The 57,671-nt window shown below is 40.6% G+C and carries 48 protein-coding genes and 1 other RNA gene (2 of these 49 cut by a window edge); 3 read left to right on the top strand and 46 right to left on the bottom strand.

What is annotated here, in order from left to right; all coding sequences use genetic code 11:
* From G593_RS0103225 to G593_RS0103395, 34 genes are all read right to left on the bottom strand, one after another.
* Positions 1-1,003, bottom strand: the 5' portion of a protein-coding gene (locus tag G593_RS0103225) for a PucR family transcriptional regulator (RefSeq protein ID WP_005337030.1). Its footprint begins 86 nt before the window's first position; 1,003 of the gene's 1,089 nt are visible here — the first part of the coding sequence; the start codon lies at positions 1,001-1,003; its stop codon lies off the left edge, out of view.
* A gap of 134 nt (positions 1,004-1,137) precedes the next feature.
* Positions 1,138-1,815, bottom strand: a complete 678-nt coding sequence (locus G593_RS0103230) for a WecB/TagA/CpsF family glycosyltransferase (RefSeq protein ID WP_005337028.1) — start codon at positions 1,813-1,815, stop codon at positions 1,138-1,140.
* A gap of 126 nt (positions 1,816-1,941) precedes the next feature.
* Positions 1,942-2,136, bottom strand: coding sequence for a small, acid-soluble spore protein, alpha/beta type (locus G593_RS0103235; RefSeq protein ID WP_005337026.1), 195 nt, complete (start codon positions 2,134-2,136; stop codon positions 1,942-1,944).
* Positions 2,137-2,251: 115 nt separating this feature from the next.
* On the bottom strand, positions 2,252-3,061 hold the full coding sequence (locus tag G593_RS0103240) for a DUF4097 family beta strand repeat-containing protein (RefSeq protein ID WP_005337024.1): 810 nt from the start codon (positions 3,059-3,061) through the stop codon (positions 2,252-2,254).
* 2 nt (positions 3,062-3,063) lie between these two features.
* Positions 3,064-3,765 carry a DUF1700 domain-containing protein gene (locus G593_RS0103245; protein WP_029730732.1) on the bottom strand — a complete coding sequence of 234 codons (702 nt, stop codon included), beginning with the start codon at positions 3,763-3,765 and terminating at the stop codon, positions 3,064-3,066.
* Positions 3,765-4,085: a PadR family transcriptional regulator gene (locus G593_RS0103250; RefSeq protein WP_029730733.1), complete on the bottom strand. Its 321-nt coding sequence runs from the start codon at positions 4,083-4,085 to the stop codon at positions 3,765-3,767. The genes G593_RS0103245 and G593_RS0103250 overlap by 1 nt, the downstream gene beginning before the upstream one ends.
* 377 nt (positions 4,086-4,462) lie before the next feature.
* Positions 4,463-8,044 (bottom strand): helicase-exonuclease AddAB subunit AddA, encoded by a 3,582-nt coding sequence (addA, locus tag G593_RS0103255; protein WP_029730734.1) that lies wholly within the window; start codon positions 8,042-8,044, stop codon positions 4,463-4,465.
* Positions 8,035-11,439 (bottom strand): helicase-exonuclease AddAB subunit AddB, encoded by a 3,405-nt coding sequence (addB, locus tag G593_RS0103260; protein ID WP_029730735.1) that lies wholly within the window; start codon positions 11,437-11,439, stop codon positions 8,035-8,037. The genes addA and addB overlap by 10 nt, the downstream gene beginning before the upstream one ends.
* Positions 11,440-11,450: 11 nt before the next feature.
* On the bottom strand, positions 11,451-12,308 hold the full coding sequence (gene dapF / locus G593_RS0103265) for a diaminopimelate epimerase (RefSeq protein WP_005334513.1): 858 nt from the start codon (positions 12,306-12,308) through the stop codon (positions 11,451-11,453).
* 140 nt (positions 12,309-12,448) lie between these two features.
* A complete protein-coding gene (gene hflX, locus G593_RS0103270; RefSeq protein WP_029730736.1) occupies positions 12,449-13,696 on the bottom strand; it encodes a GTPase HflX in 1,248 nt (415 codons plus the stop codon).
* An 11-nt stretch (positions 13,697-13,707) separates the two neighbouring features.
* Entirely contained in the window at positions 13,708-14,232 is a 525-nt protein-coding gene (locus G593_RS0103275) for a tetratricopeptide repeat protein (protein WP_029730737.1), read from the bottom strand.
* A gap of 24 nt (positions 14,233-14,256) precedes the next feature.
* Positions 14,257-16,119, bottom strand: coding sequence for a heavy metal translocating P-type ATPase (locus G593_RS0103280; RefSeq protein WP_029730738.1), 1,863 nt, complete (start codon positions 16,117-16,119; stop codon positions 14,257-14,259).
* Positions 16,120-16,562: 443 nt separating this feature from the next.
* Positions 16,563-16,922, bottom strand: coding sequence for an ArsR/SmtB family transcription factor (locus G593_RS0103285; protein ID WP_029730739.1), 360 nt, complete (start codon positions 16,920-16,922; stop codon positions 16,563-16,565).
* 195 nt (positions 16,923-17,117) lie between these two features.
* Positions 17,118-19,622: a heavy metal translocating P-type ATPase gene (locus tag G593_RS0103290; RefSeq protein ID WP_029730740.1), complete on the bottom strand. Its 2,505-nt coding sequence runs from the start codon at positions 19,620-19,622 to the stop codon at positions 17,118-17,120.
* A 119-nt stretch (positions 19,623-19,741) separates the two neighbouring features.
* The gene (locus G593_RS0103295; protein ID WP_029730741.1) at positions 19,742-20,410 is read right to left on the bottom strand and encodes a uracil-DNA glycosylase; all 669 of its coding nucleotides are present in this window, start codon (positions 20,408-20,410) and stop codon (positions 19,742-19,744) included.
* A gap of 81 nt (positions 20,411-20,491) precedes the next feature.
* A complete protein-coding gene (gene hisF, locus G593_RS0103300; protein WP_005337012.1) occupies positions 20,492-21,253 on the bottom strand; it encodes an imidazole glycerol phosphate synthase subunit HisF in 762 nt (253 codons plus the stop codon).
* A 16-nt stretch (positions 21,254-21,269) separates the two neighbouring features.
* Positions 21,270-21,875, bottom strand: coding sequence for an imidazole glycerol phosphate synthase subunit HisH (gene hisH, locus G593_RS0103305; protein ID WP_005337009.1), 606 nt, complete (start codon positions 21,873-21,875; stop codon positions 21,270-21,272).
* Positions 21,876-21,947: 72 nt separating this feature from the next.
* Positions 21,948-23,441, bottom strand: coding sequence for a sensor histidine kinase (locus G593_RS0103310; protein ID WP_022279122.1), 1,494 nt, complete (start codon positions 23,439-23,441; stop codon positions 21,948-21,950).
* A gap of 1 nt (position 23,442) precedes the next feature.
* Positions 23,443-24,120 carry a response regulator transcription factor gene (locus G593_RS0103315; protein WP_005337005.1) on the bottom strand — a complete coding sequence of 226 codons (678 nt, stop codon included), beginning with the start codon at positions 24,118-24,120 and terminating at the stop codon, positions 23,443-23,445.
* 132 nt (positions 24,121-24,252) lie between these two features.
* Positions 24,253-25,140, bottom strand: coding sequence for a radical SAM protein (locus G593_RS0103320; protein WP_029730742.1), 888 nt, complete (start codon positions 25,138-25,140; stop codon positions 24,253-24,255).
* Positions 25,141-25,316: 176 nt separating this feature from the next.
* Positions 25,317-25,666, bottom strand: a transfer-messenger RNA (tmRNA) gene (ssrA, locus tag G593_RS19240).
* Between the two features lie 220 nt (positions 25,667-25,886).
* Positions 25,887-26,135, bottom strand: coding sequence for a hypothetical protein (locus G593_RS0103335; RefSeq protein ID WP_005334533.1), 249 nt, complete (start codon positions 26,133-26,135; stop codon positions 25,887-25,889).
* Positions 26,136-26,201: 66 nt separating this feature from the next.
* Complete coding sequence (smpB, locus tag G593_RS0103340; protein ID WP_005336994.1) at positions 26,202-26,669, bottom strand: SsrA-binding protein SmpB; 468 nt, start codon at positions 26,667-26,669, stop codon at positions 26,202-26,204.
* A complete protein-coding gene (rnr, locus tag G593_RS0103345) occupies positions 26,650-28,818 on the bottom strand; it encodes a ribonuclease R (protein WP_029730744.1) in 2,169 nt (722 codons plus the stop codon). Before rnr ends, smpB begins: the two co-directional genes overlap by 20 nt.
* 55 nt (positions 28,819-28,873) lie before the next feature.
* A complete protein-coding gene (gene secG / locus G593_RS0103350; RefSeq protein WP_005336987.1) occupies positions 28,874-29,116 on the bottom strand; it encodes a preprotein translocase subunit SecG in 243 nt (80 codons plus the stop codon).
* Between the two features lie 159 nt (positions 29,117-29,275).
* On the bottom strand, positions 29,276-30,574 hold the full coding sequence (eno, locus tag G593_RS0103355; RefSeq protein ID WP_022279365.1) for a phosphopyruvate hydratase: 1,299 nt from the start codon (positions 30,572-30,574) through the stop codon (positions 29,276-29,278).
* Positions 30,575-30,634: 60 nt separating this feature from the next.
* Entirely contained in the window at positions 30,635-31,831 is a 1,197-nt protein-coding gene (locus G593_RS0103360; protein ID WP_049946448.1) for a hypothetical protein, read from the bottom strand.
* Between the two features lie 63 nt (positions 31,832-31,894).
* A complete protein-coding gene (locus tag G593_RS0103365) occupies positions 31,895-32,848 on the bottom strand; it encodes a nucleoside hydrolase (protein WP_029730746.1) in 954 nt (317 codons plus the stop codon).
* A gap of 45 nt (positions 32,849-32,893) precedes the next feature.
* Positions 32,894-33,655, bottom strand: a complete 762-nt coding sequence (locus G593_RS0103370) for a nucleoside phosphorylase (protein ID WP_029730748.1) — start codon at positions 33,653-33,655, stop codon at positions 32,894-32,896.
* The gene (locus G593_RS0103375; protein ID WP_029730749.1) at positions 33,655-34,845 is read right to left on the bottom strand and encodes an MFS transporter; all 1,191 of its coding nucleotides are present in this window, start codon (positions 34,843-34,845) and stop codon (positions 33,655-33,657) included. Before G593_RS0103375 ends, G593_RS0103370 begins: the two co-directional genes overlap by 1 nt.
* A complete protein-coding gene (locus tag G593_RS0103380) occupies positions 34,839-35,645 on the bottom strand; it encodes an energy-coupling factor ABC transporter ATP-binding protein (protein ID WP_029730750.1) in 807 nt (268 codons plus the stop codon). The genes G593_RS0103375 and G593_RS0103380 overlap by 7 nt, the downstream gene beginning before the upstream one ends.
* Before the next feature lie 2 nt (positions 35,646-35,647).
* Entirely contained in the window at positions 35,648-36,505 is an 858-nt protein-coding gene (locus G593_RS0103385) for an energy-coupling factor ABC transporter ATP-binding protein (RefSeq protein WP_029730751.1), read from the bottom strand.
* Positions 36,493-37,299, bottom strand: a complete 807-nt coding sequence (locus tag G593_RS0103390; protein WP_049946449.1) for an energy-coupling factor transporter transmembrane component T — start codon at positions 37,297-37,299, stop codon at positions 36,493-36,495. Before G593_RS0103390 ends, G593_RS0103385 begins: the two co-directional genes overlap by 13 nt.
* Before the next feature lie 60 nt (positions 37,300-37,359).
* Positions 37,360-37,965 (bottom strand): ECF transporter S component, encoded by a 606-nt coding sequence (locus tag G593_RS0103395; protein WP_022279373.1) that lies wholly within the window; start codon positions 37,963-37,965, stop codon positions 37,360-37,362.
* Positions 37,966-38,201: 236 nt separating this feature from the next.
* Between G593_RS0103395 and G593_RS0103405 the strand changes: the two genes are divergently transcribed.
* Both G593_RS0103405 and G593_RS0103410 read left to right on the top strand, forming a co-directional pair.
* The gene (locus G593_RS0103405; protein WP_049946450.1) at positions 38,202-38,897 is read left to right on the top strand and encodes a Crp/Fnr family transcriptional regulator; all 696 of its coding nucleotides are present in this window, start codon (positions 38,202-38,204) and stop codon (positions 38,895-38,897) included.
* Between the two features lie 15 nt (positions 38,898-38,912).
* Positions 38,913-39,473: a CD3072 family TudS-related putative desulfidase gene (locus G593_RS0103410; protein WP_029730754.1), complete on the top strand. Its 561-nt coding sequence runs from the start codon at positions 38,913-38,915 to the stop codon at positions 39,471-39,473.
* 47 nt (positions 39,474-39,520) lie between these two features.
* Here the strand turns inward: G593_RS0103410 and G593_RS0103415 are convergent, their stop codons facing one another.
* The 8 genes from G593_RS0103415 to G593_RS0103455 all read right to left on the bottom strand — a co-directional run bounded on the left by G593_RS0103415 (position 39,521) and on the right by G593_RS0103455 (position 49,542).
* The gene (locus G593_RS0103415) at positions 39,521-41,194 is read right to left on the bottom strand and encodes an AAA family ATPase (RefSeq protein WP_029730755.1); all 1,674 of its coding nucleotides are present in this window, start codon (positions 41,192-41,194) and stop codon (positions 39,521-39,523) included.
* Between the two features lie 144 nt (positions 41,195-41,338).
* Entirely contained in the window at positions 41,339-42,685 is a 1,347-nt protein-coding gene (gene glmM, locus G593_RS0103420) for a phosphoglucosamine mutase (protein ID WP_029730756.1), read from the bottom strand.
* A gap of 186 nt (positions 42,686-42,871) precedes the next feature.
* The gene (locus G593_RS0103425) at positions 42,872-44,311 is read right to left on the bottom strand and encodes an NAD(P)/FAD-dependent oxidoreductase (RefSeq protein ID WP_442852368.1); all 1,440 of its coding nucleotides are present in this window, start codon (positions 44,309-44,311) and stop codon (positions 42,872-42,874) included.
* 64 nt (positions 44,312-44,375) lie between these two features.
* Positions 44,376-44,960, bottom strand: a complete 585-nt coding sequence (locus G593_RS0103435) for a TetR/AcrR family transcriptional regulator C-terminal domain-containing protein (RefSeq protein ID WP_005336950.1) — start codon at positions 44,958-44,960, stop codon at positions 44,376-44,378.
* Between the two features lie 131 nt (positions 44,961-45,091).
* Positions 45,092-46,489 carry a radical SAM protein gene (locus tag G593_RS0103440; RefSeq protein ID WP_029730758.1) on the bottom strand — a complete coding sequence of 466 codons (1,398 nt, stop codon included), beginning with the start codon at positions 46,487-46,489 and terminating at the stop codon, positions 45,092-45,094.
* Between the two features lie 63 nt (positions 46,490-46,552).
* Positions 46,553-47,146 (bottom strand): manganese efflux pump MntP, encoded by a 594-nt coding sequence (locus G593_RS0103445; protein ID WP_029730759.1) that lies wholly within the window; start codon positions 47,144-47,146, stop codon positions 46,553-46,555.
* A 493-nt stretch (positions 47,147-47,639) separates the two neighbouring features.
* Positions 47,640-48,818, bottom strand: coding sequence for a phosphoribosylaminoimidazolecarboxamide formyltransferase (locus G593_RS0103450; protein ID WP_005334560.1), 1,179 nt, complete (start codon positions 48,816-48,818; stop codon positions 47,640-47,642).
* Positions 48,819-48,828: 10 nt separating this feature from the next.
* Positions 48,829-49,542 (bottom strand): IMP cyclohydrolase, encoded by a 714-nt coding sequence (locus tag G593_RS0103455; protein ID WP_022279381.1) that lies wholly within the window; start codon positions 49,540-49,542, stop codon positions 48,829-48,831.
* 215 nt (positions 49,543-49,757) lie between these two features.
* On the opposite strand from G593_RS0103455, the gene G593_RS0103460 reads away from it, so the two are divergent.
* The gene (locus G593_RS0103460) at positions 49,758-50,846 is read left to right on the top strand and encodes a hypothetical protein (protein WP_029730760.1); all 1,089 of its coding nucleotides are present in this window, start codon (positions 49,758-49,760) and stop codon (positions 50,844-50,846) included.
* Positions 50,847-50,938: 92 nt separating this feature from the next.
* Here the strand turns inward: G593_RS0103460 and htpG are convergent, their stop codons facing one another.
* The 4 genes from htpG to arsS all read right to left on the bottom strand — a co-directional run.
* Positions 50,939-52,993 carry a molecular chaperone HtpG gene (gene htpG / locus G593_RS0103465; RefSeq protein WP_029730761.1) on the bottom strand — a complete coding sequence of 685 codons (2,055 nt, stop codon included), beginning with the start codon at positions 52,991-52,993 and terminating at the stop codon, positions 50,939-50,941.
* Positions 52,994-53,425: 432 nt separating this feature from the next.
* Complete coding sequence (locus G593_RS0103470) at positions 53,426-55,348, bottom strand: Ig-like domain repeat protein (protein ID WP_029730762.1); 1,923 nt, start codon at positions 55,346-55,348, stop codon at positions 53,426-53,428.
* The gene (locus tag G593_RS0103475; protein ID WP_029730763.1) at positions 55,333-56,844 is read right to left on the bottom strand and encodes a protein kinase domain-containing protein; all 1,512 of its coding nucleotides are present in this window, start codon (positions 56,842-56,844) and stop codon (positions 55,333-55,335) included. The genes G593_RS0103470 and G593_RS0103475 overlap by 16 nt, the downstream gene beginning before the upstream one ends.
* A 225-nt stretch (positions 56,845-57,069) precedes the next feature.
* A protein-coding gene (arsS, locus tag G593_RS0103480; protein ID WP_029730764.1) for an arsenosugar biosynthesis radical SAM (seleno)protein ArsS crosses the window boundary here: on the bottom strand, positions 57,070-57,671 show its 3' portion. Its footprint extends 361 nt past the window's final position; only the last 602 of its 963 coding nucleotides appear in the window; its start codon lies beyond the right edge, outside the window — the gene reads right to left on this strand; the stop codon is at positions 57,070-57,072.

Here is a 57,671-nt window from a genome sequence, read left to right on the forward strand (position 1 = left end):
GATCAAGTCCTGTGCTCTTCTGAAGTTTATCCAGTCTGTATACAAGCGTATTACGATGAATATACAGTTGTCTGGATGTTTCTGATACATTCAGGTTGTTCTCAAAGAACTTATTAATAGTTGCTAATGTCTCTTCGTCGAAGTCATCTGGCGATTTCCCCTCAAAAATCTCACGGATGAACATCTTACAGAGTGGAATCGGCAACTGATAAATCAATCTTCCGATTCCAAGCGCACTGTAAGCAATAACATTTCTCTCACTGAAGAATATCTTACCTACATCAAGCGCCAGTTTCGCCTCTTTATAAGACTTAGATACTTCTTTGATATCATGTACGACGGTACCATATGCAATCAGGGCGTCTTCTTCCCCATTATCTTTCAACAGTGTCAGATAACCATTCGCCATCTTTTCAAGTTCCTTGTGCCCGTCTTCAAGCTCAAGTTCCTTCACAATGATAATATTCTTCTCATCTACTGCTGTCACAAAATCTTTTGATTTGTTTCCCAGAAGATTACGTACGTTATCAAGAGCATTGCTGTCCTTCTCATGATCCGTCTCAATTATAAATACAACACGACGCACTTCTGTGTCAATATGTAATTTTTTGGCACGATTGTAAATATCTACAAGAAGCAGGTTATCCAAAAGCAGATTCTTAATGAAATTATCCTTGTCAAAACGCTCCTTATATGCAACTAACAGATTCTGGATCTGAAATGCTGCAATCTTTCCAACCATGTACACATCATCACTGCCACCATTCGCCAACAGCACATATTCCAACTGATGTTCTTCAAAGATCTTAAAAAACTGATATCCACGCACAACCTGGCTATCTGCCGGAGAATCCACAAAGGCCAGCACTTCTTCTTCATAATTCTCCTGTTCTGTCATCGTACTTGCAAGCGGTTTTCCATCTGTGTCCATCACACAGAAGTCAATTCTTGTAATTCCTTTCAATCCTTCAATTGTGTTTTGAAGTATCTGATTAGATATCATATCCATCTCCTCCACTCATATCAATATGCATTTTTCACAACAAAGTACCCCGCTTTTTAGTAAAAGAGCATATTCTCAAATTCTATATTAATATATTTTAACAAAAAAATAAAGAGAAAACTACAGTTTTTTTGTTAGTTTCCTCTTTTTTTACTCTTTTCAATTTCCTTCTTAAAAATCTGTTTCATAAAAAACTGACCGATTCTGCCCCCACCAATACCTTTCGCCGCCACTGGAATTCCATCTTTTCCAAGTCCAAGCCATACTCTTGCATTCATTACATTACGATTCTTGGAAATCAGTTCTTCCTGCAGCGGTGAAGAAAGTGCCGACAAGACACAATCTACTTCCTCGCCATTAATCGCATTGATCAGCATATCATCTGCCCGATTCTTTGCAGATACCTTCGCCATACCTACAATCTGGGTCCCTCTGTAATACTCTTCAAAATGTCCGAACATCTTCTGTCCTTCTTCTTCCGATTCCACCAAAAGATATACCCGCTTATGCTTTCTTGCCAGATATCTTAAAAACATCTTTAAAAATGTCTTATCTTGCGTCTCTCGCAAACACTTGTGATCTGTAATCTCTGCTGCTTCCAGAATTGTCTTGTTACCAGCCAGTATAAGATCGAAATTCTCGATCTCTTCTTTTAGCTCAGCCTCTGTTCCCAGTTCCATAAGACTTTCTATCGTCACAAGTTCGATTACACTCACCAGATCCGATTCCATATAAGCAAGCGCTTCCTGCATAGCTTCTTTTGCTGTAAAATTATCAATGGATATATCTAAAACACTTATCTTTTTGCTCATAATCTCACTCATATTTGTCAACATCTTGTAGCTGTTCGATTATAGCAAACGATTCTTTGTTTTTCAAGGTTTCTTGTAAAATGTTCACATTTGTTAATATTCGTAATATTTTTTGTAATATTTTTGTTACTTCTTACTTCGATTTTTCCTTTTTCTGGCAAGTATTCCACCAATTCTCCCGGTTTCTTTTGATGACAACGATTTCCAACCGTCTTTCATAACCCTATCTAAAAGTCCTAACTCATCGGCTATCTCATATTTCATCTTCTCTTCTTCTGTAAGCTGATCCAGACGAACTGGTGTATCCTTCTTTTTTGCCATGGCAAACTCCTTTCCTTCCTATGACCGAAGCATATTTTTCTACACCAGTATTGTTAACACATCTGTATTTCTTATTCGCCAAAACATTTACCTTCGGCTTATTTTTTTACATTTCCTATGATTGTTCTGCCTGAAATTGAACATTTACCTTCCCAATTCCACATTCGATTGACATGGTCTTATCGGACTGATTTTCAATCTGATATTCACTTCCAATCTCTGTAAATTCTCTTTCGCCACACACAATACTTCCTATGTCGCAATTCAGATCATAATTATAATCTGTCTCATTACCGATGGCAGTAAAGTTAATCTCTCCGACGCCACTTTCAAGATCTGCATCTCCCAGCGTCTTTCCGAGCGCTTCGATCAGCCCCATATCACAATTCATTGTCAGATCATTTGTCAGGAAAGAATCCACTTGAACCTCACCGGCATCTACATCTATATCTAAATCTTCTGTATGGATATCTTCTATATAAATGCTGCCTGCACTCAGATTCATATCTACTTCTTCCAGCTTATAGCCTTCTGGAATATAAATATATATTTTTGCATCTTGTGCATGATTTCGCGCGTAAATCCAGTTCCAGACTTTTTTATTTGTTGTAATATTTAATACTCCCTCTTCTTCATAACACTTAAACTTAAGACTTTTGGATATTTTTTGTGTTTCTACAGTAATCTCCTGCTGTTCTTTTGGTGCTTTTAATATTTTTATCTCGCCTGTTGCTATGTCAAGATCCAATTCTCGGATGCCCTGATAGCTTTCCTGAATATTCGGACTATAAGTCTCTTTTATTGGAGCACGTTCTTTCACTATTTCCATCGTTGCGCCCATTCCCAGTCCAATGCCCAAAAGTGCAATACCGACTACCAACGTAATACCACAGGTCAGCCAGAATATTTTCCATCCTTTTTTCATCTTCACGCTACCACCTTTCTATGAGAAATCTTTCCCCAGAGGTACTTCATTCCCTTTGCCAGTCCACGAAGTACTACTTCACAGAGTTTTCCAAATCCTACTGTTGCAATCACACCAAGAACCATTATGATCAGACCGCTGCCAATCAATGCCAATCCTGCGGCTGTCTGTGGCAGAAGTATAACGGAACCGGATATTACCAGCGAAATTCCTACAATTGCAATGGCAGCCCCGGCAATAACCAATGCAAATACTCCAACAATGATAGTTAACACCATTGCCAGTCCTGCAGCCAGAATACCTCCGATAATTGGAATCAAGACCGGTCCTATAATTATCGCAAGAGCCACAATTAAAACAATTTTTCCAATACGGGCATTTTTCTTTTTCTGATCATCTGATGTCCCATACTGATATTCCGATGACTGCTTATTCTCCTGATGATTCATCTGATATTGCTGTCCTGCTGACTGATATTCTTCCTGCTGACCATGCGTTGTATTTTCCGTCTTGCCTTTTAAATCTGCTTTTATATTCTCTGCCACTTCCTCCGGAGCGCCAAATTCCCGGATAACCTGTTCTTCATTCTCTTCGCCGGCCTCATCAAAATAATCGTTATAATACTTCATAGCATCTCTTCGTTCTACTTCAGGAATGTCCTGTAAAAGCGATGCCAGTTTTGTCATATATTCAATTCGGTTCATTACTTCTCACCCCCTGCAAATAACTGATTGATCTTGTTCGTATATTGTGTCCATTCTGTCCGATACATATCAAACTTTTCCCTTCCTGCCAAAGTCACCTTATAATATCTTCGATTGCGCCCATCGTATTGTCTGTCGTACACTTCAAGACAACCATCTTTTTGGAGTCTTCGAAGAACTGGATAGAGGGTTGATTCAGACACTTCTATTGTCTCCCGCACATCCTGTGTAATCTTATAACCATAAGTGCCTTCCTCTGTCCGTGACACAACTGCCAGAACAATCGCATCTAAAAGAGCTGCACCTGTATTAAAGACCATTTCACCACACCCTTTCTGCAAAATCTGGATTTACCTAAAAATTGTTATGCAATTATCTTTACAGATTCGCTATATTATTTCGTTTCATATATTATATGCCGTATAATATATGCTTTTGTATATTATACGGCATATAATATTATAAGTCAAGAGAACGCAGACACAAAAGTTGAATAACCTGCATTTTAACAGATATTTTCAATAAAAACAGCATCAAGTGCATATTCTACGCGACTTCTACACAATGGAGATGAAACTCTTAACATCATAGAGGCCTCTGCCGAATATGATGTTTGTTTTTAGAGGTTCATCGTAATTCCCTGTGTGGGGAGCTTAGAATATGCACTTGATGCATCCTTTTTAGTAATTAATATTTGTTAAGACAAACTGCAGGCTTCCCCCAGTGTAAAAGAGTACAGCACCTTTTCTTTCACTTTCTTCCCGGTGATCTGTTCCAGCGCCCTGCCATAGTAATCTAGCTGAGCATGGTATTTTTCCACCAGTTCTTCTATCTTATATACTTTGTCTGTCTTGTAATCCAGTACGACCAGTCCGTCTTCTTCCTCAAAGTACACATCTATGATTCCCTGTACAAGAGCAAAGTCGCCTTCCGGCTCATCTTTATATAATTCCTGCTCTGGTATCCCAAGAACAAACGGCTGTTCTTTCCACAGTTTTCCACAATCTGCACTTGTTCTCATTCGTTTTCCCACAGAGCTATCAAGAAATCCCAACACATCGGCTGTCTGGACGGAATCTGCCATTTCTCGCGTCATTCGCCCTTGTTCTACAAATGTGTTTATCTCTGCCTCCAGTGTCTGCCTATCATACATTTTTTCAAAATCAAGAAGTTCCATGACGCGGTGATAAGCAGTTCCTCGCGGAGCTCCGGTCAGCGTTTCTTCTTCTGTCATAAATTTAGGAAGAAGCGGTACAACTTCCGGTTCTTCAAAAACTACTTCCCCCAAAGCATTTTCCTCATTGTCAAGTTCTGCCTGATAAGCCATTTTTTTTAGCTCAGATACTGTAAATTTCATCTTTCTGGCATGACTTTTTGGATAAGGATACTGATATGCGAACTGTTCTTCTAATGTCTGTCTCACATTTGCATCATATTCTGCTGAAGTGTCCCATCTTCGTAATATTTCTTCCTGTATTTTTCCGGATACTTCCGTCTCCACCTCATCACGGACAATCTCTTCTAGCAACACTTCTTCGAAAGTGACCGGTATCTCTTCTGGTATATATGCAAGTGCCGGTATGATCCAGTCCAGATATTGAATAGCACTACTTCTCTGTGCAAAAGTCAGTGTCTTTGCCATTTTTGTCTCTAGATTATCACAGGTTCCTGTAATAATCAGCTTTTCCTTTGCTCTTGTCAGTGCAACATAAAGCACACGAAGTTCTTCTCCTAAATTATCAAGCTTCGCTTCTTTTTGAATCACTTTTTTTACCAGACTTGGAATTTTCGTTCTTCTATCTAAGTCTACTACATCCATACCGACTCCTAGTCTGGCATGAATGATCACTTGTCCGGCAAGATCCGTCACATTGAATTTTTTACCAGTTCCTGCTACAAACACGATTGGAAACTCCAGTCCTTTACTTTTATGAATCGTCATGACACGGACTGTGTCTGACTGCTCATCTTCCAGACTTGCCTCACCATAATCCACTTCAAATTTCTGAAGTTGCTCAATATAACGCACAAAATGAAAGAGTCCTTTATAGCTGGAAGACTGAAATGCCTGCGCTTTTGTAATCAGCATTTCTACATTTGCCGCACGCTGCGCGCCTCCCGGCATTGCTGAAATAAACTGACCATACCCGGTTTGTGTCAGAATGCTCCGTAGAAGTTCATGGATTGGTGTATAAGGAACAATTTCCCGGAAATCATTCATTTTTCCATAGCAATGTTTGAGTTTCTCACATATTACTGTATCTTCTCCGTTTTCCAGATAATTTTCTACCGCCTGGTAAAATGGAATTTCAAAAGCTTCAGAACTTCGGATCACTGCCATTTCTTGTTCGTTCAGTCCACAAAATGCCGACATAAGAATCGTCGCCAGTGGAATATCCTGTTTCCGATTATCCAGCACTCTCAGATAATCCAGAAGCACACCGATTTCCTGCGTTGCAAAATATCCTTCTTTTGTACCTGAAGATGCCGGAATCCCTTCCCGATTCAGTTCCTGTACGAATATGTCAGCAATCCCTTTCACACTTCTTGTGAGAATGACTATATCGGAATATCTTGCCGGACGCAGCTTCCCTGTCTTCTTATCCAGAACCTTCTGCTCTGCAATTAGCCTGCGGATCCGGCTTGCGATCATCCGGGCTTCCATCTCCTGTTTGGAGGCTTTTATGGAACGGTCATATTTTTTCAATTCTGTATTTAATACAAGTACTTCTGTTTCACACCCCGGATTTTCAGGATATTCTGCACCCACATGCAATGCCGCCTTGTCATCGTAATCAATTTCTCCAAGATTTCGCATCATAATCTGCCGAAAAATGTAATTCACACTGTCCAGTACTTCTTTTCGACTCCGGAAGTTTTTATGAAGATCAATCCTTTGTTTTGGTCCTTTTTCCAAATCATACGTGTCAAATTTTTCCATAAAAAGCTCTGGTCTGGACAGCCGGAAGCTATAAATACTCTGCTTGACATCTCCCACCATAAAAATATTATATTTTCCTTTCGAAACACCGGAAATACTGGTCAGAATCGTCTCCTGGATCAGATTACTATCTTGATATTCGTCAATCATAATCTCCCGGAACTGATCCTGATATTCCTTTGCAACCTCAGAAGGTTCAAACCCTTCTTCTGTTTTTTTTGCCAGGATCTGAAGTGCAAACTGCTCCATATCTGAAAAATCAATAACATTTTCCTGGCGCTTCTTTACGTCAAATCTTTGTGAAAAACATTTTACCAGGCCCACCAATTCTTCTATATAAGGAAGACATATCTGCATATCTGCTGCCATTTCTTCCGGTTTCTGATAAAAATAATCTTTCTTCAGACCACTGACAATTTCCTTCACCTGCTCACGAAGATCCTTAACTGCTTCTATTTTTTCTTTCGATACAGTCTTATCTCTGCATGATGCGAACCTGCTCCACTCTACATTCTGGATGCGCCCAGACAGCTCATTATAATTTTTTGCACTTAAGAGCTCTCTTATTGTCTGAGCATCCAGCTTCAAAGCCTCTTCATACACAGCCGGGCCATCTATTTCCAGACTAATTTGCGTTGCCTGTTCATTCAATAGTTTTGCTTCTTCCAGGTAGGCTTTCGCCCAGGTTACAATTTTGTTTCCATAATCACTTTTTTCCAGATCTTCTGCACAGTCGACTCTATATGCATCAACACATGAATCAAGCCAGCCCTCTCCGTCTGGATAGCTCCGGCTGTAATCGTAAGCCTTCTCAATCATTTCTTCTAGCTTTTTATCATTTCTTCTTCCACCATAGGCATTAGAAAACCGCAAGAACCGCTCTTCTTTTTGCGCGTACTTTTCTTCCAGCAGTTCATCTAATACATCATGCCGCAAAAGTTTCAGTTCTCCTTCTTCTGCAGTACGGAAACCTGGATCAATGTCAATTACATGAAAATGATCACGGATCACAGAAAGACAGAAACTGTGAATTGTTGTAATCTGCGCATTGTGGATCAAAGTCGCCTGTCTTTTCAGATGTTCATTTTCCGGATTCTCTTCTAATGCCTTTTCAATGGCACCCCGGATTCGTTCTTTCATCTCACCTGCCGCTGCTTCTGTAAATGTTACAATCAGAAGTTCGTCCACATTGACCGGGTGTTCCTCATCAGTCAGCATGGTAATAATACGCTCTACCAACACTGCTGTCTTTCCCGAACCTGCTGCTGCAGACACAAGAATATTGCGGTCCCGAAGATCAATGACCTGTTGCTGCTGTTTTGTCCACTTTACTCCCATGAGCCCGTTCCTTTCTCCTGCTCCTTTTCATGATCGTCCCGATTCATGTTCTCTTTGACTGCATCTGCTTCCATGGCTGCTATCACCTCTGACTGTGTCATCTCAAAAATATCCCGATATTTGTATCCCGGTATTTTCTGGTCAAAACCACAGATATGCCGGTATGCACAATAATCACAGCCACTCTCCTGTTTTCTCCGGTATGGAAATGCCGCAACTTCTCCACTTAATATTTTTCGATGTACCTTTAATACTTTTCCCAGGGCATGGCGCATCATCACTTCAAATTCCTGCTCCGATGCAACTTTTGAATTTTTTGACAGACTACCATTTTTATTATATTTCACAGGAATGACAGCAGATTCTCCGGCCTGACAATGATCCAGATGCTCCAGTGTCTCATCTTTCAAATTCATCACGCCATCCACCTTCAGCTCTTTTAGTACTTTCTGCCAGATTTCTTCTTCCTCTCCAACCACTTTCTTCTCCACAAGAGGATCATTTAACCGGTAATAAAAGACACCTGCCGGAATCACCTCACTGTCCGGGTAATGTTTTTGAGTCATTTTTACTGCTGCGTCCATATAGACCATAAGCTGAAGCTGGAGCCCGTGATACAAAGCCACCACATCAAAGGCCTTGCTCCCGGTCTTATAATCCAGAACCTTGACATAGACCTTGTCTTTGTCTTTGCACAGATCCACACGGTCAATCTTACCATTCTCAAAACGCATTTCATAAGCCACCGGCACAAAATCTCCTGCTTCTAGCTGCTTTGTAAGCGCCCATATGGTTCTCGTCAGAAGACGCTTCATGCGCTCAATCATATACTCGTTGCGCGCCGAACTGTAAAGCACCGAATTCCCATAGTCGGAAATGGCATGTTCCACACTATCGTCAATGTATTCCTGTCTTTTTTCTTCCTCTATCTCTGTCCAGGACAAATGCTCTTCTTTTAGCTTTCTGGAATAATACTCCAGGGCGCTGTGACACACATTTCCCAGATCAATTGGTTGAAATTCGTATATCTGCCGCTCCCGAAGGCGCAGTCCATAAGTAAGAAAATGCGCAAATGCGCAGGCTGAAAACCGTTCAATTCTCGTGATACTGTCCTGAAAATGTTCTCCATAAAGCTGCTTAGCCACCTCTTTTGTCAGTCCATCTGCCGGCCGGGTATAAAATCCCGATTTCATAAGTTCTTCTACACGATACTGCCACTGTGGCTGTCTCTTGTACCAGGAATATAATTCCTGCCATTCCTGATCCATAGCGTTCCCGTCCTGAAATCCTCTGATAACTTTTTGCATACCAAGCCTGGGGGTCCACTCCTGGGCAGAAAATGCCTGTTTTTCTTCGTCTTCTATTTCCAGACCCGAAAATAATCTCTGCATCTCCTGGATCAGATATGATGGGCGGATACTTTTTCCGTCCGCGGAAACCTTGCTGTAATAAATATCCAATGTCTCAGAAGGTTTTGTCAGATTCATGTAAAGATAAAATTTCTGCTCGTACGCTTTCTCTTTACCTCCCGGTGACAGATGGATCTTTCCTGTTGCAAACTTATCCCTGTCGCGCTCTGTAAGAAGACCACTCCTTATTAATGCTCCCGGAAGAAATGTATCATTTGCCCCGACAAAAATAAGTGCTTTCATATCTTTTAATCTTGTACGTTGCATGTCTCCAACAACAACCTGATCAATTCCAGGTGGAATGACTCCGACTCTTGCTTCTTCAAGACCCGCGTCTAAAAGCTTCAGATATTCATCCATGGTCACCTTCTCATCACCAAGAAGTTCTACGAATTTATCAAATAGTTCAATCAAAATACGATAAACCTGACTGTATTCCTTGGCAAGCGCAAGTTCTCCTGCCTCTTGAAATGCTTCAGACTGACGCTGCAATTTTAACTGAAGTTCTTCTCTCACCATAAACTCATAAAGCGCCATTGTCACATCTTTGACTGTCTTGCTCCTTTGTCTTAATACATACACAAGCGTGTCCACCTTTTCCACAAGACGAACCCGGTTATGATTCAGAATTTCCAGATTTTCTTCTTCCATATATTTCGGGCGGCGGATCCAGCTCTCCTGCCATTTCTTATATCCACGGATTCCAAGTGCAATTACGTAATTTTCCAGTTCATCGACTTCCCCATAAGTAAAACCACTAAGATTTGTTCTTAAGAAACGAAATACACTCTCATAACTGAAATTATCTTTCACCATATTCAGAAGACTCCGGATATATTCTACAAAAGAATTCAAAAGAATACTCCGCTTATGATCCATAAACACCGGAATTTCGTAGAGGTCAAATGCCTGTCCCAGGTCATCACCATACACCTCCATATTGCTTACAATAACTCCGATATCCCGGTAACGATATCCTTTTGTCCGAACCAGGTTCCGAACTCTTCCTGCTGCTTTCATCGCTTCTTCTCTTGGATTTCTGGCCACATGTACCTGGACTGCTCCCTGTTTTTCCTTATAACATTCTTTGCTATAGCGGAATATATTTCTCTCCAGAAACTCCATAGCCGAATTGTCACAGAATCGATAGAGTGGACGTTCGTACAGACACAATGGGTCTTCCACACTCACTTTTCTCTCTGCCGCAATCTGTATTAACGATGTCACGGTATGCTTGCCGAGTGCAAATAACTGATATGGGTGCTTATAAACGTACGGATTTTCCCGATCATCCATCGTTACAGTTACGATCACTTCCCGGCATACTTCAAGAAGTTCTCCAAGCAGCCGGTTCTGTACTGGTGTAAATCCTGTGAATCCGTCCAGAACAATCGTACTTTCTTTTAAAATATCCGAACCTTTCACTACACGGCAAAGTGCGTCCAGGAGTTCTTCTTTCGTAATAAATCTATCTTCCAGATATTTCTTAAAACCAATATACAGAACTTCCAGATCCTGAAGTTTATAATAAAGCCTTGAATTCTCCCCTGCTGCTGCTTTCATCTGCCTCAGTTCCTCTTCCCCAATATCGTACTGATCAAATTCTGAAAGCACTGATTTGACTTCGCTGATATAGCCAAGCTTTTTCATATTTCCCTTTAAGACTTTTAAATCCTTTTCATAATCACCGGCAATCTTTCGCAGAATCAGATTCTTTCCCTCATCATCCAACACCGGAAGGGCCTGCCCACCGGTCTCCTCAAAGATGCGGTAAGCAAGCCTCACAAAACTAAGTACATCGATATTCATAATTCCATGATTCGGATGTTGCATGACAAGATCCTTCTGCGTCTGCATCGTAAACTGCTCCGGTACAAGGACAATATACTGACGATCCGGGAACTTTACAGATTCCCGGATCACATAATCATATAATTGATAAGATTTTCCTGAGCCAGACGGCCCAAATACGAATTTTAAAGACATATCTCTCCTTCTTACAGGCTTCTTAAATTCTCCGTAAATTCACTGCTGAGCGTAATCTTTGCCACGTAGAATACATCTCCTGTCATAAAGACCGTTCCGTCATCTTCCACTTCCACCTGAAGATCTCCTCCCGGCATATGTACGATTACTTTGTTATTCGTCATACCAAGCTTATGTGCCACGGCTGCGGCTGCACATGCACCTGTTCCAGATGCCAGAGTATAGCCTGCACCACGTTCATAAATCTCAATAGCAATATTCTCTTTGTCGATGACTTTCATAATCTGTGTATTGATTCTGTGTGGAAAATACTTCGCACACTCGGAGTAATCACCAATCTTACATACAATATTCTTAGAGATTTCTCTCATCGGAATCACGCAGTGCGGATTACCGACACTTACACAAGTAACCGGATACAATGTCCTTCCGAATACCATATCTTCATTGATCACTTCTCTCTTCTCTCCTGTCACCGGAATTTCATCACTCCAGAAAGAAATCTTTCCCATAGAAACGCGGAGTCTGCTTCCGTCTTCATTTAAAAATGTAACTGCTGCCTCCCCATATCTGGTATATAATTTGAAATTCTTCTTTTGGATATAGCCTGCATCTTTTAAATATTTTGCAAAAATACGGACACCATTTCCACTTGTTTCAGATTCACTTCCATCCGGATTCCATACTTTGACATGCATGCCGTCTTCTTTTATAACCGGACCTTCCAGGACTCCATCTGCTCCAAGTCCTGCATTACGGTCACAAATCATCTTAACATTTCCCGGTGTCAGTTCCAGTTCATTTTTATTTGGATCAAATACTACATAATCATTGCTTAATCCATGATAACGCTCTAATACCACTTTCATAACATACCTCCGTTTTAAATCTTCAGACAATTTTCACTATTCTTATCATAACAGGCATCAATTTCTTTTTCAATGTATATAATGATTTTTCTGTCGTTTAAATGTATGAAAAAATGATACACTATAAAACATAATAAGATTTACCTGTTGACAACAATTTGCGGATAAATATCAGCAGGTACATATGCCGTAACCTGGATACCTTCTTCTGTATAATTCTCTTCCAGTAATTCTCCATATTTTCGAATAAGCTGGATCTTCCCGGCTTCACTGTACGGATATACTTCCTCTATATAAACCTTCTGCTGGCGAAGAAGCGCTTCAATCGTCTCCAGCAGATCCCCGAGTCCTGCTTTAGTCTTTGCAGATATTGAAACCGTATAGTCTGCCTTAAAATCTCGAATAACTGGCCTTCCTTCCAGTCGGTCCTGTTTATTAAATACGGTAATAATCGGTTTATCCTGGACTTTTAATCCCTGAAGTGTCTCATAAACAGTAAACATCTGCTCATCCGCCTGAGGATTCGAGGCATCAACCACATGCAGAATCATATCTGCATATTTTGCTTCCTCCAGTGTACTTTTAAATGCATCGATCAGATGATGTGGCAGTTTCCGGATAAAACCTACGGTATCTGTCAGAAGTATCTCCTGACCGCTTGGAAGCTTCAGACTTCTTGTCGTCGGGTCCAGTGTTGCAAACAACTTATCTTCCGCCAGAATATCTGCACCAGTCAAAGCGTTGAGAAGTGTTGACTTTCCGGCATTCGTATATCCCACGATTGCTGCGACCGGAATCCGGCTCTTTGCTCTTTTTTCTCTTGTCACTTCACGGTGTTGCTTTACACTCTTTAGCTCCCGATTCAGAAGTGCGATCCGATTTTTAATAAGACGTCTGTCCATCTCCAGCTTCTTTTCTCCCGGACCTCTCGTACCGATACCACCGCCAAGCCTTGACATGGCAGTTCCAAATCCGGCAAGTCTCGTCTGTCGGTACTTAAGCTGCGCCAGCTCAACCTGAATCTTTCCTTCACTGGTAGATGCTCTTGCAGCAAATATATCCAAAATAACCAGAGTCCGATCCATAACCTTTGCATCTAGTTCATCCTGGAGATTCTTCATCTGTGCCGGCGACAATTCATCATCACAGATAATTCCTGTTGCATCCAGCTCCCACAAAAGGCTTTTGATCTCATCAATCTTTCCCTTTCCGACATAAGTCCCCGGGTGTACCTGATCCCGGCTCTGCACAACTTTTCCTACTGTAACAGCACCGGCTGTCTTCGCAAGCTCACTTAGTTCTTCCAGTGAAGCATCGATATCCTCCTGCCCCGGAAGACATACCCCTACCAATATAACACGTTCTGTCTCTTTCTTTAATTCTATCATTTAAACTTCCCTTATCTGGTTTTTAAAAATTCTGCTTCTTTAGCAGCTTTCTCGTCATCTGGATATGCGGTCACATAATCTTCCAGTTTTGCTTTTGCATTGTCCCAGTCTTCCAGTTTTTCATAGCAGACTATTACATTAAACTGAATTTCCTGCTTCATATCGTCAGAACAATCTGAATGATCCAATGCTTTTTCATAATAAGAAATAGCATCTTCATAGTTTTCTGTCTGCATCTTACACACTGCCATCATATTACAGATTGTTCCTGTCTCCTTCGTTCCGGCTGAAACTGCATTTTCAAATGCAGCAAGCGCATCTTTGTATTTTTCCTGTTCATAATATGCAATTCCCAGTCCACGATAGGAATCGGCCACATTTTTCTTATCCTCTACTGCTTTCCGTAAATTCTCCTGTGCTGCTGCATAATCTTTATTTTCCAGACTTTCCACACCCTTTTTATATACATTCTGACCACAGCCGGCAAGCATCATGCACGCCAGTATCAGTGGTATAATTCTTTTATAGCATTTCATAATTGTTGTCTTTTTTCCTCCTGTCTAAGCAGTATATCCTGCAACTCCTGCTGAATTAATCACTGCCAGTATCACCACGACCATCTCTACTAAAATTGCTTCCCACATACCAAAGTATCCAATAACTGCCATAAACAACACAAGTATCTTTACAAATACTGCAAATGTAATATTCTGTGAAACACTGCGCAGTGTCTCTTTTGCAATTTTCATCAAAGCTACTATTCCATGAAGGTCATCTTTTACAAGAATCACATCTGCTGCCTCAATTGCCGCTTCTGACCCGAGATTTCCCATGGCAATTCCTATATCTGCTCTCGCCAGCATCGGAGCATCGTTAATTCCATCACCGACACAGACCAGCTTCTCTGCCTCTCCCTGAATAGACATGAAATCTTCTAACTGTTCCAGTTTATCCTGCGGAAGTAAGTCCGTATAAACATAGTCCATATGAAGTTCGCGTCCAACCGCCCGTCCCGTCTTTTCTGTGTCTCCCGTCAGCATCACCAAAATTGCCCGATACTTTTCCTTCAGCCATGTAAGCGTCGCTTTCGCCTCTTCTTTCACCTGATCCTGAACGAGTACATATCCTGCATACTCTCTGCCCACACATACGTAGACGACTGTTCCCGGTTCATTAATTTCATCTACCAGCAGCTTTTTTGCATCCATCATACGACGGCTTCCAACATGCACTCTCTGTCCTTCATAGGTCGCACTGATTCCAAATCCAGGCTTTTCTTTTACGCTTCTGACACTGTCAGTATCCAACTCTTTTCCATATGCATCTGCCAGTGATTTTGCCAGTGGGTGATTGGAATAACTCTCCACATGAGCGACCAGCTTTAAAAGTTCTTCTTCTGTCATACCCACTGCTTTTATTCTTGCCACCCGGAACTCTCCTTGTGTCAAAGTTCCTGTTTTATCAAAGATAAATGTATCTGCTTTCACCAGACTTTCCAGAAAATTACCACCTTTGACCACAATTCCCTGTCTGGCTGCTGAAGCAATTCCACCCAAAAATGCAAGTGGTGCTGCCACTGCAAGCGCACATGGACATGCCACGATTATAAAAATAAGTCCTTTATATATCCATGTCTCCCAGTTTCCATAAGAAAATGTAGACGGCGGAATAACCATGATCAACACAGACAGCAATACCATGATCGGTGCATATACTTTGGAAAATCTCGTCACAAATGCTTCTTTTTGGGATTTACGGTTCTGCGCCTCCTCCACAGTTTCCATAATTCTTGAGACGATTGAATCCTTGTAAATTCTTGTCACTCGCGCTTCCAGCACACCGCTTTGATTAATGCAGCCACTGTAAATCTTATCCCCTTTATACACTTCCACTGGCATTGCCTCTCCTGTAATTGCCTTTGTATCTATAGTTGAGCTTCCAGCCAGAACAACCGCATCGACTGGAATTCGTTCTCCTGGTTTGATCACAATAATATGGCTCATCTTCAATTCCGAAGGATCTACCTGTACTTCCTGCCCTTTTACTTTACGAATAGCATATGTCGGTCTCAGATCGATCATCTTTGCAATAGATCTCTTTGTCCGGTCTGTCGCAATCTGTTCCGCAAGCATTCCAAGTTCAAACATAAGCATAACAATCACAGCTTCCATATATTTCCCTATGCCAAATGCTCCGATTGTTGCAAAGATAACTAATATATATTCTACCGGGAATCTCTTTTCCATAATCTCTTCACTCAGTTTCTGAAATGCCCCATATCCTGTCAGTAAATAGATTCCCAGAAATATTGCGAATTTTTCTTGATCGGACAGCATAAATCGGGCTGCCCCCCAGACAGCACCTGCATATACGATTATCCCCAATCCATAGACTATACATTTTCTCTTTAACTGCTTTTTCATAACTCTATTCCCACATTCTCTTTCTTATTTTGAGACTTGCATCTTTGCTTCGCCCAGATGCAGGAAAACGCTTTGGTCAGTCATCTTATTCAAGAATGCCTCGGCATTCTTGCTGCGAGGTGCGCGTCATGCAATTGCATGACATACTTCTACTGCGCACCTCTGCAAGTCTACACTCCGTTTCGGTCGGCGCAAAACCATTGTCCACCGGACAATGTGCGCCCTGCCGGAGGCTATATCAGCTGGGGGATTGACTCCCACCACTGATACAAGCTTGTTTCTCACCACCTATAGGACGCTACTGAAAAACTGTTTTTACATACAATATATAGTAGCGTAAAACATATAAATATACTTTATCTTGTGCTGCTTTGCGCAAAATAAGGACTTTTTCAGTGGCGTCCCTATAGAGGTGGGAGTCATCTCCCAACTGATATATCTTTTTATTCTGTAATATGCTCCATACCCTGACTGATAATAGACTGGATATGTCCATCTGAAAGCGAATAATAAACAGTCTTCCCGTCTCTTCGGTTCTTCACAAGTTTCATCTGCTTTAACATACGAAGCTGATGGGAGACTGCTGACTGTGTAACTCCCAGTATCTCCGCCAGATCACACACACACATCTCTGATTTTTGCAATACATACAGAATTTTCACTCTTGTTCCATCTGCAAATGCTTTATAAAAATCAGCCAGACTATTAAGCAGTTCTTCATCCGGCATCTGCTCCAAAGCCAGTTTTACGTTCTCATTATGAATACATGTCACATCGCAGCATTCAACTTCTGTCTTTCCCATATATTTCATCCTTTCAAACTACAGACTATCACGACCCGACTGTCATGTTTTTTGTAAGGCTTAAATCTTAAAAATTACAATTTTCAAAGCCAGACTATGCCTATACAAATGCCTGTTTATATTAATTATGCCAAATGGAGAAAACTATTTCAACCATTTGGCATAATTTAACACTTTTGTAATGTTATGTTATCGTTATTTTGTTTTCACATGCATTGCGCGTATGGAATTCAATACACATAGCATTGCTACACCTGTATCAGCAAATACTGCAAGCCACATATTCGCAAATCCAAGAAAACCAAGAATCATAACAATTGCTTTGATCACCAGCGCAAATACTACATTCTGAATTGCAATACTTCCTGTCTTCTTCGCAATCGCGATAGACTGTGGGATTGCTTCTACTGAAGAATTCATAAATACCACATCGGCCGCCTCTATTGCGGCATCTGCTCCGCTTCCCATTGCTGCTCCCACATCTGCACCAGCCAGTACCGGTGCATCATTAATTCCGTCTCCAACGAACATGACAGCACCGTGATTCTTACGAACGTTCTTTAGATGCTCCAGTTTTTCCTGTGGAAGAAGCTGTGCATAAACTTCATCAATTCCTGTCTCTTTTGCAACTGCCTGCGCGCTGTTCTTCTCATCACCAGTTAACATAACTGTTGCAATTCCAAGAGCTTTCATCTTAGTTACAGAAGCAGCTGCATCAGTCTTAATTTCATCTGCTACAATTACAAATCCTTCTAACACACCATCAACTGCCAGTAAGACTTCTGAGCCATAACCGCCTTTTTCGTATCCTGTCGTATCTACCTGATACATTTCCATCAGTGTATAATTTCCAAGGAGAACGGTTCCTTCCGGGAATGTTGCACGGATACCTTTACCAGAAATCTCTTCCACTTCTTTCGGTCTTGTAAGCGTCAGATTCTGTCTTCTTGCTTCCTGAACAATGCTGACCGCAATTGGGTGTGTTGAACCAAGCTCACAGTCCGCCGCCATAGTCAGCACCTGTTTTTCTGTCAGTTTTCTTGTTGCCGTGACTTTCTGTACAGCAAAATTCCCCTTTGTGATGGTTCCTGTCTTATCCATAATGACTGCTTTAACATCTTTCAATGCCTCCATAGCCAAACCGCCTTTAAAGAGGATTCCTCTCTTAGATCCTGCTCCAATTCCCGAGAAGAAAGCCAATGGTACACTCAATACAAGTGCACACGGACAACTGATTACAAGAAATGTAATCGCTGTGTAAATCCAGTGGTTCCAGTCTCCCGTTACAATGGAAGGGATAATTGCAGTAAGAACTGCTGCCACAACAACAACTGGCGTATAAACTCTCGCAAATCTTGTGATAAAACGATCGATCTTCGGCTTACTTGCCGCTGCATTTTCCACCGAATCAAGAATCTTTGTGACCATGGATTCGCTCAGTGGTTTTGTAACCTCAGCCTTTAATACACCTTGTTCATTGATACAACCGGAAATCAGTTCGTCTCCCGGAACAACTCTTATCGGTACCGGCTCTCCTGTGACCGGTGAAGTATCTACCCGGCTCTCACCCTCGATAACCTTTGCATCCAGCGGAATTCTGTCACCAGGACGGATCATAATAATATCTTTTACCCTTGCATCCTGTGATGGAATTTCTTTTACTTCGGAACCAACGACAAGATTAACAACTTCCGGGCGCATATCTACGGCATCCATAATCTGTCCACGGCTCTTTTCCACGGCAATATCTTCGAACAACTCTCCGATACGGTAGAACAGCATAACTCCGACTGCCTCTGCAAAATCACCAATCACAAACGCTGCAATTGTCGCAACTGCCATCAGAAAGTTTTCATCAAACAAATGTCCTCCCGCCATATTCTTCAGCGCTTTCATTACAATCTCAAGTCCAAGAAGTAAGTACGCAATAATGAAAATACATGCACTGATCATCGGATTCGGAAATGTTTTTTCTGCAATAATACCTGCGGCAAAAAGAATCGCTCCAGCTCCGACAAGTACTATATCCTTTTTATTCTCTTCAAACGGGGTCTTCTTCTCTCTTTTGATCGGCTGATCATCCGGCATTGCAACAACCTGTACTTCTGACTCGATAGAGGAACAGATTTCCTGAATCTTGGAAAGGAGATGCTCCTGATGATCTGATGCGACAACTAGTTTTTTTGTTGCATAAGTCAATGTTGCACCTTCAACTTCCGGTAACGCCTGAATCTTTCTCTCCATCTTAGCTGCACAGTTCGCACATCCAAGATTCTCCAAAATGTATGTCTTCTGCGCTACACCTGCCGGCATAACACAAGGCTCATGCTCCACTGCTTCATGATGATGTTCATGATCTTCATCATGGTGGTGATGATGTCCACAGCCGCATTCACACTCCTCATCATGGTGATGGTGCTCATGCTCCTGCTTATGGTCATGATGGTGTTCATGCTCTTCGTCATGGTGGTGATGATGTCCACAACCACAGCCACAGCCGCATTCTTCCTCATGGTGATGATGATGCTCATGAGCTTCATGTTCATGATGGTGATGTTCACAGTCGCAACCACAGCCGCATTCTTCCTCATGGTGGTGTTCATGCTCTTCGTCATGGTGATGATGTCCACAACCACAACCACATTCACACGCTTCCTCATGGTGATGGTGCTCGTGTAATTCTTTCTCCATATCTTTCATATATTTTATCCTCCTGCACATCGCATTAATAATTGAGCATTTGTTCATATGTTTGTTTTAAATATATTCCTGATATGTCTGTTTGTCAATAGTCTTCCTTTATTTTCTCTTAATTATTACTAATCAATCTGCCAGTCGATTGGTTCCACACCGCCTGCTTCCAGAAATTTATTCGTCTTGCTAAATGGTTTACTTCCAAAGAAACCACGGTAAGCGGAAAGCGGACTTGGATGTGGTGCTTTCAGAATCAGATGGTTCGGATTATTCAACATGCTGGCTTTTCTCTGTGCCGGAGCTCCCCAAAGAATAAATACAATCGGACGATTCTGGCTATTAAGTGCCATAATTGCTGCATCCGTGAACTCCTCCCAGCCAATGCCTCTGTGTGAATTCGCCTGATGTGCCCGTACAGTCAATACTGTGTTGAGCATCAGAACACCTTGCTCTGCCCATTTTGTCAGGCAGCCATGATTCGGGATGGTACAGCCCAGATCATCGTGAAGTTCTTTATAGATATTTACCAGTGATGGTGGAATATTCACACCTTTCTTTACAGAAAAACAGAGTCCATGAGCCTGTCCTACATTATGATATGGATCCTGTCCAAGAATCACAACCTTTACTTTGTGTAATGGTGTCAAATGAAAGGCATTGAAAATGTCATCCGCCGGTGGAAATATCTGTCTTGTTCGATATTCTTCATTTACTGTCTCAAATAGTTTTTTATAATACGGCTTTTTAAATTCCCCCTGCAAAGCCTCAAGCCAGTCATTATTAATTGCTGCCATTTTCTTTTCTCCTTTTTACTTCCTAGATAGAGATATAGGTAATTGCAACTTTAAGTTACAATTACCCATACCTTTTATCTGTTATAATCGCACAGAAACACCTCTGCCACGAAGATATTCTTTTACTTCCTTAATCTCTAATTCTTTATAATGGAACAGAGATGCTGCCAATGCTGCATCTGCCTTTCCGTCTGTCAGCGCATCGTAAAAATGTTCCAGATTGCCTGCACCGCCGGAGGCTATGACCGGAATATTAACTGCTTCTGCAACTGCACGAGTCAGTTCCAGATCATACCCTGCCTTTGTTCCGTCACAATCCATACTGGTCAAGAGTATCTCTCCTGCTCCCAGTTTTTCCACCTTATGAGCCCACTCCAGTGCATCAATTCCTACATCAATTCTTCCACCATGTTTGTAAATGTTCCAACCACTGCCATCTGCACGTTTCTTTGCATCGATTGCTACAACCACACATTGGCTTCCAAACTTGTCTGCCGCATCCGAAATCAGATTCGGAGTATCAATGGCTGATGAATTAATCGAGATCTTGTCTGCTCCTTCTCGCAACAGTGCCCGAAAATCGTCTACCGTACGGATTCCTCCACCAACAGTAAATGGAATAAATACTGTCTCAGCTACTTTTCTGACCATGTCTACAACTGTGTTTCTTCGATCGGATGAAGCTGTAATATCCAAAAAAACAAGTTCATCCGCTCCTGCTTTATCATAAGCCTTAGCAATTTCCACTGGATCGCCAGCATCCTTCAAATCTACAAAGTTCACACCTTTTACAACTCGTCCGTTATTTACATCCAGGCATGGGATGATTCTCTTTGTATGCATATACCGTTCCTCCTGTCTATAACTCAACAAAATTCTTCAAAATCTGTATTCCAACATCACTGCTCTTTTCCGGATGGAACTGGCATGCAAATACATTTCCACTTTCTACAGATGCATGGATCAATGTGCTGTATTCTGTTGTGGCTGTTACAATACTCTCATCTTCTGCATTCAGATAATAAGAATGTACAAAGTATACATAAGAATCTTCCGGTATTCCACGGAATAATCTGCCTTCATTCGGATACTTCAGAGAATTCCAGCCCATATGAGGAATCTTAAGTCCCGGCTGATCCGGAATCCGAAGAATCTCTCCTTTTAAAATACCAAGTCCTTCTACTCCCGGTGTCTCGTCACTTCGTTCAAATAAAAGCTGAAGTCCCAGACAAATTCCAAGAAATGGAGTCCCTTTTTCCACGACTTCATGGATCACTTCTTCCAGATTATATTGTCTGATTTTGCTCATAGCATCTCCAAATGCTCCGACTCCCGGAAGAATTACTTTGTCTGCCTTTAAAATCGACTCTCTGTCTCTTGTTACAACAACTTCCTGTCCTAAAAGGTGCATGGCCTTTTCCACGCTCTTTATATTCCCTGCATCGTAGTCAATAATTGCTATCATGTGCTCGTGTCCCTTTCTTCTCATTCCTTTATGTCTGTTAACGCACATCTTTCTCTTTTGTTGTGGTTTCTTCTATCGTACATCAAGTGTGAACCAGAATTCAACACCATTATCGTAATTTTTCACACCATATTGCTGATGCATGGATTCCATAATGGCTTTTACGATAGAAAGTCCGATTCCATTGCCTCCATACTCGCGTGTATGAGCCTTGTCCACTTTGAAAAATTTATCCCAGATACGCGGAACATCTTCCTCCGGTATTGGCTTTCCGGTATTAAATACAGTCACTTTTGCAAGTCCGTCTTCCCGCAAAATCTTCACTTCAATAATCTTTTCTTCATTGACATGATTATAGGCATTACTTACATAATTACGCACGACCTGTTCAATCTTAAACTCATCCCCCCAGACGTAAACTGGATTTTCTTCCCTGAAAATAAGTTTAACATCCTTTTGTTGTGACAGAATGTCCATACTCTGAAGTACTCCGCCAATCAGCTCTGTCAGATTAAAACGCTCAAATTCTACTTTATCATTCCCGAACTCCAACTGATTCAGTGTCATCAGATTCTTGACCATCCGATTCATCTTACCTGCTTCGTCCATAATAACATCACAATAGAAGTCGCGGCTCTCCGGGTCATCATTAACTCCTTCTTTCAGTCCTTCTGCATATCCCTGGATCAGAGCAATCGGAGTTTTTAACTCGTGAGATACATTTCCCATAAACTCCGTACGCATCTGCTCCATCTTCTCTTTCTGCTCAATATCCTGCTGCAGACTGTTATTTGCCTGCTTCAATTCAGAAATTGCCTTTTCCAGCTTCTGCGACATACGATTAAAGTTATCACCCAGTTCACCAATCTCATTGTTACCACCGCTTGTATACTTCGCTTCAAAATCCAGATTTGCCATACGGTCAGACAGCTCTGCCAGTTCCTGGATCGGCTTTGTAATCCTTCTGGAGAAATACCATACAAGTCCCATGCAGATGATCAGTGTTCCCATACCTACATATATTAGGAAACGATTGGATAATGCAACACTTTCACGGATACTTTCTACAGGACTTCGAATGAGGAAATTCACATTATCGTCAAGTTGTCCCCACATCTCAATATATTCGCTCTGATTCCATGGATCCTGACTTCTCATCAACTGGTAATTGTCTGTGCTATCCAGCACCTTTCCACCTTTTTGTGCCTGGTTCAGAAGATATCCCGCTAACTGCTGCTTGAGCATATTCGTATCGTGCACATTTGTAATCAGTTTTTCATTATCCATATCCAATACAATATAGGAAATGTTGCTCTTCTCACAAAGGACATGTAATTCATCTTGTACTTCATCATTACTGATCGTCCCCTTTTTCACAGCATTCTGTAGTTCTTCATATACATGAATGAACTGCATTTCCTTGTCTCTGATATAATACGGCTCTAAGAACTTTACATTAACAACAAGCAAAATAGCAAGCAGACAGATGACCATGCCTGCAAAAACTGCGATCATCTGCCTCTTAATAGAATGCTTTCTTTTTTCTTTTTGTTTAAAATGCTTCATCTTAATTTACCTCGAATTTGTAGCCCATTCCCCAGATTGTCTTAATGTATTCACCCTTTTCTCCAAGCTTGCTGCGAAGCTTCTTAACATGAGTGTCGATAGTTCTTGCATCTCCAAAATAATCATAATTCCATACGTTATTCAATATCTTCTCCCTGGAAAGTGCAATTCCCTGATTCTCAAGGAAATAAGACAATAATTCAAATTCTTTATAACTAAGTTCCACATCTTTTCCGTCTACCTGCACCTGGTGAGCTGCCTTATCTACAACGATACCACCTGCTTCCACATGCTCATCTGCATCCAACACATTCGAACGTCTCAGAAGTGCATTCACTCTCGCAACAAGAATCTTCGGACTAAATGGCTTAGAAATGTATTCGTCCACGCCAAGATTAAATCCCTGAAGTTCATCCCGCTCATCGCCGCGTGCCGTCAGCATAATAATCGGTACTTTAGAAGACTGACGGATCTCACGGCAAGTCTGCCAGCCGTCCATCTTCGGCATCATGACATCTAATATGATCAGCGCAATATCTTTCTCTGCGTAAAACGCCTCCATAGCCTCAAGACCGTCTCCTGCCTCCAGCACCTGATATCCTTCTCTTCCAAGAAAATCCTTCACAAGCTTACGCATTCTGCTCTCATCATCTACAACTAATATCTTGATCTTTTCCATATCATAAACCCTCCCTGTACGAACTGTACATTCTGATTTTTTATTTCTTACGCTTAGACGCGAATAGCACATATTTCCCGTCATATTTTATAGTATAACAGGAAAATATGTGCTATGTGTGAAAATTTTTTTCTACATATCTGTCCTCTTCCAAACTGTATCCAGAAATCCCGGCTGATCTCTATCCCACGCCGCCATCTCAGAATCCAGATGCTTAATAATCTTCTCTCTGTCCTGTGGCAGGACTCCGCTAATCGTAATCAGATTATATGGGTGACTTCCGAAGAAAATGCAGTCATTTATCTTTAATGCACGAAGCAGCATTTTTTCTTCCTCTATCAATTCACGCTCTGTAAGCTGTACATACTCTCCTTTATCGCAAAGCTCTTCCAGCTCACTTCCGCGTAAAACCGCTGTTGAAAGAGGAGATACACGGTATGGCGGATACTTATTCAGAAGAGCCGCCGTGGCTTCTACACTTTCTTTGCTATGCCCTTTTCCACCAATTCCAAGCATTAAAAGCGCTGAATACTTCATTCCTGCCTCTTTCAGCTTTCCGATATTTTCATAAGCTTCTTCGACCGTAAAGCCCTTATTGATCAGTTTTACCGCCGGGGCATATGCCGTCTCAAGTCCTACATACAGCTCATCATATCCGACACTTTTCAGAAGCTTCAACTCTTCCAGTGATTTTGCTTTCAGATTCTGAATAGAAGCATAGCAGGTAAGTACCTCTACTTCCGGCAGATACTGATGAACCAACTCTGCAATTTTTACAAGTCTGTCGGTCCCAAGTACAAAGGGATCTCCGTTCGTCAGATAGATTCTCGTAATCTTCTCGCCTCTGTCGTGAAGTTCTTTTAAATCCATCTCCACATCTTCAAGCGGCGCAACACGAAACTGTGTCTTCCGGTACATGGTACAAAAAGAACATTTATTATGAGAACAGCCTATTGTAACCTCCAGTCTCTGTACACTGGCTTCTGATGGCGGTCTATATATCTGTCCTGTCTGGTGCATAGTTTTCACACTCCTTATTTTCATTTATGGCACTGAGACATTTCCTACAATAACGTCCGCAAAACGTCATATACTTTTGTCCTTTAAATTCAGTTCTATTATAATTTTCTTCATTACCAAAAACAAGCCGGACTTCTTATATGATTCCTTCATACAAAAAGTTCGACTTGTTTGTTTAGTGGACCTGGCGGGAGTTGAACCCGCGTCCGAAAGCCCATCCACCAGAGCTTCTCCCATCACAGTCATTACTTTGACATTCCCTCCATCAGTCACCTAATGACGGGTTACTGATCTTAGTAGCTTCATAAAATCTTCCATTCCCTCAAAGCTTTGAGAACGAAGTGCTCCGTCTATTTGAAGCCGGTTACTTAAGCAACGGATGACCTAAGGCCGACTGCTGCCGCAATTAGGCAGCGTACGCTAAATTTTCGTCTGCGTTTAATTTTAAAGTGGAACTTTTATCGTAGTGTCCCGCTACGGATGGCTTCTCCAACTTCCAGACCCCCGTCGAAACCAGTACAAGCCCTGAATTACTTCTAAAAATGACGATTGTCGTCAATCCAGTTTACTGGTCGGCAGACGTTTGTATACATATACTAACACTAATACTTCAAAAAATCAAGTCCTATCTATTATACTTTTTCATATTTTTTATCATTTCAGTATTATCTAACAACAATTCTGTTTTTCGAATCAATATTTTCTCTTTTTCTGACAAATCACATTTATACCTGGCCAGGACAATTTTACTCTTCATCCTCGTCTTCAAGTCCCAGAATCTCTGACAGAACCTGTATGATGATCTCATTTGTACAGGATTTTACATATCCCATCATATGAAGAGAAATCTCATCCTGCTTCTGCCCCTCTGTCAGTTCTGTATTCTTCTTCGTATCCTGAATCAGCTTCACCAGTTGAGGTGTCAGCTCCTCATAAATCTCAACCGTTGTATCTGTCACTAATTTTCTCAAGTCTTCTTTTTTTACAGGTACCATATATTATCCACCTTTTCTACGTCTTTTACAATTCTTATCCACATTTACTGCACATTTTCTTTCATCTTAGCCCAGATTGCGGATTTTAAAGTCACGGCTTGCTTCTCTCTGCTGGTCTTTTTTGGCAATATCCTGTCTCTTGTCATACAGTTTCTTACCTTTTGCCAGACCAATCTCCACTTTTACAAGGCTTCCCTTAAAATATACCTTTAATGGTACGATTGCCATTCCTTTTTCTTTTGTCTTGCCAATCAATTTATTGATCTCTGCTTTGTGCAACATTAGCTTCTTCACACGAAGAGGATCTTTATTAAAGATATTTCCTTTTTCATATGGACTGATATGCATACCATAGATAAATACTTCCCCATTTTCAATGCGGATAAAAGACTCCTTGATGCTGCATTTTCCCATACGAAGTGACTTCACTTCGGTTCCATGAAGCACAATTCCGGCCTCGTAAGTATCCAGTATAAAATAATCATGATATGCCTTTTTGTTATTAGCAATCATCTTACCATTCGTCTTCGCCATTTTCTTCGTCCCTCTCCTTCGCAATTACAAAATCAATGGTACGCATCAACCGGTCTGTATCAGCAACTCTTACACGAACTTCCTGTCCAAGCTTGTAGACTTTTCCGGTGCGTTCGCCCACCATCTCATAACGGCTTTCATCGTAATTATAATGGTCATCACGCATATTGGCAACATGAACCAGACCCTCGATCGTATTCGGAAGTTCCACATACATGCCCCATTTCGTCACACCGGAGATTACGCCTGTGTAAACATTTCCAATACGGTCTGACATATATTCTACTTTCTTAAGCTTCACAGTCTCGCGTTCTGCCTCGTCAGCGCGCCGCTCCGTCTCACTGGCATGCTTCGTCACTTCTTCCAATATCTTGCGATAATGTTCCATGCGTTCACCATTCATCCGTCCCCGCAGGTTATCTTTGATGATCCGATGGATCTGAAGATCCGGGTAACGACGAATCGGTGATGTAAAATGTGTATAATAATTCGCTGCCAATCCAAAATGTCCGGAGTTCTCCGGCGTATATCTGGCTTGTTTCATAGAGCGCAGCGCAAGTCGGCTGATTAATGCTTCCTGCGGTGTTCCTTCTACTTTTCCAAGTAATTTCTGAATCTCTTTCGGACGCACTTCATTGGCCCCGATATGCATAGAGAATCCAAAATTATTAATAAATGTTGCAAGCGCCCGGATCTTTTCATCATCTGGAGCTTCATGTACTCTGTATACAAAAGGCATCTCCTGCCAGTAATAATCTTCTGCAACAGTCTCATTTGCCAGAAGCATAAAGTCCTCAATAATCTTTGTCGCAACATTTCGGTCATAAGGTTTGATATCGATTGGATGGCCATTCTCATCAAGAATCATTTTCGTTTCCGGAAAATCGAAATCAATGGAACCTCTCTGTTTTCTTCTGGCTCTCAGAATCTTTGACAGTTCCAGCATACGCTGGAACATCGGCACCAGTTCCTCGTATTCCTGCATTTCTGCCAGATCCTCGTCTTCCAGAATCTTTGCCACACTTGTATAACTCATACGGCGGTCCACATGGATAACCGTCTCTGCAATCTCATGGTCAATGACCATTCCTTTCTGGTCTACTGTCATAATACAGCTAAGCGCCAGACGGTCTTCTCCGGCATTTAACGAACAAATTCCGTTAGACAATGTATGTGGCAGCATCGGAATAACACGGTCTGCCAGATATACACTTGTTCCACGCTTCAGCGCTTCCCGATCCAGCGCACTATTCTCTTGTACATAGTTCGTAACATCAGCAATATGCACACCAAGAATATAATTTTCACCATTTTTCACAACAGACACGGCATCATCAAGATCCTTCGCATCCTCGCCATCAATGGTGACCATCTGCCAGTCACGGATGTCTTTTCTTCCCTGCATGTCTGCCTCACTGACCGGCTTTGATACACGCTCTGCCTGATTCAGCACCTTCTCTGGGAATTCTACCGGAAGATCATATCCTTTTACAATAGACATAATATCTGTTCCCGGATCATTGACATGACCGATAATCTCTACAATCCTTCCTTCCGGACTTCTGCCTTTCTCACCGTAAGAAGTCAGTTCAACTACAACTTTATGCCCGTCTACAGCTTCTTTTGACTTACCCTCTGGAATAAAAATGTCCTGAAGAATTCTCTGGTTATCCGGAATGACAAAGCCATAACTCTTGTTGCCCTTCTTCTGATAAAGACCGACAACTGTTGTAAGACCACGCTCCACAATCTTTACAATCTTACCTTCCCGGCGCTTTCCATCACGATCAGAAGCCTTCGTAATAATCACTTCTACTATGTCACCGTCCAGCGCTCCGCCGGCATCGTCCTCCCCGATAAAAATATCCTGATCCTCCTCAGGAATGATAACAAAACCAAACCCTCTCTGATTCGCACGGTAAGTTCCCTGAAGACGCTTCGCCTCACCTTTACAGTACTTTCCACGCTTACTGAGACAGATCTTACCTTCCTCTTCCAATGATTCCAGCACCTGACGAAGCTCATCCCGCTGCTCCTTATTCACCTGCAGGACCATAGCCATCTCTTTGAACTTCATTGGCACATACATATCATCACAGATAAAATCATATATAATTTTCTTTCTTTTCTCAAATGTCTTATCGCTCATCGCTCCTCCACTGTCAAAAAAAGCACTCCTATACAGGAGTGCTTTTCCTCTTCTCTTAAGCAAATACTTTCAAATTCAACACTGCTGCCAGTACAACAAACAGAATCGCAAGGAACTTTGTAGACTTTACAAGTGCTCCTTCCATTGAACGACCTTTGTTCTGACCCCAATAAGTATCAGCAATTCCGCTGATAGCTCCAAGTCCTGCAGACTTACCTTCCTGCATCAGTACAATGGCTGTCAATGCGATACAATCTATTGCAAATAAAATCATAAGAACAATTTTTAAAATATCCATTACACACACCTCCTGTAGATAAAACCATATTTAGTTTAGCACAGTAAGGTTGATTTCGCAAGCACTTTATTTTGAGGGGGACGTAGCATTTTGACAAAATGCTACGTCCCCCTCAACGATTAACAGTGTCCCTTTTGTGCAATTATAACATTTTTTCTATCATTTAAATGGATTCTGATATTCTGCCACATCTCCGAGCCGTTCTTCTATCCTAAGAAGCTGGTTGTATTTCTCTACCCGTTCGCTTCTACATGGCGCTCCGGTCTTGATCTGACCTGCCCCTACTGCTACTGCAAGATCTGCTATCAAGGTATCTGCTGTCTCCCCGGAACGGTGTGATACAATCGTTCTGTAACCGGCTTTCTGCGCCATCTCTACCGTATCCAGTGCCTCTGTCAGTGTTCCAATCTGATTCACTTTTATGAGAATTGCATTGGCAACTTCTTTCTCGATTCCTTTTTTTAATCTCTTTGTGTTTGTCACAAACAGATCATCTCCAACAAGCTGTGTGTGCAATCCCAATCTTGTTGTCAGAAGCTCCCATCCATCCCAATCTTCTTCGTCCAGTGGATCTTCAATCGATACAATTGGGAACTGTTCAATTAACCCTTCATAATAATCGATCAGCTCTTCTGATGACCGAATGACTTTGTAATCTTTTGTCTTACTTTCCCCTTCGAATACATATTTCTTAAAGCTTCTATCATAAAGTTCTGTTGCTGCCACATCAAGTGCCAGTGATACTTCCTCACCTGCCTTATATCCGGCTTCTTCCGTTGCGCGCACGATATAGGCAAGTGCTGCCTGGGCATCTGGAAGGTTCGGGGCAAATCCACCTTCATCCCCAACAGCGGTGGATAATTCTTCTTTTTTCAACAATTTTTTCAGAGAATGATAGATTTCTGCACACATACGAAGTCCTTCTTTAAAGTTTTTCGCTCCTACCGGCATAATCATAAATTCCTGAATATCAATGGTGTTGTCGGCATGTCTGCCACCGTTCATAATATTCATCATCGGAACCGGCATACGCTTTGCATTTGCCCCGCCAAGATAGGAATAGAGTGGAAGTCCTATCGCAGTCGCCGCCGCCCTTGCTGTTGCCATGGATACGCCTAACATAGCATTGGCTCCCAAGTTTGATTTATCCCCTGTACCATCTAAACCTATAAGAAATGTATCTAAAGCCGCCTGGTCAAATACGTTCATTCCGATAATACCAGGTGCAATCTTTGCATTCACATGATCTACCGCCCGTTCCACACCAAGCCCGGCGTATCTTTTTTCCCCGTCACGTAATTCCAGTGCTTCAAACTGACCTGTGGAAGCGCCCGACGGTACACTTGCCCGTCCGCAGAATTCATCTCCTGCCAGCACTTCCACTTCTATCGTCGGATTCCCGCGGGAATCTAATATTTCTCTTGCGTATACATCTGTAATTGGCAGATATTTATACATACTGATGCCCTCCTTTTCGTAGAGATAGTATGCGCCAAATCTGCCAAATCATGCTCTTATTTACATTTGTTCAAAAAACTGGTCAATAACTTCTTTCCAGTCACCTTTGCATATAATGTGATGATTACTAATTGGGTATTTAGCAAAATATTCTGTTCCATCTTCCAAATATAATTTCATCTGTGTTCTGCACAAATCTTTCCTATGCATTGTTTCTAGCAAAGTAGCTCTTCCTGCATAGTATCTTTTCATTGTTTCATCACATTTAAAAATTGTCATTTCCTGCGATTCAAGATTTCCTGCTACTGCTACTCCAACTCCAGATTCAAAATGAGTGGTAAGATTATAATCATCCGGCATATCAATCGGCAATGTACAATGTGCAAAGATGATTTCTTTCTTTTCAGAATCCATACAACTTGGATTGGCCATAAAGCCTGACCCACCTGTTAAAGCATTTAAAATTACCATACTAATCAGACTTTTTTGATCGCCTTCACATGCAGCAGGAATTCCCTCAGCATTTAGTATTGCAAGCGCCAGGCATCCCGTTGTATGTACTGCTTTTAATAAATCAAAGCATCTTACCGTCACAGCATTCAAATCGTATTTTTTTATTAACCTTTTTAAAGCACCATACACATTTAATGCTTTTTCCGTTTCTTCTAAATTATAACCTTTTTCCAATAACTGTTGTGTATATTTATTCTCTATATATCCACCATCCCTGTATTCATCAATCAATTCATTTAAATCATATATTTCCATAATTGCACCAGTTGCAGACTGAAACATTTGAAACTCCACATTACTTGCAATCAGACCACCTGGTTCTCCAAAACATCCCAGTCTCATTCCATTTAATTTCTTTTTCGCATTTGCTGTCCGCAATAATATATGTAATCTTTTGGATATTTCTTCATAAGAACCATGAAGAATCTCTCCTTCCAATCCTTGTTCCTGTAAAAAACCCATAATTTCCATTGCAGCTGCTAGTGAATTATAAGCTGGTGTTGTTAATAAAATATACGGTTCTTCTACTTGTTTGTATACTTCTTTAAATCCCGGTTCCGCACCACCAGAGGCTATAAAGTAAACCGAAAGAGCCTGATTCTTTACCTCTTCGATTTCCCGACAGACTACCGGCATTCCCAATACTTTCCCAAGCTCTTTCAAATAATTTTCACTGTATTCTGGAATATGCGGATCATTACAATCCGGAGGTCCCATCAAAAATTTTACCTTTAATTCTTCCATAGTCAAATTATCCTTCCTATTTAAAATTGTAAAATACCCCGCCAATCCATGGCGGGGCAAAACTTATTTCACTTTCAAAGTACGGTATATATATTCTTTATATTTGTCCGCATATAGTTTACTACATATATATACATTTGGTTCTTTTCCAGTAACATTATTTACATCTACCAGTACAGCGCCATAACTTGGTCCGGCTGATACATCAACTTCACAGTAATATTTTTCACACTTCTCAATACATTCAGGATAAAGCGCTGCTGACATTGCAGATGGATCCGCCATATCCAGATAATCGTCTCCAAACCGTTCCCGATTCATTTCCAGGAGATTTTTATTACAGTCAATGACAAATTTCCCTAACTTTCCACTTTCCCTAATCTCCTTGATTTCTTTTGGATTTAACATGCAGTCTCCAAGACATGCATCCCAGCCTACAAAAATAATATTGTCCAAACCTGATTCTGTAACAATCTTCGCCGCTTCTGCATCCTGCCAGATATTAAATTCTGCTACTGGAGTTACATTTCCATCTCCGAGTCCTGCGGTTCCCATAATCACAATACGTCCAGCTTTTTTCATAACTTCATAATCCAGACGAATTGCAATTGCAAGGTTTGTCAATGGTCCAAGCGCTACAATATCAATCTCACCTGGTTCACTGTTTCTTAACGCTTCTATTAATTTTATAACACCATTTCCTTCTGCAACTTTCAGTCGTTTCGGCACAAGCCCAATATCTCCCATGCCATCTTGTCCATGGGTCTCATATGCACACTCTAATTCACGTAGCAGCATTTTTTCACATCCCATATAAACCGGAGGCTCATAAGTTCCTGCATATTCGATTGTAGTGAGTGTATTAATTGTCGCCTGTTGTACCGGTACATTACCAGATACCGTTGTTATCAGTTGAATCTCATAGGTCAGATCATTGAGTGCCATCGCAATCGCCATTGCATCATCAGACCCACAATCTGTATCAATAATGATTTTCTTTTTTTCTTTTTCCATCATTCAACTCCTCCCTGTCTTCTTATAATTAATTGTTATAAACGGAGTTTATTTTCCTGCTTTTTTCTTATCTTCTTCAATTAAAATTTTGATTGCATCGCATGCAAGTTCAATTGTATGGTCATTCATACTTCCATAAGCCATAATTGCTCCTGCTCTCACTCCACGAATCATGGATACAATAAATAATGCTGCTGTCTCCATCTCTGAAGCCATAACACCGCTCTTTTCCCATGCTTCCCATCTCTGATGAAGTCTTCCGCTGTTTGGCATACTGTCCGGATCATACTGACCATAGAAAGAATCCTTTGACTGAGCCACTCCTTCTGCAAATTTATAGCCTTTTGCTTCACAGGCTCTTGCAAGAGCATCTGTCACATGACGGTCTGCCATTGCCGGATATTCAATCGGTACATAATGAACTGTCGTGCCTTCATCTCTGACTGCACCTGTAATAATAACACCTTCCAGACTTTCATCATAACTTTCCGGGCAGATTCTTCCACAAGTACCTACACGGATAAATGTTTCAGCACCACAATGGATTAGTTCCTCTATCGCAATTGCTGCAGAAGGTCCTCCCATTCCTGTACTTGTAACAGATACTTTCTCGCCGTTTAATGTTCCCGTCCATGTCTTATGCTCACGATTATGGGCAACCAATACTGGATCATCAAACATTTGTGCAATTGCATCTGTACGGAATGGATCACCCGGCACCAACACATATTTTCCGACATCACCTTTTTTACATTGAATATGATATTGTTTTCCTTCTTCATTTAATACTTCTTTACTCTGAATTGCCATTACAAATCCTCCTCTTCTGATGTGTTCATGCGAAGTACAATTGCTGCCAGGATACTGACCGCACTCATAATAATGACATATACATACGCAATTCTCACACCCCATAACCCTACCATTGCACCTGTAATTACAGGTGTCAAAATATCAGAGCCGCCACCGGCTGTTCCCATAAGCGATGCCGCTCTACTGACATGTTTATAATCAATCCTTGTCGCAATTGTCACATAGACGCTGAACAATACTCCGAGGAAGAATCCTGCAATTGCAAGGCATGCAAAATATACCGGAATCTGATCTACTAAAAGCATCAGAATAATTGCTGCAACACCACCAACACTATTGACCAGCAATACTGTCTGCTCCCTTACTTTTCTTAAGATTACAACAAATGCCATAGAGCCAACAAAACAGCCCACATTATATACTGTCAGCATAAATGCTGCTGTTGAAGATGCAATTCCCAGACTTTCTGCAAAACTTGACGTATAAGTCATAATTCCATTGACAACTGCACAGTATGCAATATCTCCAACAATAATTGCTCCAAATGCTACGCTCATTTTCTTTGCCCGAAGCGGTTTTACTTGTTGTTCCTGTTCCTCTTCTCCTTCCTGTTTTGCTCCCTGTATTTCTTTTTTTGCAAATGGAATACAGCAAAGCATAACCACAGGCACAATCATCAGAATATAATAGGAATAATAAAATGGTAGTTTTCCCGACAGCATAATTCCAACGAGGAACGGTGTAGTGAAATTGCCAAGGCCAAAAAATGCCTGTCCTGCACTCATTGCTCCTGCGTAAGTATCATGAAATGCCATACTTAATAATACCGGGCACACTGTATCTTGCGTTCCCATTCCGGCTCCACCAAGAAATGCAAAAGCCAAACCTGCATAATATACAGGCACAGTGGGTATTCCGATTAAGAATGCTCCAATCAGCACGGTTCCGACTGCCAGTACTTTTATTGGTCCAAACTTTTCCACCATCCTTCCTGTAAAATATACAGTAAGAACTCGTCCTAACGCATAAGCAGAACCAAGAAGTACTACTTTATCTAATGCAATCCCATACATCTTTACCAGATGGGACAAACTGCTTCCTACTACAATGCAGGCCGCCCCGGTCAAAAAGTACAATGCAAATGCCAGAAATGCTACCATTTTGTATTTATTCTGTTTTTTTAACATTGACTCATAATCCCTTCTACTGCGTCTGCGATACTGATGACATTACCACCAATATTCAACGCTTTACATACTCTGCTGACATACGGCTGCTTCAGCATTGCATGCTCCAAAGACTCAAAATCCCAAAAAATTTCTTTTGGTGTCCCTGACCGGACAACTTTTTTCTTCGCCATTACAATCACCTTATCAAAGTTGGCAGCTACAAACTCCATATCATGAGAAATTGTAATAACAGTTTTTCCCTGTCCATGTAACACCTTCAAAATCTCACTTAATTTTTTGTTTCCTTCCACATCCTGACCGGCCGTTGGCTCATCAAAAATTAAAATTTCTGTTCCCATCGCAATTACGGCTGCAATGGTTACAAATTTTCTCATGGAAAGAGGTAAATTCATTGGATTTTCATCCTTAAATTCTTCCATGCCCGTAATTTCAAGTGCCTCCTGCACTCTCCGGTCTTCCTCTGCAGGATCTAGTTTCATAGTTTTTGGTCCATAACGAACCTCACTTTCAACTGTTGCATGGAAAATCTGATCATCTGGATTTTGGAATACGTATCCAACTACCCTTGATACTTGTGCAGTTGTATAATCTTTTGTATTCATATCTCCAATTAGAACGTCCCCTTCTGTTGGTTTTAGAAGTCCATTCATCATCTTCACAGTGGTTGTTTTTCCGGCGCCATTCTGACCAACGATTGCTACATTTTCACCACTTTTTATTTCCATATTAATGTGATCAACTGCCAAAAATCCACCTGGATAGGAAAAACTTACATCTTTTAAAATCAAATCACTCATACCTATCCCCTCTTTTCTTTCATAGCCTGACCAATCATCTCAATGGCCTGTTTTTCAGTTACCGGAATTTTAGTAAATGGAAGTCCTGCTTTCTGAAGCTTTACTGCCAGAAGAACGACCTGTGGTAATGCCACTCCTTTTTCCATGAGTGTAATATCTGTTAATATTTCATTCTTATCCCCCACTGCGATCAATTCTCCATCTTTCAGAACAAGAACATCATCCGCATACTCTGCAATCAGATCAATCTTATGCTCCACGAGAATAATGGTCTTCTGCTTATCTTTCATTGCCTTAATAATTGCAAATACACTCTCTGTTCCCTCTGGATCCAACTGACTGGTCGGTTCATCAATAATCAGAATATCCGGCTCCAGAACTATAACTGACGCAAGCGCAACTCTCTGCATTTGTCCACCAGATAATTCAAACGGATTCTTCTCTGCCAGTGATTCAATGTTCGTCATCTTCATAACCTCGATTACCCGGCGCTCGATTTCTTCTACCGGAACACCAAAGTTTTCAAGTCCATAGGCAACTTCTTCAAATACAGTATCCTTAACTCCGCTAATTTGCGTGAATGGATTTTGAAAAACAAATCCTATTTTCTGCGAGAGTTCTCCACCATACTCATTGATGTTCTTTCCTTCTACAAGAACTTCTCCTTTTATTTCTCCTTTATAAAAACTTGGAGCAAATCCTCGCAGTAAAGCACATAATGTCGTCTTACCTGATCCATTTTCACCAATGACTCCGTAAAACTTTCCTCTTTCAATCTGTAAATTTAAATGCTTAATTGCAGGTTCTGTTGTTAGTGGATAAGAATAGTCAACATTTTTACATTCCATTATAATATCCATAATGCCACCCTCCCTGCGATCACTAATATTGTGACTACAACTGATGCAATTTTAACAGTACTTTCCAGGCCTGATTTTTCGAGATTAAACATATGTGTTTTTTCACACTGCATCGAAAATCCTCTAGCTTCCAGTGTTAAAACTCTTTCTTCTGATCCAATTACAGCACCGAGGATCAGTGGAACCAATGTTGGGAAAAATGCTTTCGCACGTACGATTATATTTCCTTCTGTTTCGACACCTCTGGCTTTCTGAGCATTCATAATTGTTTTGCTATTGCCACTCAGAATATCTATCATAGATAAGGAAGATGTAAACACATATACTGCCTTATAATTCATTCCAGATTCTTCCAATGCTCTTGCAATTTCTTTGTTACTTGTCGTCTGGAAATACCAGACAAAAATTCCCGCTATATCCATAACCATAAACGATAATGAAATCGCTGTACGAAGTCCCTTCTCACAGATTCTTAAAATACCGAATCTCCACAATACTTCACCACCAGGAACAATGAATGTCTGTACTACAAAAATTACAAGTGCTATAAATGCTACAGCCTTAAATGCTTTCACGCACTTTTTCATTGCTCCACTTGTAGCACATAGAATCAGCACTACTAAAAACCATGGAATCACCGCCAATGACAATCCGACTTCCGTCAAATGTATGGAATTTAAAATAAACGTACAAACTGTATACAGAATAACCACCCATAATTTTGCCCCCGGATGAAGTCCTGCAAGCTTATTTTCTTTATGTATCTGTATCTTTTCCAAATATGATTTTTCCATATCTATCCCCTTCTCAGGTCATCATCATTTTTTTGTAAGAAGTATCCAGGAGGGTCTGTCTTACTTCTTCTCTTTGATATAGTTACTTCCACAACCGAACTTAACAAGTGTTCTTGGTGGAATTACTTTTATAACTGCCCAGCAGATCAAGAATGAAATAATACGGTCTAATACCTGGAATACTCCTTCTGTACCGAAAAATGCTGCCCAGATGTTGGCTCCTGCTGCCATTGCGGCTGCTGTGATAATAGATGTACCTCCACCTGTAACTCCACCGTATACAAGTACAACAATTGGTGCTGAAACAATAATGGATACCCAAGCCATTACAAACATAGAAATCAGCCATTTCCACCACACACTGAACATCTGTTTTCTGGCAAGAAAACCTGTTACCAAACCTGCAATTACATTAACTGGAATAAACGCAAAGTTTACTGGATTTGCGATACCTGTGACAACATTGGTTAAACCTCCGGTCACTGCCCCAACCCATGGACCGCAAAGCATAGCAGCAAAAATTGTTCCGATTGTGTCAAGATACATTGGAAGCTTCAAAATAGATGCTAACTGCCCTCCAACAAAGTTAACTGCTACTCCGACTGGAATAATCAGTAACGCTAACATTGAAAAATCTTCTTTAATTGAATATTTCTTTTTCTCCATTCCTATGTCCTCCTTCATTTCCCTGTGCATTCTCTGCATTTTCTAAAAATCCTTTACCCCTCCTGGCATCTCTTCCAGATAGTATTGTCAACATTTTCACGTTTTTCCTTATTTAATGTCTGACTTTACTTGACTTCAATATAACATAGTCGTATAATTTTAAAAATGACAGTTGTCATCTTTTATTATATTTTTTCACAATATCTAGTTATTAAAAATGGAGGTTTCTATAGATCATGTACAAAAATACAAAAAAAGCTCTGGAAATCATCTTAAAAGAAGAGTATGATAAAGAAAATCCTTTACAATCATTTACGCATCTTAACCTTGGCAACCAGCTTCTCACTGTCCCCAAAGGAGAAACGATACTTTACCAGGGCGATTCTGCTGAATATTTTTATATTCTGCTTTCCGGTCATACGGTTATAATGAATCAGATTTCTTTCAGTACAAATGATATCATCGACTATGTTGAGCCGCCACATATTCTGGGATTAATGGAGTACATCAACAAGGATTCTTTTTATACAGCTTTTGTTGTAGCTGACACAGCATGTGTCCTTTTCCGTGTAAATGCAAAAGAATTCATGGACTTTATTCAACAAGATGCGAAACTCTGCTATCAAACACTTATAATCACTGCTCATATAGCAAGTTCCAATATGGATCGTGCAGAAACACACAGAATTTTCCCGACCAAAGATATCCTAGGGCATTACCTGTACAGACAGGCATGTTACAAACTGCCATATACATGCCCGTTAACGAGAAAGGGATTAGCAAATAAGCTCAATATCAATTTGCGCACCCTTTATCGTTATCTGGACTATATGGAAAAACATAATTATATCACTTTACACAAAGGAAAGATTATAATTAATCAGGAACAAATGGAACAGCTTTCTTTGCGTTATGGTGATGTTATCATCTAATCGGAGGTTTTATATATGAAAAAAATTATTTTTGTATCACATTGTATTTTAAACACTGCCTCAAAAGTTGTTCTTTATAATCAGGCTGACATGGACGCCGAAGAAAATCTCAGAAAAAAATTCATGCACAAAGCAATTGATCAGGAAGTACAGATCATTCAACTGCCTTGTCCAGAATTTACATTATATGGTCCAAAACGCTGGGGACATGTTAGCAATCAGTTCGACAATACTTTTTTTCGCGATCATTGTCGTAAAATTCTTGCTCCGTGTATTCAACAACTCAAAGAATATCTGGCAAATGAAGACTGGTTCGAAGTGTTGGGAATTGTTGGGGTAGACGGCAGTCCAAGCTGTGGTGTTGACTACACCTGTTGCGCTGACTGGTATGGGTCATTTGAATGCCGCGAAGGACTGGATAAAACTTTCAACGAATGCACTCTTGAGAAAAAATCAGGAATCTTTATGCAGGTGTTAAAAGAAATGCTGAAAGAAAACGGGTTGTCGGATAAAGTGAAAGTAACTTCTCTCTTTGCACCAGAGCCTGAAAAATGTTTAGAAATACTTGATAAATAATCGTTATAGAAAAAAGCCCCGGCACAACACCGGGGCTTAAAATTTCTTTATTTCTTTTTTACAAAGCATCTTTTCTTGAAAAATGAAATTCCATAGCACAAGATTTCATCATAATCATCTTCATATTCTGACGCATACATTTTTTTATTAATCTGCTCGATTGCCCGGTCGCAATCCCGTTCCATTTCTTCACGACTTTTTGAATACTTTGCTTCAAATATTGCAACTCTGGCATTCATTGAATCATAAACCACAACATCACTGCGTCCTTCGCCGTGCTCTTTATTCGATTCCACCATATAACCGGCTCCGGCAAATATGCCTGCGAGAAATGCATGATAAAAATCTTCTCTGTAATCATGATAACTGATTGTCTTTCGGAGAAGTTTGCTCATTTCCAGAGTGATTTCTCCGCTATCTCCTTCCCACACTGCATCAAACAGATGTTTTCTATCCCAGATTTTTGCACTGTCCTCAAACCATCTTTTTATGGTCGTCTCAAATATCTCCCTGATTTCTACATTTGGAATCTTGAGTGCGTATGTTTCTTCTGGCAATGTACCGCTGTATTCATCATCTTTTGCTTTTGTCAGATATCCAGTCAGATATAAAAGACTCCAAAGATTCTCCTCTGATGAGTTCAAATAATCATATGTGATTCCTTCATCCACCTTCTGAACAATACTTCCACCGCCAAGAAGTGTTTCAAACTTTTCTGTGATATTGCTTCCTGCATGATCAATAAATGATCGGATTACTGCATTATCACTTGTATTCTTCCAGTAACTTGCCGGTTTTGCATCCGGATTATGTTGAAGCTCCTGAAAATAATTCATTACATCCCATGGACAATATACATCACATTCGCCAAAATGATAACCGTCATACCATTCTTTCACCTGTCCGGCATATTCTGTAACTCCTGCATCGCTTAAGATTTTATCAACGTCTTTCTGCGTAAATCCGAAATATTCATCCAATCTTGCATCTGTAATTGTATCCAGAACAAAGTTATTTGTTCCTGTAAAAATGCTTTCTTTGGAGATCCGAAGGCAGCCAGTCACAATTGAAAAACAAAGTGCTGCATTATCTTTTAGTGCGGTCGTCATCATCGCTTTGATAACTTCCAGCATCTGTTCATAATACCCATGACTGCTTGCTTTTGCCAAAGGAACATCATACTCATCTAATAAAAGAATTGCCTGTTTCCCATAATATTTGTTCATGAGCTGAAGGAGCAGCTGTAATGACCTTGTCACTTCCACTTCTCCTGCTGCCTGTTTTCTTATTCTCTCATATATCTGCCGCTCATTGTCGCTTATATGTTCGCCATCTAAAAGATATGCATATTCTTCATATAATCGTCCAATTTCATATTTCAATTGTCCATAAGCACTGTCAAAACTTAAACCATCTACATTTTTAAATGTGAGAAATACAGTCGGCCGCTGGTTCTGCCATGCATGACACAATTTCTCATGATTGGAAATTTCCAGCCCTTGAAATATTTTTCTGCTGTCTTTTTCTATATCGAAAAATTCAGCCAGCATACTCATTCCAAGGGTCTTTCCAAAACGTCTCGGACGTGTAATCAGTGTCACTTCTGTTCCAGGGTTCTTCAATACTTCACAGATCAGTCCCGTTTTATCGATATAATAGTATTCATTTTCTCGTATCTTCGAAAAATCTGATATTCCGACCGGGAAATCTATTTTTTTCATACCGCTCCCCCTCTCTTTATGACCTGATTTCTTTTTTCTCCTGAGTCTTACTGCAAATTGATTTCTTTAAATCGCCCACACTTCATTTTGTTGGCATAAATCCATTGTCCTGCAAATCATGTATGACCTGCCGAAAAATATGTTTTACTCTACTGCCAATCCTTCTGCTTTCATAACATCGACTACCTGTGCCACATATTTTGCACACAGTTCATCTGTCGCAGCTTCTACCATGACACGGATTACAGGTTCTGTTCCACTCTCGCGGACAAGGATACGTCCCTCATCACCAAGTTCTGCTGCTACATTGTCAACTGCCTTTATAACCTCCGGATTCTCGCGTGCTGTCTTCTTATCTGCCACACGGACATTCTGAAGAAGCTGTGGATAGATCTTTACAGGCTCTGCCAATCTGGAAAGGCTCATTTTCTTCTCCAGAATTACTTCCATGATCATAAGTGAAGTCAGGATTCCATCACCTGTTGTTGCATGTTTGCTGAAAATAATATGTCCGGACTGCTCTCCTCCAAGAGAAAAGTTATTCTTGCACATATTTTCATAGACATATTTATCTCCGACTGCTGTCTTTTCATACTTCATGCCAATCTTGTCACATGCTTTATAAAGTCCCAGGTTTGACATTACAGTTGTAACGATGGTATCACCATTCAGGCGTCCATTCTCCATGAGATATTTTCCGCAAACATAAAGGATCAGATCTCCGTCGATCACATTTCCTTTCTCATCGACAGCAATGCATCTGTCAGCATCTCCGTCATAAGCGAATCCTACATCCAGATGATTCTCTTTTACATACTGCTGCAGGACTTCAATGTGAGTAGATCCACAATTGGTATTGATGTTCGTTCCGTCCGGCTCACAGTTGATTACATAAGTCTTTGCTCCAAGTGCATCATAGACACTCTTGGCAATCATAAACGCACTACCGTTAGAACAGTCAAGTCCGATTTTCATATCCTCAAATGATCTTGTTGCAAGTGAAATCAGATATCCGATGTAACGGTTTCTTCCTGCTGCGTAATCAACAGTACGACCAATATCTTCTTTTTTTGCCAACGGCAGTTCGTCAATCTCTCCATCGATATATGCTTCAATCTTAGCTTCTACCTCTGCCTCCAGCTTGTGTCCTTTTCCATTGATCACTTTAATTCCGTTATCATAGAATGGATTATGGCTTGCAGAAATCATAATTCCACAGTCAAAGTTTTCTGTTCTTGTCACATAAGAAACACTCGGTGTTGTGGTTACGTGAAGAAGATATGCATTCGCTCCTGATGCAGTCAGTCCGGCAACGAGCGCGTACTCAAACATATAGCTGCTGCGTCTTGTATCTTTTCCGATCACAACCTTTGCTTTGTGATCCTGTCCGTAATACCAGCCAAGAAAACGTCCCACTTTAAATGCGTGCTCTACTGTTAAAACTACATTTGCCTCTCCACGAAAACCGTCTGTTCCAAAATATTTACCCATTTTTCTTATCTCCCAATTACTTTTTAATCTTATCTGTCTAAATTGAAAATTCATAATCTGTATACATTTTCTCATAAATGATCAGATTTTTTGAACTTCTTTGGTTCAGACAAATACAGTATCTTTTCTTATTATACTGTTTTATTCTTTATTCGACAACCTTTTGGTATATTTTCCTGCTTTACCTTATACGTTCATCTTTTTGCAGATTTCCCTTGCCACGCAGATACCATTTGCAGATGCCTGCTGAAGTCCTCTTGTGATAGATGCTCCGTCTCCCATGACGCGCAGATTCTTGATATTTGTCTCAAATTTATCGTTCACTACGACTTTATTCGAATAAAATTTTACTTCCACGCCGTAAAGCAAAGTCTCATCCGATGCAATTCCGGGTGTTACTTTATCGAGTGCCTTAATCATCTCATCTATCGCGACCATGATACGATGCGGGAATACCAGTGATAAATCTCCAGGCACAGCATCTTTCAATGTCGGTGTAATATTGTTTCTCTGTAATCTTTCTGCAGTTGTTCTTCGTCCTCTTCTGAAATCACCATAACGCTGAAGCAAAATTTTGCCGTCGCTTAACATATTTCCAAGCTGGGCTATATGCTTACCATATTCGATTGGTGACTTAAAAGGCTCCGTAAAATTCTTAGATACAAGGAGTGCAAAATTCGTATTCTTTGTCTTCATGTCTTTTGACTTATAAGCATGACCATTGACAACTGCAAGTCCGTTATCGTAGTACTCTGTTGCCACTTCTCCGGAAGGGTTCGTGCAGAATACGCGTACCTTATCGTCAAATGTTGGTGTATAGTATACAAGTTTTGCCTCGTAAAGCTTCTCATTGAGTTCCTTCATGATCTCATCTCGGACTTCTACCCGGACACCTACATCAACAGTACCATTCTGTGTTTTAATACCATGATTTTTACAGATTCCTTCAAACCAGCTTGAGCCTTCTCGTCCGATACCTGATACGATTTCATCCGCATAGTAAGTTTCCTCTTTGTCTGTGACGACCCCCTTTGCCACACCATCCTCGATTATGATATCCTGTACCATAGTCATGAACTTGATCTCTACACCTGAAGCCAGCAAATGTTCCTGCAGTCTTGTGTAAATCTTATATCCTTCCTCAGTTCCAAGATGGCGGATCGGACATTCGATCAGTTTGAGATTGGCACGAATTGCTTTCGCCCGGATCCTCTCGATAGCTTCGTAATCGTCAATTCCATAGACCTTCTCATCTGCCCCGAATTTCAGATATATATTGTCTGCTTCTTTGATCAGTTCTTCCGCCTTCTCATAGCCAAGGATCTCCGGCAAAGTTCCCCCTACATCTGGTGACAGAGATAGTTTTCCATCGGAAAATGCGCCTGCTCCCGCAAATCCGGTTGTGATAGAGCATGGCTTACAACCCACACAGATCTTTGTCGTACGCTTCGGGCACTGGCGCTTCTCGATAGAGCGTCCCTTCTCAATCATTAACACTTTCATATCCGGTTTCTGTCTCATGAATTCATAGGCACAGAAAATACCGGAAGGCCCTGCACCTATAATAATTACGTCATATTTATTCATATATCTGATCCACCTTTCTGTGAATAAAAAGTATAACATTTCCATATAAAAAAGACAAGGTAAGTCCCGAAGCCATGTAAGCCTTCCGGCTCATTTTTCTCCGTTAATTAATTACCTTGTCCATAGTGTCCTGCCCAATAATATCAATCAGTGAATGACTGACTAAAAATTCATAAAACTTTACCGCTTCTTCTGCCGATATCTCATTCCTGTGCTTCGAGATCCAATACTTGATCCCATTAACCAGGGTCATAGCCTCATACTGCAAAAATGTCTCTTTGCTTATAATTTCTCCTTCTTTAATATGTATCGGATTACGCTCCACGACTACACGCACCAGATTACAAATGTTGTGATATAGCATATCTTCAAAGGAATTCTGCCCCTTCACTTCAAATACCCGTGCATAATATTCTTTATCCGCAGCAATCTTTTTAAATATCATCTCCAATGCAGACCTTGCCATATTCATCTTCACAAGTTCCGTCGCACTGCTAAATACATCTTCCCACAAAAGCCACTCCATTACTTCATATTTATCCCGGAAGTAATTGTAGAATGTCGGGCGTATTACCCCTGCTTCATCCGTGATCATCTTAATCGTAATCTTGTCAAAAGATTTCTTCACGACCAGTTCTTTGAATTTCTGCCCTAGAAGCGCTTTTGTCATCTCGCCCTTGCGTTCCATGATTATCTCTTCCTCACAACATAATCTGTGAATTATTATAACACAGATTCCGTGTTCTAAACAAGACGGAACCTGTGCCTAAAATATCAGATTCAGTATTTCACCCCTCCATGAAATACCAAGTCCATTGTTTATTTCTGTTTATAATTCTGATAGCCTTTCGCCTCACGCGGATGCTCGCTCCAGAGTTTATCCGCACACTCTGACCAACACTTCGCGTAAGTATGACATTTGCCACACAGATGCTCCACTGTTTCCGGTGACTGAAGATCTGTGGATTTGGCACCTGTCTCATGTACCATCTGCTGCAGCAATTCCGGATTTTCCAGCATCGGACATGGTTTTAAATGATTACAGTTAAATGGCTGATAATCCCGATATGCCATAAAAAGCGGCTGTCTGAGCGCATCTAATAAAGATACTTCTTTTATATTGGCTCCAGAATAATGGATAAATACACACGGTTCCACATCTCCGTTCGGATTAATGTGGCAATAATTTCTTCCCCCTGCAATACAACCGCCTACAAATTCACCATCATTCTGGAAGTCCATAGCAAAAATAGGTTTTCCACCGTTCGTGGAACGAATCTTACGAACTCTGTGATACATATATTCTCTCTGCTCTTTTGTCGGTAAAAGTTCCACTGCCGCATCATTTCCTACCGGCATATAATGGAAATACCATGTAAATCTACATCCTTTTTCAATAATCATATCCAGGAACTCATCGGACGTAACTGTCTCAATGTTCTTACTTGTATAACAGATAGATGTTCCAAAAATCTGACCGGAAGCCTTCAGCAGATCCATAGCATGCAATACTTTTTCATACACACCTGCGCCTCTTCTGAGATCATTAACTTTCTCAAATCCTTCCAGACTGATAGAAAGAGACAGATTGCCGACTTCTTTCATCTGCTCGCAAAATGCTTCATCAACCAGTGTTCCATTCGTAAATGCATGGAATGCGCAATCATTATGTTTCTTACACAACTTTATAATGTCATCTTTTCTGACAAGCGGTTCTCCGCCAGTATACATATAGAAGTAAATTCCAAGCTCTTTTCCCTGTGTAATAACACTGTCCAGGTCATTGTATGTAAGATTCAGCCGATTTCCATATTCTGCCGCCCAGCAGCCGGTACAGTGCAGATTACAGGCACTGGTCGGATCCATAAGAATCAGCCACGGGATATTACAGTCATATTTCTTACGCATTTCACGGATTGTCTTTGTTCCGTAAAATGCTGCCTCATATCCCAGATTCAATGCAGTCTGACGAATGACATATGGATCCAATTCATCAATCATGTGGTTGACATATTTTACCCATTTATTATCTGGATCTTGAATCATCTTACGTGCAGCCTCATAACTTTCTTTTTGGAAATTGTCTCCCATATATTTTTCTGTCAGATCTACCAGTTCCAAAAGACCTTTTTCACGATCTTTCTTCACATGTTTTAACACTGCATCAATCGCGGTTCCATACGCTGCTCTGGCAGCCTTATGTGTCAATGTACCCATATCACATTTCCTCCTCGTATATCTTATTTTTTCAATATTTGAGCTGATTATCAACATTGCACATCAATACATGCAATATTGAATCACTACATCTACTCCTGCAATCAGGAACAATGCGCCACCTGCAAGATATGCCTGACTATTATGCACTGTACCAAGCCTATATCCTACATATACACCACCAATTACACTCAGTACCGTAATTGGGAAAATCGTCAGTGACTGGTGTATCATTTGCGCTTCCAGAAACCCCATTCCAATTCCCGCAAGAAATGCATCTACACTTGTAATAAGTGCCAGAAATATCGTTTTCTTCCAGTCAATTTCATCATTGCGCTGTTCAAGAATGTTTCGCTTCTTAAGTCCCTTCCAGATCATATATATGCCTAATCCTATAAATATCAGAACTGTCACTGCCTCCCAGTGATCTGCAATTCGTGAACTTGAATTTGAAGAATCCCGGAATATTGGCAACAGAGTAAGCAGATTTCCTACAATCAGACACCCCCATTGAACACCTCCGAAAAGCAGGCATAAACCAAATAGATTTTTCTTATTGATCTTTGAAAATCCAGCCCCCATATAAGCCATCGCTACAAATACATCTAAAGACAATCCTGCTGAGATTATTACAATCTCAAGAACAGACATAACCATCACCTGCCTTGTACTCTTAATTATGTTGTGATGAACAAAACCTTTCACTTCTCATGCATTTGCTCACAAATAAGTAAAAAAGTTTTGTTCCGTCCCTTGACATCATTGTATTAAAACATGAAAAAGAAAGGAATGTACAAAAGGTGGGAAGCGTTATCCAAATGCTACATTTATAAAAATATGTCGTATACATTCTCACTCTCTGATAGAAAATGTTCTTCATCTGCCATAGGATTCACAATATAGAAAAGAACACCTTCCAAAAAATCTGCATTTTTCAGAAAGTGTTCTTCTTAATTCAAGAATGCCTCGGCATTCTTGCTGCGAGGTGCGCGTCATGCAATTGCATGACATACTTCTACTGCGCACCTCTGCAATCCTGCCGGAGGCTATATCAGCTGGGGGATTGACTCCCACCACTGATACAAGCTTGTTTCTCACCACCTATAGAGGTGGGATCCATCTCCCAGCTGATATTCTATGTTCTTTTTTCTTAGTGATGGAACAGACGAATACCTGTGAATGACATCACCATGTTATATTTGTTACATGTATCGATAACATTGTCATCTCTTACAGAACCACCAGGCTGTGCAATATATGTAACACCACTCTTGTGTGCTCTTTCAATGTTGTCTCCAAATGGGAAGAAGGCGTCAGATCCAAGAGCGACACCTGTCAGTTTGTCCAGCCATTCTCTCTTGGCCTCTCTTGTAAATACTTCCGGCTTTTCTTTGAAAATATTTGGCCATGCGTCATCTGAAAGCACATCCATATAATCCTCACCGATATAAAGATCAATTGCATTGTCTCTGTCAGCACGACGGATATGATCTACAAATGGAAGATTCATAACCTGTGGAGATTGTCTTAACCACCAGTTATCTGCTTTCTGTCCTGCAAGTCTTGTACAATGAATCCTGGACTGCTGTCCGGCACCAATTCCGATTGCCTGTCCATCTTTTACGAAGCATACAGAATTGGACTGTGTATATTTCAAAGTAATCATGGAAATTGCAAGATCAATTTTAGCCTGATCTGTCAGTTCTTTATTCTCTGTAACAATGTTGGAGAAGAAATCATTGTCGATCTTTAATTCATTTCTTCCCTGCTCAAATGTAATTCCAAATACTTCTTTATGTTCAATCGGATCCGGTACATAATCCGGATCGATCTGAATAACATTGTAATTACCTTTTTTCTTCTCCTTCAGAATCTCAAGCGCTTCCGGCTCATATCCAGGAGCGATCACGCCGTCAGATACTTCTCTCTTGATAAGTTTTGCTGTATCGACGTCACAGACATCAGAAAGTGAAATAAAATCACCAAAAGATGACATACGGTCTGCACCTCTTGCTCTTGCGTAAGCGCTTGCAAGCGGTGACAGTTCACCAAGATCATCTACCCAGTAAATCTTAGCCAATGTCTCATCAAGCGGAAGTCCCACTGCAGCTCCTGCAGGTGATACATGCTTAAATGATGTTGCAGCCGGAAGTCCTGTAGCTTTCTTAAGCTCACTGACTAACTGCCATCCGTTAAATGCATCCAGAAAATTGATATATCCCGGTCTGCCGTTCAATACCTGAATCGGAAGATCCTTTCCATTCTTCATATAAATCTTGGATGGTTTCTGATTCGGGTTACATCCATATTTTAATTCCAGTTCTTTCATGATATTCCTCCTACTGATTCTTATTTATGATCTTTGTCTCATAAGTTCCGGTTGCAATATCAATATAACGCACAAAAAGTGAAACTTTATTATCTGCATTCAGACTGTTCCATACAAGATCTGTAAATGCTTCCATATCATCCGGAATGCTGACAAGCTTAGGCTCCCCTTCAAAACTTGGAAGTGGATTACCATCACACTTGTATGTATGGATAAAATGTCCCTCTCCTGCTGCTGGATTCTCATATGCAAAGGTATAGCGGTGTGAACTCTCCGGATTACCATTGTTGCTCTTTAAAATAGACATTGCATAGTTGTATGTTCCATTCTCAATATGCATGATTCCGGAAATACGAGGAGTATAATTCGGTCCGTCCGGCTCAAATGTACGACTTCTCAGTGACTGTTCAAAAGTGAGCTGCTTGTCCATGCCTTCATAAATCGTGTCTGTCTGGTCGCCATTCGTCACAATGGTCTTATTACCAAGCACACGCACCGGTGCATAAATAATCAGACTTGGATCTGTAAGCTTTGACGGATCAAATGCCTGTGTACGGATTCCTTCTCCGTCTTCTACGAACACGCGGTTTCTGCTGTTCTCACTTCTTCCCATAATAAAATATGCGGTCACAGCCTTCGTACCGTCCGCACTTCTACCAATAATAATTCCACGTCCCGGGTAGGAATTACTCTGTAATTCTTTTTCAAGATTCAACATTTCCATGAATATTCTCCTCCACAAGTATTCTAGTAACTGATCAAATCACATAATTGATTATATCCTCATATGATTACCGATTACTACGCGCTATGCGCTCTCACAACTATTATATAAAAAATAATGATGTTTTTCCAGTCTTATTTGTGGTATATTATAAATAACTATTTAACCATTTTCATACATGGTTTTATATTTATCTGAATACGGAGGAAGAAACAATGAAAAAAAAGCATTTATGCCTTGTGTTAACGCTTATCTTTGCGTTGTTACTTGGCGGATGTGCCAGCGGTGAGACCGCAGACAAGTATGTAGGAGATTTGATCACTTCTATAAAAAAAGAGGATCCGTCTTCTCTATCTTCTTTTCTGGAACAGGGAATTTCAGATGAGAACGAAACATATGTACTTCAGTTTCCGGACGAGCTAAAAGATTCTTATCTTAAGTTCCTTCAGGCATCATTTAATGCCGTAGAATTTGAGATAAATGGTGCTAAAAAAATTGACGATGAACGTTATTCCGTGCAGCTTACTTTTACTCCACTGGATATTGAAGCAACGACGAAAAACACTTGCGAAAAATATAGTCCGGCCATCTCTTCTACAGATTTGAATGCCGAGATGACAAAGCTTCTCGAAAAAGCAACGGAAGCTGTAAAAAGCTCTCCTTCTTACGAGAACTCCACTCAGCTTACACTGGAGGTTAAGAAGTCAAAAGACGGTTACAGCCTAGACGACGAGCAGTTACAGAAATTATTCTCTGCTACTATGGATAACATTATGGCACCATATGATAGTGTATGCGAGATACTGGACGCTCAGGATTACCTCACATCCTGTCTGAATGCACTGTTTAAAAATGATGTGGCTGAATATGCAAAACATACTGGCGAAGACGAGTCTTCTGTCCAGTCTCAATTAGAAAGTTCTATGTACGCACCACCGGAAGAGCTCAGTGCCTCATACACAGAGCGTTACAGCGCCGCGCTGAAAGCAATCTGTAATAACTGTCAGTATTCTGTTGGAACACCAAAGAAACAGGACGGATTATTCAATTACATGATTGATGTAACCGTAACTCCGAATACAAGCTTCCAAAGTGCTATGAATGAACTCGAAACCGGAACTTACTATTCTGAGGAAGAAGTAGATCGTGCTCTTGTAGAATTGATGGAAAAATACGCTGCTGCACCAACTTATGGTGCACAGACAACGGTTACCGTTTCTCTGAACTTCAAAACACTGTCAGCGGCCGGTGCCGAAGATTCTGAGATCACTTCATTAATTGATACCATACTTCCAGTAGAATAGAGCATTCAGAATAAAACTGTATAAAAGAACCTGCCCCAAAATTGTGAGGCAGGTTCTTTTATACTTATATCACTATGGATCCAATATTGAATCTATTTTGTCAGAAGCATCATAATATCATTGCTTCTCTGAACAAATGCTGTCATCTCTTCTGGATTTAATGGCTTATGTGCCAGCATAGCCAGATCATACAACTGCTTGCAGATCAAAGATGTATTTTCTCCATCTTCATGTTTCTGCACATACTGTACCAGTGGATGATTTGCGTTCAGGATCAGGGTATTCTCTCCACCCATATCCATTCCCATGGAATCCATTCCATACATCTTCATCATCTCCTGCATACGGCGGCTCTGCTCTGATAATGTCATAATAGAAGCTACATTGCTGTCTTTCAGTTTCTCAACTTTCACATCCAGCTTGTCATTACCAAGCTCTTTGCGGAATGTTGCAGTCAGACTGTCTACAGTCTTCTGGAATGCTTCCTTTTCGTCTTCAGCAACTTCCTCTTTTGCATTATCTGTAACATCTGCATCAATTCTCTGGAACTGAACATTCTGATAGCGCTGCTCAAGCTGTGTAATGAATGGAGAATCAATGTTGTGTTTCAGCACAACTGCATCCTGTCCCTGTGCACGGAACATATTGATATACTGACTCTGCTGAATCTCATCTGTTACATAATAGATAGTTGTCTTCTTCTCTTCTGCATTTTCCTCGGCATTGTCTGGTGCTGCATTTTTATCGAGTTCTTTCAGCTCTCCCCCATTTGCTTCTACGCAGTCTTTCAGTGTCAGATATTTTCCATCGATATCCTTAAAGAGAACTGCATCTTTCATCTTGTCACAGAACTTCTCATCTTTCAGACAGCCAAATTTTATAAATGGACTGATGCTGTCCCAGTATTTCTCATAATCTTCACGTTTTGTCTTGCACATACCTGCAAGCTTGTCTGCAACTTTCTTGGAAATGTACTCAGCAATCTTGCCTACAAATCCATCATTCTGAAGAGCGCTACGTGATACATTCAGTGGAAGATCCGGACAATCAATAACTCCCTTTAATACCATCAGGAATTCTGGAATGACTTCCTTAATATTATCTGCAATAAATACCTGGTTATTATACAGCTTGATCGTTCCTTCAATAGAATCATATTCTGTATTAATTCTCGGGAAGTACAGGATACCTTTTAAGTTGAACGGATAATCCATGTTCAGATGGATCCAGAACAACGGCTCTTTATAATCCAGAAATACTTTGCGATAAAACTCTTTGTAGTCCTCATCACTGCACTCATTCGGATGTTTTGTCCAGAGCGGATGAATATCACTTAAGGATTCCGGACGCTTTTTAATCTTTACTTTATCTTTTGCAGGTGATACTTCTACAACTTCTTTTTCACCATTTTCATTCTCTTTTTCTTCGGTCTTGGCATCTTCATGAATGTGCTCAACAACCTCATCGTCCTCTTTCAGGTCTGCCTCGTCAATTGTCTCATACTCTGGCTCTGCATTTGCCTTTGATAAGAAAATCTCTACCGGCATAAAGGAACAATACTTCTGGATAACTTCTCTTACACGATACTCGTTCGCAAACTCCAGACAATCATCGTTCAGATACAATGTAATCTCAGATCCTACAGTCTGCTTGTCTCCTTCTGTCATCTCGTATTCCGTTCCACCATTACTTACCCAGCGTACCGGTGTTGCTCCGTCTTTGTAAGATAATGTGTCAATATGAACTTCATCTGCAACCATGAATGCAGAATAGAATCCCAGTCCGAAATGACCGATCATATCGTCTTCTGTTGTCTTGTCTTTATATTTTTCAAGGAACTCTGTAGCTCCTGAAAATGCAATCTGAGTAATATATTCTTCAACTTCCTCTGCTGTCATACCAAGACCATTATCAATGAACTTCAAAGTCTTCTCTTCCGGATTCACTTCTACATGAATTGATGCCTTATAATCATCCGGTAACTGGTATTCACCCATTACATCCAGTTTTTTCAATTTTGTAATGGCATCACAGCCATTGGAAATCATCTCTCTGACAAAAATGTCATGGTCAGAATATACCCATTTTTTAATAATTGGGAAAATGTTTTCACTGCTGATTGAAAGACTACCTTTTTTTGCTTCCATTCTAATCACTCCTGTTTCTGATATTTTAAGCTGATTTAATCATTTGTGTTTTTGATGCCAGGGATAAAATCGAAACCTACATGAACTTACTCATAAGTAAGCAAATACAAAATCTTGAAATCTCCCCGATTAAATCTATGATAATCCCTTGCTTTTTAAAAGTCAATAGAAAATCAGCACTCTTTTTCATCGAGTGCTAACAATTCTGTGAATTTTATTAAGAAATAATAAACTTCCTTACGTTCATAGTTTGTTCATGTTTATTTTAAAATTCTTTCATCTCTTTAACATTGTTTCTCCACAACTCTTACATATAATAAAATCATCAACAACAGAAGTTCAGTAATACATTTTGAATAAACTTTTTCATAATACGTGCCGGGTGCCGCTTAGCGGTTACCCGGCATCCTCCCTTTTATGAACCTTTATATATTATTCTTCGTCTGCCTGTTCCTCTTTCGCACTGTCTTTTTTGCGTCTACACAATACCACACCAGTTATTATTAATAGTATTGTTATTATACTTCCAATCACAATCCATTTCAACATGGCAAAATGACGGTTTTCTTTTTCTCCTTGCCGATTTTTCTGCTCCTTTTCTGTCTTTCCAGATAATATTTTTTGAATTGGCGCTGCCGCCTTTTCCAATATCGTCTTCTCTGGAACGATTTCAAATGATATATTTTCTTCTGCTTCATTCCCTGCCAGATCCGCTGCTGTCACGCTTACTTCATATTCGCCTGGATTTGTAATCTGAAATGTATACTTCCCGTCTTCTTTTTTTAATGTCTGCCTTTTTCCATTAATCAACACTTCTTCTATCCAGTCTTCTTTTTTTCTGGAATCTACTTGAAAGTTCAGGAGCCCTTCATACTGTGCCCCTTCCTCTACCTGATAAAACTGAATCTTCGGAGGTGTGTGATCTATTACGAATTCCGCTCTTGCCACCGCTTCATTTCCTGCGGCATCTATGGCATTTACCTGTAGTGTATGACGCCCCTCCGTATCAATCTCTGTCCCAATCGGATATAACCTTCCGTCCATCTGGATCTGATGGACAAATGTCGTAAAGTCCTTGATAAATACATCCACCGGATAATCCCATGAAAACTTTTTCAGATACTTCCCCTGCAGTTCGTCCACCATCTTTATCACTGGATTCTTAGTATCAATCATAAATTGCAGGAAATGTTCTGACTTCTGTTTTGCCTTATCCACAGCCTGTACACTGGTTTTATAGATTCCATCTTCCTGAAATGTCTTTACAAGACTTGCGGATCCGTTCTTTAAACTCCACTTTTCTTCCGAATCTATGACCTCCGTTTTTTTCTCTCCTTCCGGTTTTTCATAATCAATCACTGCCCGACAGCTTTCTAATTTATTTTCATCAGTTGCCTGGTATTCTATCGTCACGGGCTGACTGGTAATCAGATAATCGGCTGCCCCTGTTAAACTTACTGTCGGTGCCAGACTGTCAATGAATAACTTCTGCGTTTTCTCCGTTTTATTACCTGCCTGATCTGTGACAGTCACTGTTACCGGCACACCTTCTCCACTTTTTGAAGTCTGTGTGATTAAAAACTCTGACTGATTCTCCTTTGATTTTCCAATAATTTTATTCCCAACATAACATGTAACCGTATCAACCTGGCTTCCCCATGCACCATCTTCTGATACCACACGAATCCACGCTTCCTTCTGATACCAGGTAGAAAATCCTTCCGGCGCCTCCAAGGTCACTGTCGGACTTTGTGTATCTATCCGTATTTCTATTGTCTCATCATATTCCGGAATCACATTGCCTTCTTCATCTTCCATAAAGACATGTAAAATATTTTTTCCTTCCTCAAATACTTCACCCTCAAGAGAAATCTTGGTTTTCTGCTCTTCTGCTTCTTGTGATACTATGTATTTTATTCTCCCCTGTAACAAAGTATCTTCCCTATGTTTTAATTCGTACACAGTTGTTCCATAGGCGCCATTATGTGTGATCATAACGGACGGCTTTGATAGATAATATCCATTCTTTCCATCAGCCTTGGGGATTTCCAGCTCATATCTCTTAATCTCGGGCTGCTCCGGTTCCTTGTCTTTGTCTTCATCTTCCCCTCCTGGCTTCTCTTGTTCTTTATCCCCTTCTTCCCCTCCTGGCTTCTCTTGTTCCTTATCCCCTTCTTCCCCTCCTGGCTTCTCTGGTTCCTTGTCTTTTCCATTAGTTCCATCTAAATTTTCCGATTCTGTTGTCTTTTTCATGTTTTTTTCTGCCTCATTCTGCGCATAAATAACTGCCTGCTGTGTATAAATCATTACCAGGACTAACATCAATAACGCTCCGGTTCTTATCTTCCTACCCATACATTTTCTCCTTCCATGACTATTCCGTATTCCTGTGCCAATTTTTGAAATTCTGTTTCTTCCTTAATTTCCGGGATTTGATTCAAATACTCTTTTACTGTCTGTGCACAGATTTCTCTGGAAATATCTGAATCTGAACACTGCATACGCATATAAAGAATTCTAAGCTGCTTTGAATCTTTTAATTCTTCCGCTCCTTTCCTGCATATTTCAAGTGCCTGATCTTTTAAGCCTTTTTCTCCCTGTATTTTCACAAGCTTCTGATAAATATCTTCTTTCTTCGACTCCTCTTCCCACTCAAGCATATCTGTATACATTTCCAAAGCCATATCCCAGTCTCTTGCCGTTTCAGCCGCAGAAGCCATATAAGAAGTACATTCTTTTACCAGTCTCTCCTCTGGCTTCTCATCCAGAATTTTCTTACCAATTCTTAAGATTGCTTTTGCATGTTCTTCCGATTCCTCCACTGCATAGCCCCGAATCAGACATCGCTCATAATCCAGCCTTGAATCGTCCGGCATCCACTCCTCGATTTTCCTGAATATGTTCTCTATTTTCTTTTCATTTGCATATTCCTTTTTCTCATTGCTGCTCTCTTTATCTTCTATCCCAGCCACATACCGCACTAATGCAGCCAGATTTTCCGACATCTGATCTTCCCTGGCATCTTCAAATGCCTGAATACTTTTTTCGTAATCTTCCAGCTCCAGAAAATACAATAATCCCATGGATCTCTGCGCTTCTACGAATGCTTCGCGCTCTGAAACTTCTGACATATTTAAACCGTCTGAACTTTCCATCTTAAGTTCTGTGTTCTTCTCATCTCCTTTTTTCTGAATGACCCGGACACTTACTGCGGCTACGAATACACAAATACTTATCATTGCCATAACCGTTCTTTTTTTCGTCCATATTCGTCTATCTTTACTTTTCTTCTCTGTTACATTTGGAATTTCTTTTTGAATTTCGGACATCTGCTTAAATGCCCGTTTTGAATGCCCATCCAGGCATCTGGATATTATTTTTTGAAACTTTACCGTCTCCCGTCTGGTTAGTTCCGGGATCGGATCTGTTACTGACAACAGGTACTGAATTGTCCTGCCTAGTCCGTATATATCTAATTCAATGCTGGCAGCCTGATAATAATTGACTTCAGGTGGAAGAAAGTTCTCCCTCACACTTCTTCGATTCATCTGAACCAGCATTTTTTCATTGGATTCCACACTCATATCAAGAAAATGTAGTGTCATATCCTCCGTGACGATCACGCTGTACGGATTCACATACTGGTAACAAGGGTTTCCCCGGCACTTATGTATGCACTCCAGTTGATCTGCAAGATCACGGATCCATAAAAATAATTGTTTTTTTGTAAGGTTCGGGTGATATTTCAACCACTGAATAAGTGACTTTCCTTCTACATAATCAGAGCTGATATAACATTTTTGATTATGTTCGATCAGGCGAAGCACCTCGTAACCTTCCCTTTCGCCCATCCGCATTCCTCCTATCTGTATTACTTTTTTGGAATTATCGGTGTGATTTCATATTGTGACAAATTCTGATTCTCTTCGACCTGGCAGAAGTTTTCTCAGATAAATTAGAGTGATTATTATCATACGCGAAAAAAGAGAAAAATGCAAGAAACATTTTGTTGCATTTTCCTCTTTTTATTCATAATTTTTCTTTTTTAAGCAGCCTGCTTAGTCTGTTGCGCCGCCTCAGCTTGAGCCGGCTCCTGCTGTACAGGCATAACAGTGTTTATCCATCCGGATTTTCCGGGCTGTGTAAGGTTTTCCTATCCAATCAGCTATGGTCTCCTTCGAAAAGATCGGAAGCCCTGCTGCCAGGTTAAAATCACAGTCATACAGCTTTCCGTCATGATCTACCGAAATCTGAAAACGACACATCAAAGCTTCCACCGTTGCCGGGTTGAAAGCATCATACAACTTCTTCATATACCCTGAAAGATTCCCGGATTTTCGGAGAAATGCTCCAAATCGTCCCATTGGATTGTTGTAAAGTGTATACAGGGCATTGAACACAATTCCAAAATCTGCTTCCAAATGCTCTTTATACTCTAGTTCCATAGCAGTCTGATCCGGTGGGAGAAAGGCTCCCGCCGGATTGTACACCATGTTCAGCACCAACTCAGGATTCTTTCCATAACCAAGTGTATTTAATTTCTGTAATACCTGTATTGCCCCGTCAAATGTACCGGTTCCCCGTACTCGATCCATCTGATCTGCCCTATAATAAGGCAGGGAACATACAATTTCTACTTTCTGTCTGGCATAAAATTCAATCAAATGTTCATATTCCG

Origin of the sequence: Dorea sp. AGR2135, from assembly GCF_000420885.1 — a bacterium.
GTDB lineage: Bacteria > Bacillota > Clostridia > Lachnospirales > Lachnospiraceae > Dorea > Dorea formicigenerans.

Coding starts and splice junctions, on each gene's coding strand:
- G593_RS0103235 (WP_005337026.1), bottom strand. CDS start 2,136: ATGGCAAAAAAGAAGGATACACCAGTTCGTCTGGATCAGCTTACAGAA.
- G593_RS0103280 (WP_029730738.1), bottom strand. CDS start 16,119: ATGAAAAAGCAGTTAAAGAGAAAATGTATAGTCTATGGATTGGGGATA.
- htpG (WP_029730761.1), bottom strand. CDS start 52,993: ATGGAAGCAAAAAAAGGTAGTCTTTCAATCAGCAGTGAAAACATTTTC.
- hisF (WP_005337012.1), bottom strand. CDS start 21,253: ATGCATACAAAGAGAATCATCCCATGCCTGGATGTAAATAACGGACGA.
- G593_RS0103440 (WP_029730758.1), bottom strand. CDS start 46,489: ATGGGTACATTGACACATAAGGCTGCCAGAGCAGCGTATGGAACCGCG.
- hflX (WP_029730736.1), bottom strand. CDS start 13,696: ATGATAGAATTAAAGAAAGAGACAGAACGTGTTATATTGGTAGGGGTA.
- secG (WP_005336987.1), bottom strand. CDS start 29,116: ATGGATATTTTAAAAATTGTTCTTATGATTTTATTTGCAATAGATTGT.
- G593_RS0103230 (WP_005337028.1), bottom strand. CDS start 1,815: ATGAGCAAAAAGATAAGTGTTTTAGATATATCCATTGATAATTTTACA.
- addA (WP_029730734.1), bottom strand. CDS start 8,044: ATGGGAGTAAAGTGGACAAAACAGCAGCAACAGGTCATTGATCTTCGG.
- G593_RS0103445 (WP_029730759.1), bottom strand. CDS start 47,146: ATGGTTATGTCTGTTCTTGAGATTGTAATAATCTCAGCAGGATTGTCT.
- G593_RS0103415 (WP_029730755.1), bottom strand. CDS start 41,194: ATGAAAAAAATAGATTTCCCGGTCGGAATATCAGATTTTTCGAAGATA.
- rnr (WP_029730744.1), bottom strand. CDS start 28,818: ATGAGCGATAAGACATTTGAGAAAAGAAAGAAAATTATATATGATTTT.
- G593_RS0103460 (WP_029730760.1), top strand. CDS start 49,758: ATGAAAAAAAAGCATTTATGCCTTGTGTTAACGCTTATCTTTGCGTTG.
- smpB (WP_005336994.1), bottom strand. CDS start 26,669: ATGGCGAAGACGAATGGTAAGATGATTGCTAATAACAAAAAGGCATAT.
- G593_RS0103275 (WP_029730737.1), bottom strand. CDS start 14,232: ATGAAATGCTATAAAAGAATTATACCACTGATACTGGCGTGCATGATG.
- G593_RS0103450 (WP_005334560.1), bottom strand. CDS start 48,818: ATGAAAGAACTGGAATTAAAATATGGATGTAACCCGAATCAGAAACCA.
- G593_RS0103320 (WP_029730742.1), bottom strand. CDS start 25,140: ATGCACCAGACAGGACAGATATATAGACCGCCATCAGAAGCCAGTGTA.
- G593_RS0103295 (WP_029730741.1), bottom strand. CDS start 20,410: ATGGCAGCAATTAATAATGACTGGCTTGAGGCTTTGCAGGGGGAATTT.
- dapF (WP_005334513.1), bottom strand. CDS start 12,308: ATGAAAGTGGTATTAGAGCGTTATCATGGATTAAGCAATGATTATGTA.
- G593_RS0103375 (WP_029730749.1), bottom strand. CDS start 34,845: ATGTTAAAAAAACAGAATAAATACAAAATGGTAGCATTTCTGGCATTT.
- eno (WP_022279365.1), bottom strand. CDS start 30,574: ATGTATAAATATCTGCCAATTACAGATGTATACGCAAGAGAAATATTA.
- G593_RS0103385 (WP_029730751.1), bottom strand. CDS start 36,505: ATGGATATTATAATGGAATGTAAAAATGTTGACTATTCTTATCCACTA.
- G593_RS0103365 (WP_029730746.1), bottom strand. CDS start 32,848: ATGATGGAAAAAGAAAAAAAGAAAATCATTATTGATACAGATTGTGGG.
- G593_RS0103410 (WP_029730754.1), top strand. CDS start 38,913: ATGAAAAAAATTATTTTTGTATCACATTGTATTTTAAACACTGCCTCA.
- G593_RS0103390 (WP_049946449.1), bottom strand. CDS start 37,299: ATGGAAAAATCATATTTGGAAAAGATACAGATACATAAAGAAAATAAG.
- G593_RS0103470 (WP_029730762.1), bottom strand. CDS start 55,348: ATGGGTAGGAAGATAAGAACCGGAGCGTTATTGATGTTAGTCCTGGTA.
- G593_RS0103370 (WP_029730748.1), bottom strand. CDS start 33,655: ATGGCAATTCAGAGTAAAGAAGTATTAAATGAAGAAGGAAAACAATAT.
- G593_RS0103285 (WP_029730739.1), bottom strand. CDS start 16,922: ATGGGAAAGACAGAAGTTGAATGCTGCGATGTGACATGTATTCATAAT.
- G593_RS0103475 (WP_029730763.1), bottom strand. CDS start 56,844: ATGGGCGAAAGGGAAGGTTACGAGGTGCTTCGCCTGATCGAACATAAT.
- G593_RS0103310 (WP_022279122.1), bottom strand. CDS start 23,441: ATGAAGCATTTTAAACAAAAAGAAAAAAGAAAGCATTCTATTAAGAGG.
- G593_RS0103245 (WP_029730732.1), bottom strand. CDS start 3,765: ATGAACCGAATTGAATATATGACAAAACTGGCATCGCTTTTACAGGAC.
- G593_RS0103380 (WP_029730750.1), bottom strand. CDS start 35,645: ATGAGTGATTTGATTTTAAAAGATGTAAGTTTTTCCTATCCAGGTGGA.
- G593_RS0103250 (WP_029730733.1), bottom strand. CDS start 4,085: ATGGTCTTTAATACAGGTGCAGCTCTTTTAGATGCGATTGTTCTGGCA.
- G593_RS0103360 (WP_049946448.1), bottom strand. CDS start 31,831: ATGGAAGAATTAAAGGTAAAATTTTTGATGGGACCTCCGGATTGTAAT.
- hisH (WP_005337009.1), bottom strand. CDS start 21,875: ATGATAGCAATTATTGACTACGATGCAGGGAATATAAAGAGCGTGGAA.
- G593_RS0103435 (WP_005336950.1), bottom strand. CDS start 44,960: ATGGAACGCAAGGGCGAGATGACAAAAGCGCTTCTAGGGCAGAAATTC.
- G593_RS0103315 (WP_005337005.1), bottom strand. CDS start 24,120: ATGGAAAAGATCAAGATATTAGTTGTAGATGATGAGAGCAGAATGCGT.
- G593_RS0103425 (WP_442852368.1), bottom strand. CDS start 44,311: ATGTTATACTTTTTATTCACAGAAAGGTGGATCAGATATATGAATAAA.
- G593_RS0103240 (WP_005337024.1), bottom strand. CDS start 3,061: ATGAAAAAAGGATGGAAAATATTCTGGCTGACCTGTGGTATTACGTTG.
- G593_RS0103405 (WP_049946450.1), top strand. CDS start 38,202: ATGTACAAAAATACAAAAAAAGCTCTGGAAATCATCTTAAAAGAAGAG.
- G593_RS0103290 (WP_029730740.1), bottom strand. CDS start 19,622: ATGAAAGATATGGAGAAAGAATTACACGAGCACCATCACCATGAGGAA.
- G593_RS0103455 (WP_022279381.1), bottom strand. CDS start 49,542: ATGGAAATGTTGAATCTTGAAAAAGAATTACAGAGTAATTCCTACCCG.
- addB (WP_029730735.1), bottom strand. CDS start 11,439: ATGTCTTTAAAATTCGTATTTGGGCCGTCTGGCTCAGGAAAATCTTAT.
- glmM (WP_029730756.1), bottom strand. CDS start 42,685: ATGGGTAAATATTTTGGAACAGACGGTTTTCGTGGAGAGGCAAATGTA.
- G593_RS0103395 (WP_022279373.1), bottom strand. CDS start 37,965: ATGGAGAAAAAGAAATATTCAATTAAAGAAGATTTTTCAATGTTAGCG.
- G593_RS0103335 (WP_005334533.1), bottom strand. CDS start 26,135: ATGGTACCTGTAAAAAAAGAAGACTTGAGAAAATTAGTGACAGATACA.